Source organism: Prolixibacter bellariivorans ATCC BAA-1284, from assembly GCF_000621705.1.
In the GTDB taxonomy this organism is placed as follows: Bacteria; Bacteroidota; Bacteroidia; order Bacteroidales; family Prolixibacteraceae; genus Prolixibacter; species Prolixibacter bellariivorans.
Genome location: NZ_JHXO01000007.1, coordinates 1 through 57,671, shown reverse-complemented (window position 1 = coordinate 57,671; position 57,671 = coordinate 1). Strand labels below are relative to the sequence as shown.

Here is a 57,671-nt window from a genome sequence, read left to right as displayed (position 1 = left end):
TTCACATCATCTACCGTAAAATGAGGGAGCGCTTTTTTGACAAACTGATATTCGAAGTCAATTCCGGGGATCGCATTTCCCTTCAGGAAATTATCCATATATTCTTTAACATACGTATCCGAAGGTGTTTTATCCTTCTCTTTGTAACTGGATTCATATGCCATCAACAGATCGCTCTTCGCTCTTTCCAGTTCGGTTTTCGTGAAACCAAATTTGCGAATCCGCTCAATTTCCGTCCACAAAGCCTTGAAGCCTTTTTCCTCTTCGCCAGGTTTCACCGAAACCTGGGCATCTGCCACTTCCAGGTTGGCAATGAACGAAGTTATATCTGCTCCGGCCTGTATGAACGGCGGATTGGCTTGTTGACTTAATTCATAGTAGCGAGATCCTAACATCCGGTTTAACAGGGAAAGAATAAGGGCCTTACGAAAATCATCATCCGATTTTATAATCTCTTCCGGGTGTTTAACCAAAACCTCAATTGTCTCTGTCTGCAATTCCTTATCAGTTGCGCTAAAAAACTGATTCTTGTTGAGCAAAGGAATGGTATATATTTTCCTTTCTCTCGGTTTTGCAGGCATCTTTAGGTCGGAGAACATATCGACAATCATCTTTTCTGTTTCTTGTACATCAATATCTCCAACCACAATCAAAGCCTGCAAATCGGGACGATACCAATCTTTATAGAACCTGCGCAGCGTTTCGTACTTGAAATCTTTTATGATACTTTCCAGACCAATAGGAACCCTGTACGCATATTTCGATCCATTAAGAACTATCGGGAAGTACCGATCCCGGAGGCGTTGTTGTACTCCATCTCTCAGCCGCTTTTCTTCGAGGATTACACCTCGTTCCTTTTCAATCTCCACCGGACTCAGCGTTGCGTCCTGCGCCCAGTCACGCATAATTTGAAATCCGTTGTGCAACAGCGTTGGATCGTCGGCAGGTATCGGCAGCTCATAAACTGTTTCATCAAAATTTGTGTAGGCATTCAGATCGCCTCCAAAACGCACCCCTGCCTTCTGCAAATAATCGACCAACTCGTTTTTGGGAAAATGTGTTGTGCCATTAAAGGACATATGTTCCATAAAATGCGCCAGACCGCGTTGACCTTCATCTTCCAGAATTGAGCCTACTTTGTTAACCAAATACATTGTCACACGGTCTTTCGGCTCCGTATTTCTTCGAATGTAATAGGTAAAGCCATTCGGCAGATGACCAATTTTAACACAAGAATCGGTTGGCAAAAATCCCCCGTCGGTTGTTTGCCCTTTAGCATTTCCTGTTATCAGGAGAATGCCCCCAAGAACAAAGAAAACCAGTCGCCGGAACAGATTCCAACGTATATTTTGAACATTATCTTCCTTCATTATCATTCGAATAAATTTCTTGTATATCAACATTTCTCTATTACGCGATCGCTCTACCGGTCACCGCGTGAATGCAGATGCCCCAAGTATAAAAATCTCCCCGTTGGATTTATAGTACAACGGAGTTGCTGCCAACGCAAACAAACCGGTTACTGAACATGACTGACAATCCAATCTCCGATTGTTTGAAGAGCTTTAGGAGAAAAATGTTCTTTTAAATGTGAATACTCTTCCTGGGTACAGGTTTTACAAGGCAGAAACAGGTGATTCAATCCCGGAAGTACCATGACAGTGACATCCTTATTGCCGGCTTTCTGCAAATACCTTTTCCAATGAGCCAGATTCTCCTTACAGTCCACCATAATATCTTTATCACCATTCAGTGCCAGAACCGGAATTCTGACCTTACTTAGGAATTTATCCGGTTGGTAACGAATAAAATACCTATACCAGGGACTTGTGGCCTCCTTCGTATACCCATAAATGGAAAAACGGAAATGATCGTTTTGAATATTTAGCCTCTTTACATATTCATCATCCTTTTTTTTCCATCTTTCGTAATTTTCATTCAGTTTCTGACCTAAACTATCCGAATAAGCATAGCGATAAGCCGTTTCAAACATCAGCGTATTGATTTCTCCTGCCCGCTTTTTGTCATAGTCCGGCAAGTCTGATTTCTCCACAAGAACCTCATTCTGTTTTTTCAGAGCCTCAAATCCATTGGTGGCAAGTCCCGCCAAGCTAACAAGAAAAGCAACATCATTCGACTTTGCAGCGGCAATTGAAATAACAGCGCCGCCTTCGCTATGCCCAATTAATCCGATATTTTGCGGATCGATATCTGCTCTGCTTTTTAAGTAAGCGATAGCAGTAATAACATCATCGGCGAAATCAGCGGTTGTCGATTTTGCATAATCCCCGCTTGTTTCTCCCACACCGCGATCATCCGTTCGCAACGATGCGATTCCCCGGGAGGCCAAATACCCGGCAATGGTTTTAAACATCTTGTGACCGGCCATTGTGCCGTCACGATCCTGTTTTCCGGTTCCCGAAACAAAGATGACCACCGGATTTTTACGGGTCGAATCAGGGAGCAATAATGTTCCTCCGAAACAAATACTCGAATCAGCATTGCAAAAGTGTACATCCTCCGTTTTATACGAAAGAGAATCAGTCACCCCCTTTGCCCAACCGACATACGGAATGTTTGTTGCAACAAGAAACAAAACAGCTGCAACAATGGCTGTCATTCTCATTTTGCAGCTGCCTTTTTGGTTGCTTCAATCAGCTCAGAAATGTCATCGGCCAGTTCGCTGGGACTTCCCTTATAGCCAACTGAAATGAACTGCACATTTCCCTTTTTGTCGACAAACACTTTTTGCGGAATCCCCGAAATCTTAAATTCTTTACAGACTTTAGAAAATAACTCATCGTTAACTTTGGCCCCTGCAACCTTATTGTCGAAAAGAATATGGAACGGATAGTTTTTTTCGGTAATGAATTTCTTTGCCGCCTCCTTGTAAGTAGGCAAATACTCTTCTGTATTAACGAAAAAGAGTGCAACATCCGACTTATTCCTGTAACGTTCCACTGCCAACTTCATTCCAGGAAAAGAAGCTTTACAAGGCACGCACCAACTCGCCCAGAAATCGAGCACATAGGTTTTGCCTAACAAATCTTTTGAGCTAATCTTCTTACCGTTGGCATCCACCAGTTCCCATGCGGGCATTTTTCCCCGCCGCTTATCTTTTAAAATCCGCTCGGAGATTTCACCGGCCGACTCCGTTTTCTTTAATGACCTCATGTACGCATCAAACCCGGCTGCCGAACCTTTTTTCGCAACATAGTTTTTCTTCAAAAGGTCAATCAGATAAGGAGTGACCTGATTATGATACATGCTTTTGCGAAGGACACTATCCAGCTCCCCTTGTTTACCCTCTTGTTCAAGCAAATAGCAGAGATCTTCGTTCAAACCGGCCACAGTATAATTAAGTACTTTCTGTGCACGCTCGGCATATGACAAAGCTTCGCTAATATGGCCCGAATTGCGCAGCAAACTTACGTGTGTGAGCAGAACTTCTTGTGTCAGCATCTTTTCAAATTTGCGATTCCATTCTTTAGGAGAAAGAAAGCGATATTGAAAAGGTTTGTCATTCTTCTCTTTTAAAATCTGCTTAACAAGACTGTCGGCATATGGATACAAAAAATCGTCCGAAAGAGCCTTGCGATTGTGCGGAATCGTAATGATTTTATAATAAACATTTACCAACCCGCCCAAGGACAATTTTGGCAGATATTCATACAGGGCGTTGTAATTCTTTTTGAAAACTTCAGAAAAAAGCAAACTAAAATAAATGTTATCGTATGAAATCACATTATCATCATTGAACCTTTCGTCTGCCGGTTTTTTCGGAAATTCAACAAGAAATTTTCGCATTAACTTATTTTGGGTAGCCATATCCTTTTCGTTCAGCGCTTTACGATAAGAAGCGAACCGATTAAGTGCTCCTGATGGATATTTTTCCATATTGATTTGATGAACCGAATCTGCCTTCTGATTCTGTTCCAACACATTTCTGTATATTGCCTCTTCCGAAAGCAAATTCCTTTCCGTTGGATTATTCTGCAAGTATTTCAGACAGCGACCTATCTTGCTCTCTGCATCTGACATTTTCGATTTCTTTAGCGCCAGGCAATATTCATAAGCAAATAGCGGAGCCGCTTCTTTCTGATGATACGTTATTTCCTGATTAATCCAGAAATACGTTGCCGTATCTGAAATACTTTCTGTTGTATATCCCGGGATGAGATGACCATACCCTGGCGAACGAATTAATCCCCAGCCAATATAAGCCCCCTGAGCCTTTTGCCCGTCGGCTTCGTATACAAATCTGGCATAACTTCCTCCACTCCCGACATCACTCAAACTATCTCCCTCAAATTTTAGCGCAAAAAAACCACAATCTTTCGGTAGAGGGTACGTCGAAATCCATACGCCGTTTTCTCTTTTCAGCTGAAGATCACCAGCAGTCCATCGATAATTATTATACAAATAAATTACACCGTTAACCTGTTTACTCGTCTTCAGTCCTTCAACCGGTCGATATTTGATTTGTATATTTTCCCCCTGAACAGGTTGCTCAGGAGTGACGATAAGATTATCATCACTCTGAGCAAAAGAAGGCAGGTTTATCCCGAAAATAACAAGTATAGTTAAAAGTACTTTTGTCAATCTCATCTTAAAATGTTTATTGATTTATTATTCGGGATTTTGTTCGATTTCCGGATTTAACTGAATTTGATAGGCAGGAATTGGGAAAACATAACGATTGCTGTTGGGAGCTAATGTATATGTTTCTCCACCAAAAGTGCGGGTTAAGGTTTTCGTATACAAACCTTCACGGGCTAACCGGCGCATATCCCACCAGCGCAGCATGCGACCAAAAAATTCCCGGCGTCGCTCATTAATCACTTTTGTCAATGCGTCAGAAGCATCAGTAGCTGTCATCGGAACATAGTCCTCAGGCTTAAAGCGCTTTTCCCGGAGCTTATTCACCCAGGCCATAGCTCCCGTTGGATCGCCATTGCGGGCATAATACTCCGCTTTAATCAGATACATCTCCGGAACTGTCGGGCCGATATTTCGCCCTTCGTACATTTCATAGTCCAGATAAAAGTAGCGTCCATCTTCTGCGACATATGACGAGCTGACCACATTGCCAGGTACAGTAAATAAATTATAGCGCTGATCCGTTGTCCCCAATATACTCAACAAATCATCACTTAAACGAAGTGTGGTTGGAGGATAAAGAACTCCGCCGTAAGGTATTTTTAAAAGCAAAATCTCCGGATTATGAATTCCCCTCGGATAAGTACTGGTCGACACAGCGTCAATACTCGCCAAATCAACCAATTTATTCCGGTACATCAACACAGAATCGGCATAGGCATTGGCATCAGCATAATCATCCATATATAGATACGTACGTGCCAGTTCTCCATAGGCTGACGGAAGTGACGGTAACGTATTAAATACCTGTTTTTCGGGCAAATAAGGGATAACATTCTTTAAATCTTTAATAATTTGCTCATAAACAGCCTTTACACTTGCCCGAACCAACGATTGACTGGTTGTTTGTGATAAAACCATCGGAACCCCCAAATCACTGTCAGCTGTCGAAGCGTTATAAGTTTTTCCATAAGTGTTGACTAACATCAGGTAAGCATCTGCACGATGTACATAAGCTTCGGCACGTAAAGACTCTTTTTCGCTTTCGTCACCGTCGCTGCTCATCACCTCGTCGATAACAGTATTCGCATAAGCAATTGTATTATACATAGCATTCCAGCTGTAGTCTGTCTGATAATTCCCTAACGGATAAATTTCCGGTTGCCATGTATAAACTTTTCCCCACCATCCGTAATAATCGCTCGAACCGAGATTTTGCTGTTGTGTAGAGCCATCGACCAATTCAATGTCATCCGAAGCAATTGACGAAAACTGTGGACCATATTCCAGTTCCGAAGCATTATTGAGTAAGTAACGATAATTATCCACCTGACTAGGAACCAGTTGCCCCTGTGTCTTGATATCCACAAAATCACTGCATGCACTCAAAAAAACAGTCAACAGCAGCAATGGGAGTATATTTTTTTTGAAAATCATATGGTCAGTTTTTAAAATTTAACATTGAGAGAGAAAAGGTATGACTTGGCAGCTGGCAGACTGTATGTATACCCCGGATAAGCAATAAAATCAGGATCGTATCCTTCCTTATTTGCGGTCCAAAGAAGTCCCAGATTGTTTATGCTCAATCCCATTTGAGCGCTTTCCATTTTTACCTTCCCAACAAGTTCCTTGGGTAAATCATAAGACAATGTAATTTGCCGCAAACGAACATAGTCTCCCTTCAATACATTGATATCAGAATTACTGTAGCGCATCTGACTGATATAAACCTCATTGCCTGTTCCATTCAAGCCCGGAACATCGGTTGTTTTCTCATCTCCGGGTTTTTTCCAACGTTTAGCAATATCGGCGCTTACATCATAATTCACCACATAGGCTGAAGTGATATAATTGCTGATAGATGGTTTCAGAAAGACACTGCCAAACTGGTAGGTCATCAGCCCATACAGGCTAAATTGTTTGTAACGGACCGTTGTATTAAAACTACCAAAATACGGAGCGGTTGTCCGCCCGGCATCTTTGAATACCCCAAAAGAAGTTATTGATGTTTGAGATGAAGGAATAATTCCTCTGTTTTCATCATAAACCTGAGTTAAGCCGTTTTCATCCAGTCCGGCAAAGCGGTATACCAGCAATTTATCCGTAGGATACCCTTTAATCAAACGAATGCCGGCAGGATAAGTGCCGTAATAATTGACATAACTGTCTTCTTTGAAACGCGCATCAGTAATTTCGTTGGTATTATACGACAGATTGAAACGCATTTTCCAATTCCAGTTTTTATCGTTGTACAACTTGGCCTCCAGACCAAAGTCAACTCCATTCGATTTCATCGAAGCAATATTACGGGTTAAGTATCCTCCGCCAATATTCCCGACATAAACACTGCTAATTGGATACGAAAACATCAGGTCTTTGCTCTTCTTCCGGTAATAATCCAGCGTACCGTTCAAACCCCCTTTAAATAAGCTGAAATCGAGTCCGATATTGGTTACATAAACTTTCTCCCACCGCAATTCAGGATTAGCAGTTGCAATAATAGAAGCTGTCTCTAGTCCTGTGGTATAGTCCGAGCCTCCCAGCCCAAGATAAGTAAACGGATAGGTACTTAAAGACAGGTTACCATTAACACCGTAGGTAGCCCGAATACCTAAATTGGAAATCCAGTCGATGTTACTCATGAAGCTCTCACGACTGGCGATCCATTTTCCTCCGGCGGACCACAATGGAGTAGCGCGGTATTTCCGAGCGACACCAAAGTTGTTGTAGTCGTCATAACGCACACTTCCCGACAGGAAATACCTGCTTTTATAGTCATAAGCCAGATTACTGTAATACGAAAGGAACCGCCTTTTTCGGTCAGCCTGACTGGGATAACCACCATAATAGAATGTCGTATACGAGGTCGGAGAATAACCTGCAACATACTGATAAGTAGGCGTTGAGCTATAATTAATAGAGGTATTTGTCAATCCGGTTTCAGGATTATAACCAAACAATGTAAAATCACTTTCTCCAATATTAGTTTCCCGGATTTCGGTTCCCGCCAAGGCAGTAACCTGATGTACCTTATTAAAACGCCTGTTAAAATCGAGTTGTCCGCGTAAGCTGTAATTATTCTCGTAACCCTGAACTTTTGATAAAATCCCTCCGGTTGTAATTCCTAAACTATTCATTCCGGCGCCGGGATAGGTATAAAAGTTTACAATATCACGGAAGTAGTATGTGTCCTGATTATAATACCGGGTAACCGTACTATTTGATTTTTCTTTCGAATACATAGCTGATGCTGTCAACCCTTTGAATAAAGGAACTCTCAGATTGATATTAGCCACATAATTGTCGGTTTTTTGCTGGTTATCATTATTCCTCAGTTCATCCAGGTAGTTATATGTCCAGTCGCGATAGCCCGGGCCCAGGTTGCTTACCCATGTTGGGTCATAACGATTATAAACAACTCCGTTCCCGCTTTGATCGGCTAGTAAATCATAAGGAAGCAAGGTCGTGCTCTGCGGTTTATATAGAGAATTCAATGAAATTCCATTACTGTTATATTCAAAAAAGGTTCCTTTGAAGTTTGTTGAGAGAACAATATTACCAAACAGTTCCCAGCTGTTATTCAACGTAATTGTATATCTTTTCCCCATATCACGAACGGTGTTGGGATTTTCCTTGGTATAGGAAGCGGAATAGTAGTAGTTTGATTTTTTTGCACCTCCGCTCACCGAGATATTGTAGTTCTGCCTGCTGGCTCTTTGCAGCAAATATTTTGATATCTGTTTTCTGCTATCAATTTGACTCAATTTGGCAACCTGACTGTCATATTCACTCTGGGTAATATCGCCTGAGTTAAGCTGCAAGGCAAGGTTGCTACCTTTACTTAAAATAGATTGAGCCCCATAATAAGTTGATGCATCGTTTTTATAAAGAACCCCCCGGTCAACCAACTCTTTCTCATAATCCAGCATTTGCGCCGAATTCATTGTTTTTATATATGACAGGTCCGGCTTATCAGCAACCATTATGTTTGTTGAGAAATTAATTTGAGGCGCCTGATTGCTCTTCCCTTTCTTCGTGGTAATCACAATCACACCATTGGCTGCACGCACCCCCCAGATAGAAGCTGCAGAGGCATCTTTCAATATGGTTATACTCTCTATATCATCAGGGTTTATCGCCGAAATATCCATTTCTGAAATAGCTCCGTCGACCACCAGTAAAGGGAACTTCTCCCCCATCAAAGTTCCCTGTCCGCGAATGGTCACGTTATAATCGGTAGCACCCACTGTATGCGTACCCGAATTTGGCGTTTTCAGCGTATTATTGTAGGTAAAAGTCCGATCGCCGGAAAGAACGGAAATCTGTACACCCGGAATCTTTGATTCCAGACTAAGCAGCGGATTAGCCGAAGGTGATTCTTTTAACTCATCCGCTCCAATGGTCGTAATCGATCCGGTAGAACGTTCCTTCGGTATTTTCTGATATCCGTTACTTGCGACAGTAATTTCATCAATCGTGTTAATGTTCGCCTTCAATTGTATTTTAAGCTCGCTCCTTCCATCAAGCGGAACTACAGTAGTCTTAAATCCGATAAATGACACCATCAAATGCCAATTTTTTCGGCCCCAAAGAGTAAATTCACCATTTTCATTGGTGACCGTGCCCCTCATATTTTCCTTCAGCAAAACGTTTGCTCCAGGCAAAACTTCGGTGCCATTTTCATTATAAACAACCCCATGCACTTTAATCATACCCTCCGTTTGTCGATTGGTTTCGTCTTTCACCGAGTCCCGTGGCTGTTGTTTCGGAGTGTCTGATTTCAATGGAACCAAAACGATATAACCATCTTTGCGGGCTACATAATTAATGGAATAGGGAAGCAAAAGTTTATCCAAGATATCTTTCAAACTCTCATTGGAAAAGTCATAACTAACTTTCTCTTCCAATGAGATCGTATTCGTACTGTATACGAACTTGATATGAGCTACTTTCGAAATCTTCGAGAGCGTTTCCTCCAACGTCTCGTTTTCGGCATTTATCGACAGGTTTTGCTTAAGGGTTTGTTGTCCGTAGCTATGAGCAGCTGTTGCGAACTGAATAAAGAATACTACACTTACTGTGTATACAAACATAATTCGCATAAACCGGATAATTAGGGCTTTGAATTTATTTTTCTTTAGCATACATTTGACATGTTATTGTTAGAACTGTAATAATGACAACCATTACCTTCCTCCATCAGGAAGGTCAAAGCAGGAGTGCTGCAACCACTTCTGCTTTTTTGGTTTATTAGGAATACTTTGTCAGGTAAGCATTATTATCATAGGCAAATCTTTCTTTTAGGTTAATAAACTAAATCATAAATTCACTTCTTAACTTTTATATTGTTTCCCGATTGGGAAAAAGTAACAGAGAAAAGCTGACCAAGCATATCAAGCGTATTATCAAGAGATTGATCAGTGAAATCGGCTGTGACTCGCTGTTTTAATAATTGTTTGTCTGAGCAGTGAACCTCAACATTAAATTTCGTCTCAATTCGGGTCAATACATCAGAGAGCGGTACATTGTTAAACATCATATTATATTCTGTTCCGGCTATTAGAGACGCCTGCTCCACTTTTGTTGCTTCTTCCTTCTGCAATATCTGCTTCTTAGCTTCATACACCGCTTTCTCGTTTGGTAGCACCACCATCTTCTGGGCATTGGTTTCTAAAGCAACCTTTCCAGTAAATACCGAAACTTCGATACTCTTCTCGTTCGAAAGGATATTAAAACTGGTACCAAGAACCTTGGCACTCAAATTACCGCAATGAATAATGAAGGGATGGGCAGGATCTTTTGCTACTTCAAACAATGCTTCGCCCTTCAACTCCACCTGGCGGGTTTCTCCGGGAAATGCAGACGGATAACTCAGACTGCTTTTCCCTTTCAGCCAAATAATCGTACCATCACTCAACATCAGTTTGTGAGTTCCCTCGCTATATTGCGCGGTTAAAATCACAGGAGCAGGGATTACCTTTTCACGATCGAATGATTGCTTAATCAAAAATGATATTCCCAGGATCAAAACAATACTGGCTGCCACGGCAACCACGCGGAACCCAATTTTTCTCGACGAATAGGCCGGTCGCATTCCTTTGATAATCTTCGTCTTGATTTCTTTTTTTTGTTTTTCGCTTAGTTGTGTTTGATCCGACGCTGTTTCCAATTGGTCAAACCAATCTTCGACAACCTCCCGGTTTCGACGACTTAACTGATTGTCGGTGTAGTACTTTAAAATATTTTTGAAACTATATTTTTTCATAAACTTAGTTCGCTTGTAACGATTCTTTAAGCTCGTACATATGATAAGTCGTTTCAAAAACGAAACACACACAGTCAGAATGTAATTTTTTCTCAAAGAAAAATGATTATTTGTTAGAATGCCATCGGCAAAAACTGCAAATAATTGGATTTAGTTGAATTTTAAATGGCAATGTGTATTTTTGGAGATTATGGAGAAAAAGGATTTTAAGCATGGCTCATTGATGAAATGAATACTAACTATCAAACATATTCTGATAAGGAACTTTTCGAGTTGGTGAGTGAGAAGAGCGACCCATTAGCTTTTGAGCAGATCTATTACCGATATGTTGAGCGCCTGTTTTCGTATGTTTTTAGTCGCATCAATGATAAGGTCGTTAGTGAAGAAATTGTTCAGGAGGTCTTTATCTCCTTTTGGCAAAAGAGGTCAGCTACCGAGCTCCGGTCATTGTCAGCATATTTGTTTACAGCAGCCCGTTATAAAGCATTAAGTCATATTCGGTTCTCAAAAGTCAGGGATGAATATGCTTTAAATTTTGCCATGTTTCTGGTGAAGAACTATGACAATTCAACACAGGACTTAGTGGACGTAAATGACCTAAAGACTACCATAAAAAGAGAGATTGATAAGCTCCCCCCTCAGTGCCAAACAGCTTTTTACTATAGTCGTTTCCAGAATTACTCCAACAAAGAAATTGCAGAAGAGATGGGTATCTCCATCCGCACAGTAGAGAATTACATTACCCGGGCATTAAAACACCTGAGACAGAATCTGAAGACGCTTATCGATTTGTAAAATCAGTCACAATGCTTAAGTACAAACTTTCTAACGTGAAGATGGGAAAAGAGTGCTTAGGGAAATATTTTTTTACAGCAAGGAATTGTGAAAGGCCTGGAAGCGCCGGGATTCTACTCCCCCCCGACCTTACAACTACCATCGGAAGGATAAGGTAACTACCCGGAACAGTACCTTATAACTACCTGTGGAAAATACTTAGTACTACCGACGGCAGGTAGTTAGTATTACCAGAAGCAGGACCTTATAACTACCAGCGGAAGATCCTTAGTACTACATGGAGCAAAACCTTATAACCATTTGCAGAAGATCCTTAGTACCATTTACAAAGAAACCTTATAACCTTATGGGGCTGGTAGTAGTAAGATAATTTTCCCTGCGGAGATGCGCATCTCGCCGCCGCGGGAATCGCAACTTGTAAGCGCCAGATTCTTCTTCATCTCGCGAGGGAAAGTTCTAATACTTCTTCCTGTACTTTGACCTTTGCGCAAAGGTACCAAAAGGTCAAGTCAAAGTGATCCTTCCACCCGCGTCATGGTTTTGTTTTTTTCCGGCCCACATGCCTGAATCCCCACACAAAACCATAAAAACCTATATATTAGCCTCCATTACCTATAACACCTTGTCGGGCGTTCCTGATTATTTTATTCATTAGGGTATTTCAATTTTGTATTTGCAGCTTTTATCGCCCTTTCTAACTGAGGAAATCACTTTTGCTGTCACAGACAAACCGGTTACTACCGAATACATTTTTTCCGCGAAGCCTTCTGAACAGTAACAGATTGCCGAAGTATTTATTCCTTTTTTGTGTTCTAAAACCGGGCATACACAGTAATCTTTATTTTCATCTGCAATTAAAACCCTGGTTGTTTTATTATAATCAATTTTCCATCCCCAAGTGCTTTCAATGTATCGATTAAATTTTTCTATATCACCAATATAATCAGCCAGCAAGGCATCCATATTCAAATTGTTGTAATGTAACATTGATGATTTTTTGACGATTCCTCTCAACACTTCCTCTTCCAAATCCTCGTTTAAGTTTGATAACAAATTTGATAACCATTCTTGATTAAGTTGTTTATCGTTATCCTGATTAAGAGATGTATCGTCATTTGTGAAACTTGAGACGGCACCAAATCCGCATAAACAAACTCCGGCGAAACAGGCTCTTCTAAAGAAACCTTTTCGATCCATATTTCTCATTGATGAACTATTCTGCTTCATTTTCATTTAGTTGGTTGTTACGTCTAACGAAGTTAAAGAAATATTCGAAAGTGATGTACCCAACAGGAATAGCTATTATAGGTAGTTTTCTGCGGCAAGCAAAAAAATCCTACCCACAGGGGATTAGAAAGGAGTAAGCAGGGAAATATTTTTTTGCTGCAGGGAATTGGGAAGGGCGGAAAACGCTTTTCCGTACCTTTTTCTTTTACATGCTTGTACTTTTATCTTGTCATAAAAGTACCAAAAGGACAAGTCAAAGTGATCCTTCCACCCACGTCATTGTTTTGTTTTTCCGGCCCACGTCCCGGAATCCCCGCACAAAACCATTCCCGCTCACTCCTGCCCGGTGAAATATGAGTTTGATTTCACGGGGCCTGCCCGGGCAATCCCGTACGTCGCGGACAGGCAGGCCGGGTCTTATCGCCTAACGGCGATATTGTGGACGTAGAAAACGGAAAATTTTGATATTAAAAATACGATGAAGACTACCACGGAATTTCGCCGGCATCTTCAAAATATCCGCCACTTGTGCCGGTCTCATCTAATAGTGCAAGTTGAACAATAATTTTGGAAGCCTGCTGCACCGTTCTTGTGCCTTTACCCTCATTCATATCGGTAACTGTATAACCTGGTGCTGCAGCATTGATTTTTATTGGAGTATCCTTTAATTCTTTTGCGAATTGAATAGTTAATGCATTAACAGCAGCCTTAGAGCTGTTATAAGCTAGTTGTAATCTGGTCGAATCCGGACTACTGCTCCTTGTGAGTGAACCTTGTCCGCTCGAAACATTGACAATTCTACCCCCGGTAGATTTTTTCAGTAACGAAAGTAGCGCGGTAGTCATGGCGAAAACACCGAAAAAATTAACTTCGAATGTTTCTCTTAAAGTCGCCAGTTTAAGTTGGCTTGGTAACACTCCCTTTTCAAAAAAGACACCCGCATTGTTAATGAGAATATCAAGATGCCCATATTCTTCCTCAATGAATTTGACAGCATGATCAATGGTGTTCTGATTAGTCACATCAAGTACCAATAACTGAGCATCAAAACCTTCCTTTTTTAATGTTTCAACCGCTTCTTTGCCTCGCTCTTCATCTCGTGCTCCAAGAAGCACCTGATAACCTAATCTTCCCAATTGTCTTGATGTTTCAAAACCAATGCCTTTATTTGCTCCGGTTATCAGGGCTATTTTATCTTTATCCATATTCCTAATTTATTCTGTGATTTTTGCATAATAACACACAATGCATTTATAATTGCAGTATGTCTGTTTTTCTATCCTGATAAAAAGCTTGTGTAACCCTGTATTTTGCCTCATCCACATTCCGCTGATCATTATCATTAAGCCCTAGCAAGTTAACAAAACAATTTAAAAGGACGTATACAATGGAAAAAGCTGTTTTAGGAGGTTTTGCCCGCCCTTTTGGCTTGTTCAAAAGAACGAACCCCGACGGTCATCGCTTCAGATAGTCTCTATCTGTTCAATCCGGATTTTTGATTTTATGCGTATCATTTCTCCCAGCAGCCTGGTATTCGTCACCAGACCGGGCACGCCTGCTTCGTCGGCCAGTCTTGCCATTTCAAGATTCAGACTCTCAATTTCAGTTCTCCTGTTATTTCGAATATCCTCGTAAGTTGAAATAAGTTGCCCTGCTGCCCGCTGACTTATCTGCAACAGCTTTTCTTTTATCTCTCCCGAATGAACTGCGATTCCCAGTTTATCCGCCAGTGCGACACATTCCCGAATAATGATTTCCGCCACTTCCAGAGCTTCCGGATTCGTGTGGAAGATTCCGTTGTCGACTTCAAGCAGTGGGCAAATTGAATTGAAAGCACAATTTATAATGGCCTTATCCCATACATATTTCACGATATTGAATTCGCTTCTAAATGCAAAATGAACAGTACTAATTTGCCCGACGATGGAATTCAGAACTGTTTCCGTTCCATTGATGATTCCAACCGGAGAAGCTGTAACCGATTTAAACGACACCTGATTGGTGCTGATGATTTGACTGGTAGAAAACAACACACACCGATAGAGCTGGTCGAAATCTTCGAAAGGCCTTTCGACGTTCAGTCCGTTCTGAAGCAAAACAACCGAAAAACGGCCCTTCTTGCTTTTCAGTTTCGCGGCAAGCATTTCATTGGCAAATGCTTTGGTTGTAACCAGTACAATACCGTCGATAGCAGACAGGTTGCTAAAGGTGGTGGTGGTTATTTCCTGCTCAAACTTCTGATTTTCCCCATTGGTTACTGTAATGACTTCCTCTTCAGCCGGTATATCATCTACACGCCCCCTGATAAGCGTCACATCCCTGTTCTCACTCCGCAAGAAAACAGCCAGGGCTTTTCCTATTGCTCCGGCTCCGATGATGTATATTTTCTCGTTATCCATAAATACTAATTGAGTTTAATCATTTCTCCGTCTTCCTAATCAATAATTTTCAGTTTTTAAATCCAGTTCACCGTAATGATTTACTATCAAATCGGCTATTCCGAACTCCGCGCTTGCATGGGCACCATTGACAATGGCAATGGTTTTCATTCCGGCCTTCCTGGCTGCTACTAATCCCGACAGGGAATCTTCAATGGCCACACAAGTCGCCGGTGTTAATCCCAACTTTTTAATAACCGATGAATAAACTGAAGGATTAGGTTTCCCTTCCGGTTCATGTTCTGCTGAAGCAATTGCATCGAAATAGTCGCTGATTCCCAGTTTTTCCAGGACAACAGGAATGAGCATGGCGGGAGAATTGGTAGCCAACCCGATTTTGTATCCCCGGTGTTTGATATCCCTGATAAAACGTTCCACACCATCAATCGCCGTCCCTTCGTCCCTGATTAGATCAGCCACTCGTTCAATCACGGAGTATTCAACTTCCGTCAACGACTTTTCCTTCCAGGGAAACCGCTCGTACCAAAAACGGGTCACCGCAGCCGTGGTCATCGCTTGTGTAAGCTCACACAATTCCGATGACAATTCTACGCCAACCGATGAAAAAACTTCCTGTTCCGCCCTTTTCCAGATGGCTTCGGAATCAATGATGACTCCGTCCATATCAAAAATTACTGCCTCAATCTTCTGCTTCATAATTCATTTCCAAAAATGATAAAAATGGTGAACCGGACCATGTCCCTTCCCGATTTCGTATTTCGAACCTTCGGCAATGGCCTGGTTCATGTAATTTTTCGCTTCTCTTACTGCCTCGTTCAACGGGAGCTGGTGTGCCAGGAACGATGCCACTGCTGACGAAAAGGTACATCCGGTTCCATGTGTATTCCGGGTCATGATACGCTTCGAACGTAGCTCTATGATTTCATCCGTTTCGGCATTATAAAAAACATCGGTCAACTCTTCCTCACTCAGGTGCCCCGCTTTGAGCAAAACCGAAACGGTTCCGTTACAGGAAAGACTTTTTATTACTTCCGGCAGGTCGGATTGTTTTCGGATGGTCCTGCCGGATAGAATCTCTGCTTCCGGGATATTGGGCGTTATCACCCGTACCATGGGAATCAGTTCGTTTTGCAAAGTCGATATGGCTTCGTCCTGTAAAAGCTTATCTCCGGATGTGGCCACCATCACCGGGTCAAGAACGATATTGGTGAGCCCGTAAAACGATAAGGTCTCTTTTACGGCCCGAATCAATTCTGAAGAGTGCAGCATCCCGATTTTAACCGCATCCACACCGATATCTTCCACTACCGATTTGATTTGTCCTTTCACAAAATCGATAGGCACCGGATGGACTCCGTAAACACCTACTGTATTCTCGTCAACGATGGCTGTTATGGCTGTCGTTCCAAAACATCCGCAGGCCGACATGGTTTTCAGGTCGGCCTGGATGCCTGCCCCTCCGCTGGGGTCGCTTCCGGCAATGGTTAAAACTCGTTTGTATTGCATAGGTTACTCCATGTTTTCACATACGTTGGATTACAAAAAATGATTAAAACCGCCTTTGGCAAAGGTGACTGCTTGTCCGTTCCGGAACCATTGAATAGCCGGTTCTCCCTCTTCGATGGTTCCGACCGGGTAAACCGGTTGATTAAATTTCCGGAGGAATTCTTCCTGCAACTTCTCCAACTGTTGCCCCTCAACCGTAAAAAGCAATTCATAATCCTCTCCTCCACCGGTAGCCAGCTCCTCAACATTCCAGCGCTGCTCTTCGCAAACCTTCCTCAAACTGTGAGAAACCGGAAGCTGGTCAAGGTGGACCCGGGCCGTTTTACCGGAAGCTTTTAAGATATGCTTCAAATCGGATGCAATCCCGTCGGATACATCCATCATGGCATGTACACCGGGGAAATCTTGCAGGAAGCGCCCTTCGGGCAGACGTGGTTCGGGCAAATGGTGTCGTTTCAGTAAATTATCGCAGTTGGCAGTCAGCGCTACCTTCTCCAATAAAACCTTCAGTCCGCCTCCCGAATCGCCGAGGTACCCGGTAGTGCAAATCACATCGCCGGTCTCCGCCATGGAACGAAGGCGCGCCATTCCCTTTGGACATTTCCCCAGTACACTGACATTAATCGCCAGGTGTTTAACTGACCGGGTGGTGTCTCCCCCCAGTAACGGGACCTTGTATTTTACCGATATCTCGTGATACCCCTTCATCAGTTCATCGAGGTATTCCACATCTATTTCCGGGGGAATGGCAATGGAAAGAAATGTCCCCAGCGGTTCTCCCCCCATCGCAGCAATATCGCTCAGGTTAACGGCCACCGATTTATATCCCAGTTGCCGGGGAGTGATCCCATCCCGAAGAAAGTGAATATCTTCCACCAGCATATCCGTCGTGACCAGAAGGTCTTCCGACTCGTTCATGGGCAGAACGGCACAGTCGTCACCAATCCCGGTGATATCCTGTGTCTGCAATGATTTGAATTCCGGTGAAAATCGTTCAATAAAACCGAATTCACCTATTTCCCTGAGTTTCATTTTTCGTTGGTTTTCATGATTCATTAAACAGGCCATGCTTCCTTTCGCCAGGCGCTGTCCCAAAACATCCACTCCAGTTGACATCCTTTTATAAAGGCTCGTGTCATACCCTCCCTACGTTCTTCCGTGCTCCGAACAGCCAATTCGTCTCCTATCGAAAGGGCCTGTTCCACCGCAAGAGCGAAATCCTCACCTCCGTACGTATCAATCCATGACTGGTACGGGTTATCCCCGGCCGTTTGATTCGCCTGGATATAATCTCCGACCTTCTTGTATACCAAAAAACAAGGCAGGACCGATGCCACCACCTCTTCGATGGAAGCCCCGGTCAGTTGCCGGTACATGAATCCGGTGTAGAGCTGACAAGAGGGAGTCGGTTCGGTACGATTGGTTGTCCCGTTAAGGTAAAGCTGATGCAGGGCCTGTTCTACAGCCACTGTATCGGATGAGAAATGCAGAAAGGCTTCCCGCCATTCCTTCCGGTCCAACCGGGCCGCAATGCCTGCCAGGATTTTACCGTATTCGGCCAGGTAGAGAGCATCCTGCTGCAGGTAGAAAAAGAATTTCTCTTTCGGCAGCGTGCCGTTCATCAATTCGTGCAAAAAGGGCAGCTTTAAAATGGCTGCATATACGTCTTCACTGGCCTTCCAGGCCTGTTCATTCCATTTCATTGGGTACTTCTTTTTTGATTGTCAATTTGAGTTCTCTGGCAGCTTGTCTGGGATTATCGACAGATGCAATGGCTGAAACAACCGCAATGCCATCGGCTCCGCTATTCACTACCTGCGCTGCATTTTGCAGATTGATCCCTCCAATGGCTACTGCCGGATGCCGGGACAGGGAGGTTGCTTCTTTTAACCCGTTCAAACCAAACAGCTGCAGCGTATCGGTTTTGGTTAATGTGGCAAACACCGGTGAAATCCCGATATAATCCACATCCATCCGGTTGGCTTCTTCTGCCTGTTGCATTGTTTCGACCGATAAGCCCAGGATTTTATCCTTTCCCAAAATCCGGCGGGCCACCTGCCAGGGCATGTCGCTTTGCCCGATATGTAATCCGTCCGCATCTACAGCGAGGGCAATATCCAGCCGGTCGTTGATGATTAGCGGGATGCTTAAGGGAGAGAGCAAAGCTTTCATCCGCATCCCCAGCTCATAGAATTCGCGGGTCGTGCAATCCTTTTCCCGTAGCTGAACCATCGTCACCCCTCCTTTTACCGCTTCCTCCACGATATAGCTGAGTGAACGGCCTTTCGACAGTTCCCGATCGGTCACCAGGTACAGGCTTAAATCGAAGGAAGTCATGGCAGGAAGATTTGTGCGATATCGGCTTCCGATAGCTGGTAAAGCATATCGATAAACTGAAGCTGTAGTGAACCCGGACCGGAGGATTTTTTGGTGGCCAGTTCACCGGCGATTCCCATCACGGCCATAGCATGTGCGGCCGCTTTCAATGCGTCGCTGTTGACTGCTGCAAATGCCCCTGTCAAAGCTGTCGCCGTACATCCCATTCCGGTTACTTTCGGCATGAGAAGGGAGCCGTTTTTAATGGTGTGGACATGGGTTCCATCCGTGATGAGATCCTCCGGACCGCTGATCACCACGACTGCCCCATTTTGGCTGGCCAACTCTTTAGCACTATCGAGCGCCGAACGACTGGTCATAATACTGTCCACCCCTTTCGTTCGTGTTTTGGTATTGGCCAAAGCCATAATTTCTGAACCATTGCCCCGGATAATATCCGGCCTACATTGTTCCAGTATCTGGGCGGCTACTTCGTTTCGGTAAGGGGTAGCCCCTACTCCAACCGGATCGAAAACAACGGGGATACCTTTTCCCCTGGCGGCTTTTCCTGCCAGCAGCATCGCGTCAACCCAATGCCGGCTAAGTGTTCCCATGTTGATCACCAACGCCGAGGCGATTTGGATCATATCGGCTACTTCCTCCGGCGCGTGGGCCATCACCGGGGAAGCCCCTACGGCCAGTAAGGCATTGGCCGTGTTATTCATCACCACGTAATTGGTGATGTTGTGTACCAGGGGCGATTGCTCCCGTACCGCTTTCAAATCAGTGCTAATGGATTTTGCATCAATCATAACTCTTGCTTTTTGAGCACCATTAACAACCGGATTTCAGGAAAATGTATTTGATCCGAACACGTCTGCTCTCCATCCATTCAATAAAAAAAGCCGCTCCGCAGAACTGCGAAACGGCTTGTATCTATTCTATCGAATGAATTGACAAATACAATCCTCGTTTCCCTCCGCTGTTATGATACATTTCAGGTTTAAAGGGTATAATCTCAGCCCGCCATTTCTCCGGCAGACACCCCTAACGAGATAAGGCAAAGGTATCAAAATTTCATTTTTGGCAACATCCGGCACAACAAATTTGCATCCCGGTCATTAAACTGCTTACAACTCCCCCATAAAAACCCTTATAGGGATCAGATGAAGATCCTTATAAGGATCGGCAACAGATGGTAGTAACCCTTTTCCGAAAAAGGTTATAAGGATCAGAGGAGAATCGTTATAAGGATCTGCTGCGTGTAGTACTAACTACCATCCGTAGGTAGTTATCAGTTCCTGCTCCCGGTAGTACTAACTACCGGCCAATGGTAGTTACCTTATCCCCCAGCCGGTAGTTATAAGTACCTGACACGGGTATTTACAACTACCGGCGCCGAATACCGAATAACGGGATTTATTGCTATGGCATATCCTCTCATAGCACAACATCAAGCACCGCTGGAAACAACCATTGTTTTATTCTATTTTCCTGAAAATTCAGGTTGCTCCTTTCTGTCACCACTCTTTTTCTGACATAGGAAAAAATACATGCAGTTGTTTTTCCATTTAACAAAAAAATCTCTTTACCTTTGCTCGAAGTTATGGTGACGATTTCCTCATTCGGGAATAGTCTTAAAACGGGAATCCGGTGAAATTCCGGAGCTGTACCCGCAGCTGTAATCCCCAACGATGTTCCAGGCATACCCTGCCACTGTCCCGCTAACACGGGGATGGGAAGGCGCCTGAAACGGGGAGAGCCAGAAGACCTGCCATTTACACAATAATTATTCGAGACTTCGGGAAGAAAGTATCGGATACAGCGTCATAAGCGATACTGTATTTGTATTTCTCCTCATTTGTTGAATCGGTTGGCTGATGCCGGCCCAAATGAGCTGTACCATGAAATTATTTTCATCGTTCAGCGGCGGGAAAGACTGTATGCTTGCCTTACACCGGGTATTATCCGGCAAGGAGCACCAGGTAGCCTGTCTGCTGAACATGTGTGCGGAGGACGGACTGCGTTCTCTTTCGCACGGACTGAACCGCGAACTGCTTGAACGGCAGTCACAGGCCATGAACATTCCGATGGTTTTTCAACCTACCGGACGCGCAAACTATGAAACGAAACTCAAAGAGGTCATTGCCCGGCTGAAGAAAGACGGCATTGAAGGGGGTATCTTTGGTGACATTTACCTGGAAGCCCACCAGGTATGGATTGAAAGGGTGTGCCGCGAATCAGGCATTGTACCGGTTTTTCCTCTTTGGAATGAAAACACCCGTTCACTGGCAAATGAATTTGTCTCCCAGGGATTCAAAGCCCTGACGGTTTCGGTGCGACAAGGGGTCGGAAAAGAAGAATGGCTGGGCCAACTGCTCGATAACTCGTTTTTCTCGATGCTGGAAGAACTGGAAGGAATCGATCCGTGTGGCGAGAATGGAGAATACCATTCCTTCGTGTTTGATGGCCCCATCTTTGAACAGCCCGTCTCTTTCACTAGCGGAAAGCCGTATACCGGCGATAATCACTGGTTTCTTCCACTTGTTTAAACGTTAAGAAACCATGCGAAAAAAACTTGTCAGCATTCTGCCGTTGCTTCTATGGGTATCGGTATGCCTGGGCAACCAGCCACCAACACGCATTATATCGCTGGCTCCGTCGCTGACCCAGGAGATATTCCTCCTGGGGAGCGGCCACCGGTTGGTGGGCGACACCCGTTACTGTGTTGTACCGGAAGCAGCAAAACACGTGGAGAAAGTGGCCACAGCCATGGAGGTAAATGTAGAAAAAGTAGTACGGCTCCGACCGGATTTGGTTGTTGCTACCTCTTTAACATCACCGGAAACGATAACCACACTGAAAAAGATGGGACTGAAAGTGGAGGTATTTCCGCAGCCCCTCAATTACGATCAAATATGTGAGCAGTTTATGCGTCTGGCCAGTCGACTGGGAAAGACGAAGTGTGCCGATTCGATTGTGGCTGCATCAAAAGAACGATTGAATGCGCTGCGTAGCAAACACACTCCAACTTTTCATCCGGCTGTATTCATGGAAATCGGAACCAAACCGCTCTTTACAGCCATTGGCGGAACCTTTTTGGATGACTTTATCACACAGTTAGGAGGTAACAACATTGCGCACAGTGCCACCAGTGGGCTCTATTCCCGGGAGGAAGTGCTGCGCCAAAACCCCGATGTCATCATCATTGTCACCATGGGAATCGCCGGCCGGGAAGAAAAGAAGCGATGGGAACAATTCCCCAAGTTGAAGGCAGTACAGAACCACCGGGTATTCATTGTCGATTCTTACCAGCTATGCAGCCCAACCCCGGTCTCGTTTATCGACGGACTGGAGAAAGTAGACAACCTGATTCATCAACATCAAAAGAACAAACAACATGACTAAACGACGATTGATTCACATTTATACCGGAGAAGGGAAAGGAAAAACGACTGCAGCTGTCGGGCTGGCCACACGTGCTCTGGGGCACGGACTCAGCGTTTGCTATATCAGCTTTCATAAAGATCCGGAAGTCTATGGGTACACCGAGATTAAAAGCCTGCAGAAACTGGGAGCCGAAGTATACTCTTTTGCCAAAGGCCATCCGGGCTGTTGCCGGCGCATTCCACGGGAAGCTTTGATAGATGATGCTATTAGGGGAATGGAGCACGTAGAAAAAATGGTTGCTTCAGAAACCTTCGATTTGGTGATTGTGGATGAACTGAATATTGCAGTAAGAGACCATTTTATTGAAGAGGAGCGGGTACTCAAGCTAATAAAAAACAAGCCGGATTCCGTGGAGTTGGTCCTTACCGGACGCGGGGCAACGGAGGCAGTCATGGAAGCCGCAGATTATGTCAGCTACATCCGAAAGATAAAACATCCGTACGATGAAGGTATTACATCCCGCAAAGGTATCGAGTTTTAACATGACAAACACGACCGGACATATTCGCTGGATGACAATCCTTCTGCTCCTTTTGGCAGGACTGGTACTGACCGTCCTGTTTTCGCTTTCACTGGGAATTGAAAACATCTCCGTTTGGCAAATACCCAAAATATTTCTGCATCAACAGCCGGTGATGGATTACCAGATTCTGAGCAAACTCAAATTGCCAAGGATCATACTGGCCATCTCCGTAGGAGGAGCGCTAAGTTTATCCGGATTGATTTTACAAGGCATTTATCGTAATCCTCTGGTCGAACCCTATACACTGGGCATATCAGGTGGAGCTGCACTGGGCGTGTGCCTGGCACTGATGCTTCGCTTGCAGGCATCGGTTGGCAGCGTCGCCATTCCGTTTGCCGGTTTTGCAGGCGCTTTCCTGATTATCCTGATTATCTACCTCTTCAGTCTCCGAAAAGGAAATGTGCAGATAACATCTATGTTGCTGACCGGGGTAATGATTAGTTTCATCACATCATCGTTGCTCATGCTTATCATGGCGCTTTCGCGGATTGAGGATTTGCACGGAATCGTTTTTTGGACAATGGGTTCACTGGATGAACCTTCGCCCTGGTTAATTACCATTGCAGCAGTCACGTCTGTGGGTGGGTTGCTGATTACGTCTTTGTTTGTCCATTCCCTCAATGCCCTCCGGCTGGGTAAAGAGCCGGCGCGCCATCTAGGTATAAACACCAACCGGACTATACGGGTGCTGTTTATCGTGGCTTCCCTGCTAACAGGTGTATCGGTTGCCGTGGCCGGCGTCATCGGATTCGTCGGTTTACTGGTTCCACATATCATGCGCCGGCTAACCGGAAGCGACTATCGTTTACTGCTTCCGGCCTCTTTCATTGCGGGAGCCATTTATCTTACTGCCAGCGACACCATTGCCCGAACGATTATTCAACCCAACGAGCTACCGGTTGGAGTCATCACCGGTTTATTAGGGGGCAGCTTATTTCTTTGGTTACAACAAAAAGAGAATAAAGGATGGAAGATATAAACAATGCTGTACCGGTATTACAACTGAAAAAGCTGACGGCAGGTTACGGCAATGCCTTTCGGCTGAAAGATATTACCCTAACCATTCGTCAGGGCGATTTCACAGGTATTATAGGCCCCAACGGTGCAGGCAAAACAACATTATTGAAATGTATCGCAGGTGATCTGCCAGCCTGTGCGGAAGCATTTCAGTTGGCAGGTAAACCATTCAACCGGATGCACCTGAAAGAACGCGCCCGCCACATGGCCGTTGTGACTCAAAAAAACGATATCGGGTTCATTACAGTGGAAGACTACGTAATGATGGGACGACTCCCCTACCGGTCGCTCTTGTCTGGATTAAGTTGTGTGGAGAATAAGCAGCTTGCTGAAAAATACATGAAAAAAAGTGGTGTATGGGCATATCGTCATCAGGCAGTAAACGAGCTGAGCGGTGGAGAACAACAACTGGTCGCCATCACCCGGGCCCTCGTTCAGGAACCCGACCTACTGCTCCTTGATGAACCAACAGCCCATCTGGATATCGCGCACCAGGTACAGATACTCGATTTTATTCAGCAGTTGAATGAAGAACTGAATCTGGCGGTACTCATGGTAGTCCACGACCTCAACCTGGCGGCAGAATACTGTACGCAATTGCTTCTGATGCAAAACGGTGAGGTCTGTGCCGAAGGAACACCGGGTGAAGTGCTAACGAGGCACCAGGTAAAAGAGGCGTATAAAACCGATGTGACTATTACCGAAAATCCATTATCCGGAAGGCCCTTTGTGTTCCCGGTTTCCCGGAATGCGACGAACAACCGGAATACCAAAAAGAAGATACCCCATCAAACAGAAAACAAAACCATCTATGAAAAAATAACAGCACATTAAATCATCAGAAAATTAATGCGAATGTGGGTGTTCCCCGGAAGGGGATAAAGGGAACCCGGTGTGAATCCGGGGCTGTACCCGCAGCTGTAAGTCCGGAATACTTTTCTTTCCCCAGTTGGTCACTGTCCTGATGTACACAGGACGGGAAGGCCGGAAAGGAACGGACAAGCCAGAAGACCTGCCTGCCAGATTCGCTCATTATAAGCTTTCGGGATAAAAGCGTTGTGATAAAGGCCTGATCAACCTTTGCTGCAAGCAACTCCCAGGGTTTATGCTAAACAACTGTTTAACTTAAATTTTGGAAAATGAAAGGCATTTTATTAGCTGCAGCCATAGTTTTATGGGCAACAGCAGCAAAAGCTCAGAAACAGGATTCGGTAAAGAACTACCAACTGGAACAGGTGATTGTGAACGCTTCACGATCACAAAGCAAACTGGGGGATATTCCCCGCAAAATCGATGTTTTGACAAAGAACGATTTACAAGCCTCACCGGCCGATAACGTAGGCGATTTACTGAAAAAGACCGTGGCAGTGGATATCATTGAATATCCCGGCATCAAAGCCAGTATCGGGATGCGAGGCTTCGCTCCTTCGACAGATAACAAATACAATGTGCTGCTGATTAACGGCATCCCGGCTGGAACAGAAAACTTTGGTACCCTCGACATCGGGAACCTGCAGCAGGTAGAAGTCATGAAAGGTCCCTACTCCTCGCTATACGGCACCAATGCGATGGGTGGGGTCATCAACCTGGTAACACCGAAAAGCAGCGGGAAACTGGCAGGAAGTGTCCGTGGCGGTTTCGGATCGTTCAACACCTCCCAGCTTTCGGGTCATATCGGCGGCAATCTCACGAACAAACTGTCATTCGATCTGAACCTGAGCGGTTTGGATCAGAACAGCGATTACCAAACGGGAAAGAACAGCTTGTTACACCGCTCAGCCATCGAAAAAGAGATCCTCGATCCTTCCACGTTTGATAAAAAATATCCGAATACTTCGTATAAAAAATACAACGAAGGATTGCGGCTGGGTTACCGATTCTCCGACAAAGTGGAAGCCAACTACTACCAGCGGCTTTTTGCCGGTCGCGATGTGATGACCAACGGAACAATTTACGGTGTGTACGGAAACAGTAAAAAAGACATCACCCGGTGGTCGCATGGACTCAATGTGGCAGTAAACGAAAATCGTCACAAACTCTCGGTTTCGCCCTATTTCAGCCGCGAGGTAAACGACTATTACAATATTGCCGGAACCAGCGATTTCGTGGAAACAGAAAACGTTTATAAGGAGTTTGGAGTGATGGCCACCGATAAATGGTTGCTGGGAAAACACAACCTGGTTTACGGTATCGACTGGAACAACAAGCAGTACGAATCGAAACGATGGGCCGACGTCAGTGAGCGGACAGCCCCTTATCAGCCTAATTACCGCAACGGAGCATTGGGTGTATTCGCCGAAGGAAACCTGAATTTTCTGCAGGACAAACTGCAGATTTCAGCCGGAATACGTTACGACAACATCAATTTCCACCTGTTTGCCACACCGGAGATGCAGATCGACGCACTCTCCGAAAATCACCATGTTGTCAATCCGCATCTGGCCGCACAGTACCGAATTAACTCCAACTGGCGTGTTTTCACCGGCTATGGAACCGGTTTCCATTCACCCGATGCCTTTCAAAAAGCAGGGAGTTACAGCTATTCTTCTTCGTACGGAAAGTATAATTACAAGGGGAACCCGAACCTGAAACCTGAAAAATCACGCTCCTTCGATGGGGGATTTGCCTATGCCAACCGTGATAATGGTTTGAGCGGAAATCTGACTTACTTCGACACGCATCATCAGGATATGATTGATTACGACCGGTCGAACCCCGATTACACTACCTTCAAAAATACCAGTAAGGCACATATGAACGGACTGGAAGCTGGCTTTGCTTACGACTTCGGAGCAAGTTCTGACTATGCCTGGTCACTGCGCCTCTTTGCCAATGCTACCTATTTACTACATGCCAAATCAGAAGACAACGGCGTAAAGTCCAAGCTGAAGTATGTTCGTAAAGCCAATGCCAACTTCGGAATTGAATACCGCGATTTTAAACACTGGCAAACCCGTTTGTCAGGTCGCTATATCGGGCACAGGTATGAGGATAACTGGCTGTACACGTACGACTATGCCACCTACGAAGTCATTCCGTATACCACGGCCGACGGAACAGCCGTCCGCCCGTCACTCATCAATGATTCGGTATTGAAGCATCCGCAGTTCCTGGTATTCGACTGGACCGGTTCGTACACCTTCGCGGAAAACTATACGATTGGTGTTACTGTATCCAACTTACTCGATGAGATATATACAGAGAAAGATGGTTATCCGATGCCGGGCCGTTCGGTTGGAGGAACCTTTACCTGGAGATTTTAACCGATGAAGAAAACGGGACAACATGGCTAACGTCATTTTCATAACCGGCGGTCAACGTTCCGGAAAAAGCTCCTTTGCCCAGCAAAAGGCTGAGGAGCTTGCTCCGGGGCCCGTTTACGTGGCAACTGCCCGCGTCTGGGACGAGGAATTTCGTCAACGAATTCAGCGTCACCAGCACGACAGGGGACCACACTGGACCACCATCGAAGAAGAGAAATACCTGAGTCAACCAGACTTAACAGGAAGAGTTGTTGTGCTCGATTGTGTTACCCTCTGGCTCACCAATTTTTTTGTCGATAATGATTTCAATACGGAGCAATCACTGGAACAGGCAAAGGCCGAATGGAAACAATTGATCGAACAGGACTTTACCCTGCTGGTCGTTTCCAATGAAATTGGCATGGGTATTATTCCCGACAAGGAAATGACCCGTCACTTTGCCGATTTGCAAGGATGGATGAACCAGTTTATTGCCCGCACTGCCAACGAGGTTTACCTCATGGTTTCCGGTATTCCGGTAAAAATAAAGTAACCATCAAAAGATAAATTATCATGACCAAAGAAGAATTAACGCATGCACTGCAACACAAAATTGACAACAAAACAAAACCTACCGGTTCGCTCGGCCAACTGGAACGAATTGCCCTGCAACTCGGATTAATTCAGCAAACCCTTTCGCCACAAATGGAAAACCCGGCCATGTTTGTTTTTGCTGCCGATCACGGGCTGGCCGATGAGGGGATTAGTCCGTACCCCAAAGAAGTAACCTGGCAAATGGCCATGAATTTCATGAAGGGCGGAGCTGCGATCAACGTATTTTGCCGCCAGCATGATATTCAGATCAAAATCGTCGATGCCGGCGTAGATTTCGACTTTCCGGAAGACAGCCCTGTTATCCGGGCCAAAATAGCCAGAGGAACCCGGAATATGCGCCACGAACCGGCCATGACAACAGACGAATGCCAAAGGGCTCTCGAACAGGGTGCTCAACTGGTTCGCGAAACATCGGCAAACGGATGCAATGTCATCGGATTTGGTGAAATGGGCATTGGGAATACCTCTGCCTCCTCGTTACTGATGCATAAATTCACCGGATATTCCATCGAAGTGTGTACCGGCCGCGGTGCCGGGTTGCAGGATGCGGCACTGGATCGGAAGACCAGGCTGTTGAAAGAGGTGGCAGAAAAATACACAACGGAAACGCCACTGGAAACGCTGGCAACATTCGGCGGACTGGAAATTGCCATGATGTGTGGCGGGATGTTGGAAGCAGCAAACCTGGGCATGGTTGTTCTGGTGGATGGCTTTATCGCTACAGCAGCTGCATTAACAGCCTGCCAGTTCGAACCGGAAGTACGTGATAACCTGTTCTTCTGCCATACATCCGATGAAAAGGGACACCGGCTGATGCTGAGTTACATGAAAGCAGAACCGGTGTTGAACCTCGGCCTGCGTTTAGGCGAAGGAACCGGGGCCGCCCTGGCTTATCCCCTCCTGGTTTCGGCAACAAAATTTATTAACGAAATGGCCAGTTTCGACGAAGCGGGTGTCTCATCCAAATAAGGTATGATCAAAAACGAAATCAAAGCGTTTCTCACTGCCGTGATGTTCTATACCCGGTTGCCTGTCCCGTTCCTCTTTGAGCACCATCCGGAATATTTAAGCCGGGGAACAACCTGGCTTACTTTTATTGGCTGGATTGTTGGTGGCGTATCAGCTCTGATTTTCCTGGCTGCACAAATGTTGTTCCCGGCAACAGTAGCTATTCTCTTTAGTATGGTCGCAACGATTCTACTTACCGGCGCTTTTCATGAAGACGGCTTTGCCGATATGTGCGACGGTTTTGGTGGTGGATACGGAAAAGAACAAATCCTGAACATCATGAAAGATTCGCGGTTAGGAACCTATGGCGGCGCCGGGCTTATAATGATGTTACTAATGAAGTTCTCGGTATTGTCGAATATCGACGCCCGGCTCATTCCGCTCGCGATGCTGGCCGGACATGCTTTTAGCCGCTGGGCTCCTGTCTGGCTCATCAAAATGGGGATATACGTACAACGAACCGACACTAAAGCCAAACCGATTGCAGAAGGCATCGGATGGCCCCGTCTCTTCTTTTCCGGCTTGTTTGCCATCATTCCGTTGTTTTTTCTGCCGGGATGGAGCATCTTTTGGGTAATTCCAGTAACAGCAGCCGGGATCCTGTTCTTCTTTCGTTACCTGAAAAAACACATCGGAGGCTATACCGGCGATACGCTGGGAGCTTCGCAGCAGCTGGCAGAAATAACTTTTTACCTGGTCATGCTGGCTGCTCATAATGGATAGCCCATGGGAACGGTGGTATTAATCAGACATACAAGCGTTGACGTACCGGCAGGGACGATTTACGGACAAACGGATGTTCTTCCCGATCACACGTTTGCTGCCGAAGCAGAAAAACTAGAGAGCGAAGTTCGTCCGTTTACCGGCTTTTCGGTATTTTCAAGCCCGTTGACCCGCTGCCGGATGCTGGCCGAAGCACTCTTCCCCGGAAGGGAAATCCACTTCGATCAACGAATCACCGAACTTGACTTTGGTGACTGGGAAGGCCGTCGCTGGAAGGAGATAGAACAGCTGGAAGAAGGGCGTTACTGGTTCGACCATTATCAAACAGCCCGTTGCCCGGGAGGCGAAGGTTACCCGGACCTGTATAGCCGCGTACGTGACTTTCTTATCTGCTACCGCGAAAAATTCGCCGGCGGTGCAGTCATTATAACACATGGCGGCCCTTTCCGGGTATTGGCCGGGTTGTTAAAAGGAATGAATGCGGAAGGTGTATGGGACCTGCCGTCCCCGTCATACGGTGGAATGGAATTATTTGAACTGGAATAGATGGAGATGGAAAAAAAATTGAAGCCCCTTATGTTCGTAGGAACCGGCTCCGATGTAGGGAAAAGCATCATCACCGCCGGATTTTGCCGGATACTGAAACAGGATGGCTACCGTCCGGCACCGTTCAAAGCGCAGAATATGTCACTAAACAGCTATGCCACTCCCGAGGGACTGGAGATTGGCCGGGCACAAGCCGTGCAAGCTGAGGCGGCCGGTATTGCCTGCCGGAGTGAAATGAATCCGGTTTTGCTGAAACCCACCGGCGATCAACATTCACAGGTGGTACTGAACGGCAGACCTATCGGGAACCAGTCGGCAAAGACCTATTTCCTGGAAACAGACCGCGACTACCTGTTTAACCAGGCAATGAAAGCCTGGCATTATCTCAACGGGAAATATCATCCGATGGTGATGGAAGGCGCCGGCAGTATTTCGGAACTCAACCTGCGCGACAAGGATATCACCAATATGCGGATTGCCCGGGAAACCGGCGCGGCCACGTTCCTGGTTGCCGACATCGACCGGGGAGGCGTTTTTGCCAGCGTATACGGCTCGGTGATGTTGCTGCCTCCCGAAGAACGCGATTTGATTGCCGGCATCATCATCAACAAGTTCCGGGGTGACATGTCTCTTTTCGACGAAGGTCGTAAAATAATGGAAGAGATTACCGGGAAACCGGTGGTGGGAGTCATTCCTTACTTTCATAACATCCGTATTGAAGATGAGGACGCTGTTCCGCTGGCGTTGAAAAGACATCATCCCGTTCAGGGAAAAATCAATGTGGCAGTGGTGTTGTTTCCCCGCATGGCCAACTTCACCGATTTCAGTCTTCTCGAGCAAATCAGCAGGGTCAATCTTTACTTTACACACGATATTTCAGCCATACGTGAAGCCGATATGGTTATTCTGCCCGGCTCCAAAAATACCATCGACGACCTGCTCTACCTGAAAAGCACTGGTATGGCCGACGAACTGGTAAAGGCCGCACAAAATGGAAAACCGTTATATGGCATTTGCGGCGGCTATCAAATGATGGGGACCGAAATTCATGACCCGGATGGTGTAGAAGGCAAAGTCCGGTCGGTGAAAGGACTCGAAATACTCCCGGTAACTACTACCCTGACCGGTGAAAAGATTACCCGACAGCGACGGTTTGCCTACAGGGAAGGGAAAGCCTTAACCAACAGCGGCTACGAGATTCATATGGGAGAGACTGTGCTCAGCGGTGGAAAACCGGTAGCCTGGTTCGAAGACGGAACTCACGATGGCTGTCTGCTCAACGAGCATTGCTGGGGAAGTTACCTCCACGGCATATTCGATAACCGCGAGGTGGTAGAACAAATACTAAAGACGGTCAGTCCCGGATTTTCGGAACCCATTCCCGACTACCTGGCATTTAAAGAAGAGCAGTACGACAAACTTGCCACGCACATCCGGGAGCATGTCGATATGGATCAGTTTTACCGATTGATAACCCATGAAAACCAGGGACAATGATTCATGGACACGGTGATGATCTGAATTTCAAGGGGATGTCGCTCAGGGCTGACTTCAGCTCCAATACGTATTACGGCGGACTGCCGCCTGGTTTAACCGAACATTTGCAGGACCAACTACCCCGCTTAGCTCATTATCCCGAACCGGATGCCGCAGAACTTACGAGGTTACTGGCCGATTTGCACAACATATCGCCGGAACAGGTTCTTCCCGGGAATGGCGCAACGGCATTGATTTATCGGCTGGCCAGACTTTACACAGGAAAGCGCTCTGCTATTCTGGTTCCGACCTTTTCGGAATATGAAGATGCCTGCCGCCTGAATAACCATCAACTAACGTATCTTAGCAGAGAGAGCCTGTCAACTCAATCTTCGCTCAATGCGGATGTTATCTGGCTTTGTAATCCCAACAATCCCGATGGTTCCCTCCTCCCGTCTGTCGATATTGAAACACTGCTGAAAACCCGTCCGCAAACCATGGTAATAGTAGACGAAGCATACGAACCACTGGCTTTCCAACCATGTTCCGTGCTTCCGCTGCTGCCCCAATATTCTAACCTGGTAGTCATCCGTTCGCTGACCAAAGCTTTTGCCATGCCTGGTATCCGGTTGGGCTATGTAGTGACCCATCCAAAAATTATCGCTCAACTAAAATACTTTGCACAACCGTGGGAACTGGGAACGATGACGCAGGAAACCGGGAAATTCATCGCGATAAATCATCAGTCACTTCTTCCCGACAGGAAAAAACTGGAAAAGGAAACCAACCTTTTCCGAGAACAATTACAGCAACTACCGGAATTTGCATTTTATCCGACAAGCTGTCCTTTTTTACTGGGCCGGACACTCCAAGGTAAGGCCTCCGAGTTAAAGCATTGGTTACAGGATAAATACTCGCTACTCATACGCGATGCAACCAATTTCCGGGGACTGGATTCCTCTCACTTCCGGGTCTCGCTTCGAACCCAGAAAGAAAATCAACTGCTCATCGAAGCTCTGAAACAATGGAAAGCATAGCCTACACCACAGCCATTCCCATTTTGGGTTACCTGCTTGACCTGTTGTTAGGCGATCCACGCTGGTTTCCTCATCCCATAAGGGGATTCGGTTACCTGATTGCCCGCGGAGAGCATTCGTTGAACAGGGGAAAAAACCGCATTGTTACAGGCGCTTTCCTAACCCTGGTTCTCGTACCCGGAACATGGTTCCTGTTTTCCATTGCCGGCTCTGTTTTGTACCAGCTATCGCCGGTAATCGCCGTTATTTGGTCAGTAGTTTTTTTCTGGCTCGGACTGGCCAACCAAAGCCTCATTTCGGAGAGTAGAGCCGTAATAGACGCACTAGAGAAACAAGGTACCGAAGCCGGAAGAAAGCAACTAAGCTACATCGTAGGCCGGGAAACAAATGAATTGTCGCCGTCGCAAATCCGGACGGCCGTACTCGAAACCATGTCGGAAAACCTGAGTGATGGCGTGGTGGCACCTCTTTTCTGGTATGCCATAGGTGGAATCCCGCTAATGTTTGCTTATAAAATGGTGAACACACTCGATTCGATGATTGGATATAAAAGCGAGCGCTACTATTTGTTTGGGCGCTTTGCTGCCCGCCTCGACGATATTGCCAACTATCTGCCGGCACGGTTAACGGCACTCATCATGACCATGGTTTCCTTTTCGTTTCGCGGATTACGGTACGCCGTTCGGTACGGTCGCCGCCATAGCAGTCCCAATGCAGGATGGCCTGAAGCGACACTGGCCGGTATTCTCGATTGCCGTTTCGGAGGCCCCAACCGGTACCATGGCCAATGGGTAGACAAACCTTATATCGGAGAAAACAGCCGGGAGATTACCAACAATGACTTCTCCAGAGCCAAAACCATCAATCACAGCGTTACCTTTGCCGTACTGTTGGGAGTTATATTGGCGGGCATTATTTAAGCTACAAGTCAATTCATTCAACATTTTGAACCTGATTATCGAGACTACTATTTTAAAGGGCCTCACCCAACCGAAAGAAATGAATGGATGCGTGTCGAAAGCATCATTCCCGGAAAAAGACTCACTAGAACCTTTATAGCGCATGCCTGCATTTAACCCCTAAAAAACTATTGAACCAACAGGCATGCATTTCTTTTTCCGGTTTCTCCCGGCCAGGTGAAAGCCCTTGTATATTTTGATGGTTTCTGTAGTTACTGTTGTTATGGTTGTTGGAAGAAGTATTAAGTTTTAAGTGTTAAGAAAGACGAAAGACTGCGGACCTGAACCTTTCACCTCTTAATTATTCATTACACATTATTCATTGTTAATTGATTTAAGGGTTTCAAAATTTCAGGTTGCGCTAGTTGCGAGCTTTAACGGTTGTTGGGTTCTGTGGTTACTATGGTTTCTGTTGTTTCTGTTGTTTCTGTTGTTTCTGTTGTTGCGCTCTTATCAACGTCATCGCTATTGCGGTCGAAACAACCTTCCCATTTCAATCCGCACCATCACACGACCACCGGTACGCGTACTTGCCAACCCGGGGTGGCTAAACCTCACGGTTTCTTACCCCGGGCTATGGAGCTTGAACTCCTTCAGAGTTTGCCGACCAATTGGCCTGATTGAGTATTTATGTGCCTGGCAGAAACTCATCTAAATGCTCCTCAATTGATAAAAGGCAGTGCCATTGGCGACCTGTCCTCCTCCCGGAGGAGGTGGCTGACAGGCCGGAGGAGGATTTCGGTTGAATGCGCCCAACACACAGGAGAAACGGGGGCCGCTCCAACCTCGGGGAACGGCCCCCTGCCATTCAGGCTTCACTACTACTTGTCCAAATAGCCGAACGGCCTGTCATCCCTCCTGTCCCTCACTCTCTGCGTTTTCCTTTTTAAATGAACCCACCAATCTGCAGCAAACGGGAAGCAGGGCCGGCTTTCCCCAAAAAGCCGAACCCCGGCAGGGCACCTGACGCTCAGGTCCCAAAAGCTAATCTACCGTGCTTCCCTACTGTTACGAACCTACAGGTCCTGCTGCACTCTGTTGTTTTTTGTTGTCATGTTATTTTCACCACCCCGGGTTCTGTTCGAGCAGGTTGTTGGACGACAAAATCGTTTCGTGTATAGGATACCGGTTCTCCTTCTCATCGTTCGATGCCGTATGGTCCCACCAGTCCTCGGTTACATAGGCACCCCAGCGTACCAGGTCGGTGCGGCGGCGCCCTTCGCCAATGAACTCAATCATCCATTCGTCCAGCATCCGGTATTTGTCCAGGTTGGCAGCCGTTACCGGGTTCGGGTCGTTCCCGCCGGTGAAATAGCGCTGACGAACCTTGTTGATCAGCGTTGCCGCATCGGCCTTATTGCCGACCCGCAGCTCACACTCGGCCAGCATGTAATAGATTTCGGCCAGCCGGATGATGGGTATATCGGGGTTGTACCGGATGTCCCTTTCCTCGTAGGTAGGTATGGGACTGCGTTTCATCAGGCGGATACCGGAGTTCTCTTCTGCCGTGGCGATGGTCGACGGGAGTTCGTCTGCGCTGCTGTAGTTCGTACCCAGCTGGCTGAAGTATGCTACCTGGTCGACCATGGTTATCGTATCGCCGTTGTACTCCCGGTTGCCGTAACACACGCCGCCGTCCAGCGGATTGACCAGCTTGCCTGCGATGAACATGCCCCGGTAGGTCCCGTTCCCGGTGAACACATACGGTTGCTTCCGGATGTCGGTCTCTTCGAACTTCGAATAGGGCTTACCCAGTTTGAATGCATACAGCTCCCCTTTGGGTTTCAGCGAAGGTGTCAGGCAGTAGCCGTTGTTGGCCCCGGCATCGATGCCCCCGAGAAAGCTCTTCGTGTTGTAGTGCTGCATGGTGGAATAGTACCCGCCATCGGTTTCCAGCTTGGAGTTCTCGCTGGGCACCGACCAGATGATTTCCGGGCAGGTTTCATTGTGAAACCCGAAGATGTTGGTCCAGTCGTCATCCAGTGCGTATTTGCCGTACTTCCCGTCGATGATGTCGCGGCAGAGGGTGGCACAGTCGGCGAACCGGTCTACCCCGGTCCAGGCGTCGGCATTGAAATAGAGCTGGGCCAGCAGGGCCGCTCCGGCCGCCCGGTTGATAGTCCCGTTCTCCGTAGCCCCCAGCGTGGTTTTTACCGGCAGGTTGGGAATGGCCACCTTCAGCAGCGAGTCGATAAAGGCAAAGGTCTCCGGGGCCGTACTCCGGGCCTTGACATCGGAATGGGTGGTGGTGTACAGCGGAACCCCTCCGAACAGGTCGAGGCCATCCTTGTAGAACGATACGGCCAGGGCATCCAGCTGTGCTCTCATCGATTCCTTCGTCCCTGCTTCGAAGCCCATGGCGTCAAAATCGACGTACGTGTTCAGGTCTTCCCACGTGTCCCAGCACAGGGCCACCCCCATGGCAAAACCGTACCAGCCATTATACAGGTTCGACAGGGTCGCGGTAAACTGGTGGTGGTGCATCTGCTGGTAGACGCCCCCGTTGTACCAGTCGCTTCCCCTGGTGGGCAGGCACATTTCGTCGGTTCCCAGCTCCTGCAGGTTCCATTTCGGATTGTCACTGGCCACGTACCACCGCCAGTGGGTAAAAGGACGGTAGAAGCGTTGCCATACGTTGTCTTTCGAATCATAGAAGGTCGAAGGGGTTACCTCCGAGTAATAGATCGGGTCGGTGTCGCACCCGGCGGCCGACAGGATGGCGGCCAGGCAAAACGATACGATGTATTTCGTTTTCAATAAGCTGTATATCTTCTTTCTCATTGCTTTTTCATTAGAAGGTTAACTGGACTCCCAGCGTATAGGTGCGTGCCTGCGGGTAGAGGCCGCTAAACCACTCGATGCCGCCTTCCAGACCCGTGACGTTCACTTCGGGGTCGATGCCGCTGTACCCGGTAAAGGTGGCCACGTTGCCCACGGTCAGGTAGAGACGGGCCCTGCTTTCCAAACCGGTGTACCGTTTCAGGTCGAGGCTGTACCCCAAATTGATGGCATCGATTTTCACGAAAGTGCCGTCCTCCAGGAAGTAGTCGCAAAGCTGTTTCTCCCCGGCAACACCCGCATATTTGGTGTAAGCCTTTCGCAACAGGTTCAGTTCGCTCGACCGGGTCGGCAGGCCGAAGTACATGTCGATGGTGTTGTACACATCGAAGTCAATCCAGCTCCGCATGTCTACGGTTAAATCCCAATTCCGGTATTTCAGGCGGTGGTTCCAGGTCACAATCAGTTTGGGCATGTAGTTGCCCATGTGCCGTTTGTCCTCCGCGGTCTTTTCAATGGCCGGAATTACGTTATCATCCTTGTCGTACAGCAGGAAGTCGCCGTTGTCATCAAAGCCGGCGAACTTCCACAGGTAGAAACTCCCCACCATGGCTCCTTCCTCGATGCGGATGGCACTGCCCGGGTTACCCGGCGACGGGAAGCCGGCGTAGTCGTAGTACGTCTGGTCGCCCCACAGCGAGAGTATCTCCGTGGTGTTGTGGCTGAAAGTCATGGAGGTATTGTATTTCCAGTCGCGGGTACGGACAACCTCCCCGCCTATCTCGAACTCCCAGCCCCGGTTTTCCATGTTGCCGATGTTCTTGTACATCTTTTGCTCCACGTACGGTGGTTGCGACACCTGTACATTGTAAATCATTCCTTTCACTTTCCGGCGGTAGAGGTCGAACTTACCGTACAGCCGGTTATTCAGCAGCACATAGTCTACCCCGCCGTTCCACTCGTGCTGTTCTTCCCATTTCAGGTCGGGATTAATGTTTTTGGTCTTGCCGTAGGTGTAGGCCCAGGTTCCGCCAGGCAGCAGCCAGTAGGCATCCGAGCCATACATGGTGGCCGCATAATCGGCCCCGAAACTGTTGTTCCCGGTTACGCCGTACCCTACCCGCAGTTTCAGGTCGTTCACCACGGAACTTCCCGCCAGGAAAGGTTCTTTCGAAAGCCGCCAGCCGCCCGATACCGACCAGAAATCGCCCCATTTGTTGTTCTGAGAGAACTTCGACGAGCCTTCGTGCCGGAAACTGCCGGTGAGCATGTACTTGTCGTCGTAGGCGTAGCTTGCCCGGGCATATACCGAGAAGAGCCGCTGGGTAATGGCCTTGTTCGAGCTCATCGAGGCATCGCCGTCGCTCAGGTAGCTTCCCTCGCCGATGTTCCACACCCCTACCCGGTCGTTGGTGAAGTTGTAGTTGGTCATATCGAATCCTTCGCTGTTGTACTCGTAGTAGCTGTAACCGCCCACGGCGTTCACCGAGTGTTTTGACCACTCCCGGATGTAGGAGGCATACCCTTCGGACGAGAGGTTTTCGGTTTTACTGAACTGGATGTAGCCCGTACCGGTGCGGTCGTTCTCCTGCTCTTCGCGGTGGTATTTCGAGCGGTAGGTCTGCAGCTCCCACTGACGATACTCCCAGCCGACGGTTTGCTGCACCGACAACCCCGGGACCGAACGGATGTTCAGCTTCAGGGTGGCATCGGGCATGAACCATTTGTCCAGTCCGTCGTAGTCGTAAAGCTTACTGTCGGCCAGCACATTGTAGTCGAGCGATTCGTTCAGCCACACGTTGTAACCGGTCTGGCTCCCGGCATCGTAGGGCGAACGGGTCGGGTTGTTGCGCAGGGCCTGCCGGAAGTTGGGCGCATTGTTGTTTCGTTTGGCCTGCCGGTAATCCACATGGGTTTTCAGCTCCAGCCAGCCGTCGAGGAAGTTGAAGTTGGCATTGATGCGCCCGGCATAGTCGGTCCGCTCATCGTCGATGGCCATTCCTTTATCGTTTTTATACATAAAGGTGGTGTAGATGCGGGCATACTCGTTGCCGCCGCTCACGTTCACCACATGCTTCTGCGCGTTGGGATGGTCACTCAGCAGTTCGTCCCACCAGTCGGCCGACGATCCGTAGTCGGTTCCGCGGTTGTGGGCCCGGTACTCATCGGCGGTGAGCACTTCGGGTTTGTCGCGTTCCTGCCGGAAGGTGTACTCGCCGGTATAGGTCAGGTGCACCTTACCGTCCTTCGTTGCCTGTCCCTGTTTGGTGGTCACCAGTATCACCCCGCCGGCGGCCCTTGTCCCGTAGATGGCCCCGGCCGAAGCATCCTTCAGTACATCGATGGAAAGGATGTCTTCCTGGATGAGCGAGCGGATATCGCCGCCGGGCATGCCGTCAATCACCACCAGCGGACTTTGCCCGGCATTGACCGAAGCCACACCCCGCAGCTGCAGGGTATTCCCCGAGTTGGGACTGCCGTTGCCCGAGATGATCAGGCCGCTGACCTTCCCCCTTAGCGCATGGGCAATGCTGGCACCACCTACCCCGTCCACCAAATCGTCGGCCTTTACCGACGACACCGAGCTGGTGACCTGCCGCTTTTCCAGGGTTCCGTACCCGATGGCCACCACCTCGTCAATGCCAATGGTTGTCTCCTGCATCACCGCATCGAGGCGGGTTTTTCCCTTTACAGGAATCGCCTGTTTCTGCATGCCCATAAACGAGAAGACCAATACGGCATTCTCAGGCACATGAGCAAAGCGGTAATTCCCTTCCGCATCGGTGATGGTGCCAATGGCCGTTCCTTTTATTTGTATGCTCACACCGGGCAGCGGCTGCCCATGGGTATCCGTCACGGTACCGGTAACACTCCGGTTATCTTCCCGGCTGACGGCATTCAACACCCGGCCCGGGTCATTCTGTTGCGCCACGGCCGGCAACGGGCCCAAACCGGTTGCCGGGAAAAACAGCACCAGCAAAACGGTGCGCCATAACAAGGCGTGTAATTTTCTTTTCTTTTTCATTTTTTTCATTCGTTTGGTTTTATGATTGAATAGTTGGTGTTTCTTCCACCCTGTCAGTGGTTGTAAACCCTGACAGTGGTTTTCTCAATTACCACCCCTACCCGCGATGTACATCGGGGGTAGGGGTGCTGGCTCTACCCTGACAGGTTTCCGGTAAAGCCCGCCGGGGCACCTGGCCCCGGCAGGCTGGGCTGACTACGGCCACCCGGCTACAGGTGGCCATCGCTCTGGATTAGTTAGCTGGTAAATGATTAGGAACATGGTTAGTTAGTTTGGATGATTTGGTTATTGAATTGTTTCGCAAAAGGACGTAGCTCTCCCATTTACCACCCCGATGGCAATCCACCCCTGTCCCGAAGTATCGGGACCCTAAAGGGGACTTGGAGTTCGTAGCACGCGTTAGGCAGTGATATTTTTCAGCTGTTTGACAAATCTTCTAACCTGTCAGGATTCCAAAAACCTGACAGGTTTCGTGTACCAACAGCTTTCCAGGTAGGGCCTGCCGGAGGAGCAACACCCCGGCAGGCAATCTGAATTCTGAAGTCACCGCCCTGGCGGGGGCGGCCGATTGGGTTGGATATTTGCTTGGTTTACAGGATTCATGGTTTGGTATATTTAATTTCATTCACCCTGTCAGTGGTTGCAAACCCTGACAGTGGTTTTCTTTCTTGTCCCTCTGGTATTCACCCCTGTTTCCCCTAAAGGGGACTTGGCGTCCGTAGCGTGCGTTAGGCAGTGATATTTTTCAGCTGTTTGACAAACCGGAAGTACCAAGTCATCGGTAATTCTGTTTGGAACAGCGGCCCAAAAAACCTGCCGGAACCGAAATCCCGGCAGGCGGGCTTTGAGCTGAACTGACCGCCTTGCAGGTGGCGGTCTCTTAGAAAAAGTATGATTAAGATTAAAAGGGTTCATGGAATCAATTGGTTACACTTAGTTCAGTTGTTTTAAAAACTTAAGCTAAGTAACCGGTTTAAGTGGAGGTAACTAACAATTAAGAGTTGTATCATACGCCTTTAGCGTTGTAAAATACTCCGAAGAAGTACCACCAGCGGGATAAATTTGTATCTTTGATAGTACCAAGAAACTTTACAAAATATTAATCATGAATACTACAGAAACCGCCCCTTCTCCTAAAGTTCACCATGGCCGAAACATTAAACGCTTACGCGAAATGCTGGGTGTAAAGCAGGAATATATGGCCAGCGAACTCAACCTGACCCAACAATCCATCTCCAAGCTCGAACAAAAGGAAGTGATTGAAGACGAGATGTTGGAAAAAGTGGCCAAAGTATTGAAGGTTCCTGTAGAAGCAATTAAGAACCTAAACGATGAGGCAACCTTCAATATCATCGCCAACAGTTACCATGACAATGCTTCATCTGTCAACTACCGTTGTACTTTCAACCCAATCGATAAATTAGTGGAACTCTACGAACGTTTATTGACTGCAGAGAAAGACAAAGTCGCAATGATGGAGAAGCTGCTTGAGGAGAAGAAATAATTTTGAAGCAAAGGAGATAATGAATTAACCCAGCTAAAAATAGTACTAAGTACATACACACAATCGCTATATGCAAGGCACCCAAAAGGTACGGTAAGACAGGCTTGGTAGAACTTTTATTCTATCTGCCTGAAAATAAAAGGAAAAGCCAACACACATTTGCAAACTCCAAAACCAATTCTTTAGCAAAAACTGTTTTTCCCGGAAAAACCAATCAAAATTTTTTACTTTTCTTCAATTGAATGAGAGAGAAAGAAAAACACCACACTATTCAAGCCTAACTATCAATGACTAAAAGCAATAGATATACAAAAAGGATAGTTCTTCAGAAAATTAGACAAAGAGATTTTGATAGACAAAATAGAAGATCGAAACGTCAAAAAAAGAAAGAGAATCAATATTATGAACCTCGAGAGGGTCTACCAGTTCCAAGAACAATTAGAAGAAGTGTAATCAAAAATCCAATAAATAGTAGTATTGGCAAAACGAATAAATTATCACCCAAAAAAAGCTTTTATATCAATAAATATTTACCTCCAAACCTAAAACATCTAGTAACCTCAAAAGAAAGTCCTTTTTACTTGGAGAACATTAAGAAACAAGAATTTAAAAGTAACGGTGTCGTAGCCATACCTAAAATATTTTCCATTATAGAAGACCCCGAGAATGCATATCTAACGTTCAAAAAAATTATTTCTGCATTGCTTATTGAAAATGATCGTCAAGTAACTCTCGATTATAAGCAATGCGAGAAGGTTGAATTAGGTTCTCAAGTTTTGTTGGATATTGTATTAAAAGATTTTTTTCAATTTTCACGATTGTGTAGCAAAATTGACCGCAGTCGAAAAGAACATTTTCCTGTTACAGTTGGGGGCTTCAATATAAATAATGAGGATGTTCACAAAATGCTTTTTTCTGTCGGTTCCCCTGTTACCCTAAAAGTCAGAGAAGAAAATTTTTCTGATATAATTAAATACAAATTGTGTATTCATGATAATGAGAAAGAAACAAATTATGATAGAAGAATAGAACAAAAAGAGTTAGATACAACTGAAATGGCTGATTACGTCATTGAGTGTCTTAGCAGAATGAATAAAAAGTTGACGCCAGAAAAAAGAGATGATTTGTGTACTGTTATTGGAGAAATCTTAATTAACGCAGAAGAACATTCAACAACAAAATTTCGTTTCTCAATAGGATACTTTAAAGAGGAAAATATCGAAAATAAACACTATGGGATTTTCAGACTAGTTATTTTGAATTTTGGACAAACCATATATGAAAAGTTTAAAGATGAATCTTGTCCAAATAAAGAAATCGTTGAAAAGATGAGAAATCTATCAAATTCATATACAAAAAGAAGCTTATTTACGAGAAAAGAATTTGAAGAAGAAAATTTATGGACACTATATGCACTGCAGGAAGAAGTATCATCAATTTCTCCATCAGAATATAAAAGAGGAAATGGATCAATACGCTTTATTGAAAGCTTTTTTAATATAAAAGGTTCAAAAGAAGTCGATGATATTTCCTATTTAACTCTTCAATCTGGAAAAACTAGAATTCATTTTAATGGTAAATATAATATTAAAAATAAAGTAAATTCAAATAATGACACCTTCAAAGTAATGACTTTTAATGATTCAGGAAGCATTGAGGATAAGCCAGACAATAAATATGTCTACCAAACAAAAGATTATTTTCCAGGCACAATAATAAGCGCTAAATTGTTATTGAATGATGATGATCTAGTTCAACTAAATAATTAAAGACATGGAAAAAATTAAAAATACAATTAATCTTGAAGACTTCAGGGTTAAAGACGTTAAAAAAGGTACTATATCAAAGGTGTTTACTGGTCGCGACCGGGGCAAAAAAGTAAGAGAAGACTCAAAAATAGACAAAATTGAAGCTGAAAATGATACAGTTGAAATCATTATTCCTGATAATATTTATTCGATAAATCCTTCTTTTTTCGAAGAGCTATTTGTGAATGTTGTAAGAAAATTAGGTAAGGAAAGATTTTTGGCAAAGTTCAATTTCACTTCAGTGGGTGATTATGTTTATGAAAAACCTTTAAATGAAGCTATTGATAGAATTCTTAGAAGTAAAACCGCATTAGATTGACTTTATGGAACTAATAAACGCGCTGTCCAATTCTCTATTAAATGATTCATTAGGTACATCAATTCCTAAGATTGAGGTAATTGCTCAACTTCCAGAAAAATCCCTTATAGAACATCTATACTCATCAGCCACCGTAATTATCGCATTAGCAAACCTTCTTCTAGTTATTTATATTTTTTCTAAAAATAACACTAAAGATAAAAACACTAATGAGAAAAATCGAAAGATAAACCTTCTTAAGACTTTAGTTCTCGACTATAACATAAGTAAGTTTTACAGCTTTTTTACGGATGTTAGTGAGAAAACAAAGCTAGTTAATGTAAGAGGCCTATCAATGGAAGACAGGGCTAAAATAAATGATGAAATAAACGATCTGGCAACTGATTTCAGACAGAGCTTCATAGATCTTTTTATTGCCATTGATAACAAGCTATATGATGATATTCTAAAAAAAACTGATTTATTAATTGATGGATTAACCAACACCATTTTTGATGAAGGAATAAACTTAGCGCATAAACCCAAATTTGAAGAATCAATAACAAAAGAAATACGGTTGTCAAAAACAGAGATTATTAGAACAATGTTTTCTTATTCAGGCGAATAAACAATTTAACATTATCAAATTTAAAGTTTAGGGAAAGCCCATCCTATTGGTGCACACATTTACAGGTCGCAGTGGCTAACACATTCTCAAACCCATTCAGGCTTCGCCTAAAACCTTTCCTTGTTTTACCAAAAGTTTAAGTTCCGCACCTTCTCTCTTTAATTTCGCGCTTATGATTTCCGGATTTCATGCGCATCTTTTTTAAAATCATGCTTATGTTTTTCCTGTTTCATGCCTATGATTTTTTTAAGCGTAAGCATGAAATAGAGAACGGCGAGAACTTGGCAGGAACGCGTGGCGGCATAAAATCGTTTGAGTAAGCAGGCTGCGTTCTTATCCTCCGTTGTAGAAAGTTGATTCGTCCCAAGATGCTCGATAAAACACTACGCCCCAGAAGTTTTATGACCGCTTTGCAGAGTACCTAGTACGCAATTCATTGGAAAGGTTCTCAAGATCTGGGAATAATTCACCTCTACGAAAACCAAGTATTTCAATATCAAACGATAATTCACGTACTTTCTGAGATGGAATTGTCAATTTGGTAAGCACTCTGGAGGGCAGGTCGGTTTTATCCAAAGGGGTATCCGCCGAGTGAATGGTAAAGCACCCTTGCTGAACAAACATTCGTTGATCGGTTTCGGATGCCATTGCTGCTGCAACAGTATTCGGCTCTTCACTCTGGTGATAAAAAGCAGGGGAAATGTGGTTTTCATACATTCTGGCGTCCAACGCTGCAGTTACGGGTTCAATCCCCTGCGTTTTATTCAGCTCGTGGGGATCGAGGACCCAAACACATGCATCAATGGGCTGATTGTTTGCACGCCAAGCATTTTCTAATGCAAAAAACAATGCAACCATGGGCGATCTGCTCCAATCTAGTAACCTTGTTGGCAGCCCGTAATGTTGCATTAAAGCAAGCCAAGATGCCAATCGATCATATTCTGGCAGTCGTTGATGACGAATTCCAGCGCGGGATCTAAACCGATGTGTAAAATTACGTTCATCCCCAGAATCGTATTCTCTTTTTATTGTTGGAGTAACATGCCATTCCGCATCTCGATGACCTCGAAACCAAAGAATACGGTTTTCGGTTCCAATTCGCTCACGCAGATACTCAGTGAGGTCTAAGATTGATTCAATTCGAGTTTTACATTTCATCCTTAATTGTATAACATAAGATTATATGTACTAATAGGAAAAGAAATTGTCGCTTTGCCGGCTACATAAACCATATCGGTCGCCCTTGTTAACAACTATTAATAAATAAGTTACTCCCAATTTTTTTACTATTTCATGTACATGATTATGTTGCTAAATTAGCAATTCTAAACTAATAATCAACAAGGCTTTTTATTCTCCGTCATCTTCAATTTAGATGTTTTTGTCACATGGTTACACGTAATGTGTCCCAATGGCCACATATACACAAAGTAGGTAATTTCGGATTTCAAACTTATCAAGCTTTTACAATTTTGAAACGTCTACAGCCCATGGATATACAGACATTTTTTAATATCCCATTATTAGTCGCTAACATTTTGAAATTGGTCTTCGAACCATTCTCCAGTCAAAGTCTGAGACTTAAAGAATGAAATCGCAAATCCAAACAAGGCCTTAAATGGAATATTCTCAATTCGTAATAGATGCGTTCTATATGAAGCATCAGTTGATTTATTCCCTGCTGATAAATTATCATCATTCCTTAGTGACGCACCCTTTCCATCATAAACATTTATTGCTAAATCCAAATGATTTAGAGTCGAATCATTGAAGTCGGTTCCATATGGACTATCCGTATCCAAGTGAATCATTCTCCCGAACATTAACCCTTGTGAATCAATATTAGTTAGCTCTTCAATCATCATAGATAAATTGCCTTTGCTATTTCTTTTTGCAATAACTTCTAATCTTCGAATCTTTTTTACATGAAATTCCCAAAACTGTCTTTCATTCTTCGCTGGAGAACAGTCGTCCAACAAATAAGAAGCTCCTTCTTTTGTTCTATTGTGTATTGATAAATTTCTCCACCAATTGGGATTGGCAGGCATTAATATTGATTCAAAAAGTGTTTGCAATGGTTGTTCCTTAAATGCTTTAAAGGGGTTAACTCTTATATATAAAGGATTATCTTTGAAACTTTCTTTAGCCCAAACAACAATTAAAGGATTCAGTGCAGAATCGATCAATGTGTATGATTCATTTGATTTGATAATTTCAGAATCATTAATTTGATTAAATACTGAAAAATCTATTAATTCGAAGTCTTGCTTTCCATTTCTTTTTGTTCTGATATGTTCAAACAACTTAGGTTCTAATTGAAATATAGGTTGTTCAGCTGAATATAGTTTGCAACGCTTTTCCCAATTGTTCTTTGTTTTAATCTCGTCAATCTCAAATGTCATTACAAAACAGGCAACTCTTTCAATTCCTGAACATTGATTAAAGAAACCAATAATCAAATAGCCTAATACTTTGTCCAGCTCCTTCGAATCAATAAAGTCTTTACGAAATGAAATTAATTCCTTAATCTCACTATCGTCTTCACTTATCTTACCATTCAGATATTCATGCGTAGCAACTTGCATTTTTTCCAACTCAATTGCGATTTCTTCTAACTTTTTATAATATTCTTCTATTTCCATATTTTCAAGATGGGTCTATTTTGCTTACCGCTAATGTAGTTGTAAATGTAGTCCGTTTATTTTTCTTATAACGTGGTGGAAAGGTGTTCTTTCCACGGTCGTAAAGTTCAACTAAATTAACAAAATATTTCACAGGGTGTGCCTGGCAAATGAAGGTGCTGCAGTTTGTTTTCTGCGGGAAGAAAAACCTTACCGCAGGGGATGAGGCACGGGTGCGCGGTGGATTGGAAAGGAGTAAGCAGAAAAATATTTTTTTACCGCGGGGGATTGGAGAGGACGGGAAGTTTATTCGGGAGATGTGCTAAACCAGCTATGTGCCAACGGCAAATTGTAGGAGTAGTGACAGATTACGAGTTATTTTCCCTGTCGTTACTTATACAAAATGTTACAGGGCGTTTTTCTTTTCATATGGTTGTTTGTCAATTTCGAATTCAGTTGTATATATTCCCCAGTCCATAAACTTGTAGTAGATTGTCATTGCTTCAAAATGGCTGTTTGCATAAAACTCATGAATTATTTTACTTCCAGATTCAAGTGATTTTCTGCAATCGTCACCTCTCTCATCAGCCAAACACAATGTAGTCAACCCTTCTCTGTCTTGCCATACTTCATGTTTAACATTGCTATTTTGAGTTTTGCTACGTTTCATCGTATGCCGAATTAAATCTATAAATGTCAACGTCTGTCTTTGTCTGTGTCCGATAGAGAAACTCAATTGTTTTTAGGTCATGTCCTAATGATGGCATTGAAGCGTCTTCATTCGTATCAATGTATAAAACAATCTCTACCACTGAGTCCAATTCAAATTGTCTTTTTAAATCATTAATAATCTCGATTTTGTCATACAACAAAGACACAATCTCATCAACCAAATTATCAATTTGCAAGTATTCCTTTCCTTTCGCAGCTGTTAATTTCCAACTTGCAAATTCAACCGCAGATTTATATTTCCCTTTTTCTCCCTGACGCCAGGAATCTGTTGGTTCAATACCAAGTCTGTTTGTCACCTCGTCAGTGTCAAAATTATCTCCTTTAAGAGCAAAATAAACATATGAATTACCTGTCTCCATTAGCGATTTTTAAATGCCCAATAACGTAGTTGTAAATGTAGCATGTTTATTTCTCTTATATCCTGATGAAAAGGCTTTGTATGAGAACAAGACGGGTTAAGACCATAATCTTTTCAGTTTAAACCAAAGCTTATATTCTTTTGCCATGGCGGAATCATCACCTTTATCTTTAGATGTAGTTCTGCGCTGTTTTTGTTTATCTTGAATCAAGTCTTTTACTTTTTTTATTCCGCAACCAATTACGAAAATTCTGGTCCTCCAGTCATTTAGCCCACCATAAGGTATTTTGTCAGTCCAATATTCGACTCCACGTTTTCTCAATTCCAACAATACTTCTTCCGCTTCATCATCGGTTTTATACATTCCGATATAATTCCGATTTGCATGCTCGTCCATTTTTATTTTTTCCAGAGCATATTCGACAGCATCTTTTTCGTTCACAAAATATTCAAGCGTTCTTCTCTCTCCACGTTCAGTATAGTACCATTGGTAAAGCCCGCCATTATTTTCAAGTCCGTGACCTTCGTTGATAATGTTTCCGTTAATGCTGTAACTATTCATTGAATAACAGTTGTCTTTCAACCATTTCTCCAATTCTTTTATTGTTTTTATGCCTGCTGCCGTTTTCAAATTTCTTTTCGTTGGTCGATAAGTCTTACCAAATTAACAAAATAATCCACAGGGTGTACCTGGCCAACGGAGGTGCCACCTACCCTTTTCTAGAGAAAAACAGTATTTGTGTTTTCCCTGGTGAGAAGCGCATCTCGCGGCAGTGGGAAACTCAACTTGCGAGCGCTGGATTTTCTTCTTCATCTCGCGAGGGAAAGTTCTTCATCTTTGTCGGGAAACTTCTTCAACTTCACACAGAAAGTTCTTCAACTTCGTCTGGAAAGTTCTTCATCTTTCCGTACAAAGTTCTTCATCTCCGGCCGTAAAGTTCAGCTTCGCGCGGAGGTGAGATGAGGTTTGGGCTGTGATGGACCCTAAAAAGGCTGATTCCATCAGAATAAAAATACCTGTTTCACCCAACGACTCCACCAATGCCGTCCATTACGAGATGAGTATTGGCAAACTAACGCAGGAAGCTGCCGAGACCTATTACAGTCTGAAAAGCTACATCATCCAGGGATTGATTGGCGCCCCCATCATGGGCCTTATCACCACCGCTATTGTAGCGCTCTTTACCAGAAAGAATAATAAGCCAGAGGCGGCTGAGGTAGCGTGAGAAGTACGTATAAAGAAATATGAAAAAAGCCCGGCAAACACCGGGCTTTTCAAAAAAAAGTTTATCTACTTCTTAAGTAACTTAAATGTCCAGCCACCAACCATTTTGTCTTCGTATTTCACTTCTATGCTATCATTTAAGGGGACAATTGAGTCTCTATTGATCATGTGTACACCAGGGTCATTCGGCAAGTACTTAATATATACAGGTAATCCTTTAGGTACTTGCAAGCCGAATTTGAATCTCACATAATCTGATATAAACGTACTATCTTTCGCTTTATATTGGAAATTGACATTATATCGCGAATTAATGTATTTTCCGTTATATGCATGACCTATTGTATACACACCTTCTTTTTTCAATTGTTCCTTCAGTTGACGTTCCTTCAATGTCAAAATGATAGGAATAATAAAGATGCTTGCAGGGATAAGTAAAAAAAAGATGAATCTCAACATTTTATTTCGCTTCATCACTTGGCAAGTTTAAGTACATTCCCAATAGTTTTGTTCCAATCATTTTCCATGTTGCTGTTCTGTTGTACCAAATTTAATCCTTTCTGAATATTTTTGTTCGTTATTTCTTGATTACTCCCTTGAGGAGCAACCGGAATCGGGGATATAACCATGGGTTTAATTGACTTGTCGTATAAGACATTTTGAAATGTTCCCATTAACCATTCTTGAGTTACCCCCATAGAAACATACGATTTCATAGTCAGTAGGCGGGAAAATGAGCGCGTACGAGGAGGAGAATTCCGGCCGTATTCATGCGATCGCATATGGTAGAGGTATTCCGCCACATATGGTGGTGAGCATCCACCATAAAGGCACCTTAGGTTTTCTGCGGGAAGAAAAGAATCCTTGCCGCAGGGGATGAAAATTTCCTAACGTAAAAATTGTAAACGGATGCTTATAAAATTATTTTTTCACGGCATAAAAATATTTTTTTACCGCAGGGAATTGGGAGGGCGGAAACACCGGGGTTTCTTAAACAAAACCCAACCTTACAACTACCTGTGGAAAATACTTAGTACTACCAGAAGCAGGACCTTATAACTACCAGTGGAAGGATAAGGTAACTACCCGGAGCAGGACATTATAACTACCAGTGGAAGATCCTTAGTACAACATGGAGCAAAACCTTATAACCATTTGCCGAAGATGCTTAGTACCATTTATGGAAGATTCTTAGTACCATTTTTGAAGTAACCTTATAACCCCATGAGGCTGGTAGTAGTAAGGGATTTTTCCTTGGCCCGGAGATGCCCTTTCCATTGGTGCATTCAGCATTTAAATGCAAAACCAGCGCAGGTTTCACCCAAAACCATGTGTGGTTTCAGGTAAAAGCACGTGTGGTTTGCCGCAAAATCACGTTAGGTTTGGAGTAAAAGCAAGTGTGATTTTGGTAAAAGTTTCGGCCCCTTGCCTCCTCTCCAACACATGCCTATGAAATGGTTGAGCTTAATATCGAAGACAAGCATAAAAATAAAGCAGACTCCATGACACTTTCCATTCAAGTTATAAGAAATTTGAAGCAGGTTACACCCCTTGAATACAATACTGTATCGACTATTATTTCACACATTATTATAGGGTGCTATTTTATTAGATATTTCTTTTCAATATAAGCCATTAGCTCTATAAAATCATCTGTTTTGTATGTATCATCCCACGCATTTTTATTATAAGGATTTGTAAGTGCTCCATTCAGACAGAGTGTCCGTGCACCAGATTTTCGAGCATATTCATCATTGTCTGAATTGCCAATGAATAGAATCTCCTTTGGAGACTTTAACTGAAGATGTTTGAAAATTTCCTTGATAAAAACAGCTTTACCTTTAAAATCATAATCAGTACCTTTTATTTCAACTAGTTCATTATTCTTAAATCGAAATACATTAGCTTCATACCTATCAAAATAATAATCTAATTCATCATTCCATATATATTTAATCAAGTGCATAATTGAACCAGATACTAAATACAATCTGACTCCACGTTCTTTTAGTTGTTCAAGAACTTCCTTAACGTTTGCCAAAAGTTCAAAGTCTTTAGATACCTCCTCTAAATGTTTTTCTGTCAGTTTTTTGCTTTTAAATTTTTGATATGTCAACCTGCACCATCTTTTATGAGTTATTTTACCATCGTAAAATTTGGTATATAATTTTTTGCAATCAGCTATTTTATAACCAAGTTTAAGCCATATTAATTCCCAAGGAGAGGTTATTCCAACCCTTTTAATTTTAGAAAGAGTCCCATCGAAATCAAATACGATAGCCTTAATTGGAATAAATTTCTTATTTGAAAAATACCTTATTAGAAAGAATAGAATCAAACTAAGCAAAATAAAACTTGCCCCAATTATAATACAAAGTGATTTCCGGGAAAATTCTGCATCTGAATATTCAAATAATTTACTAAATAAAATAGCAAATAAGGCACTTGCAATAACCGATGATACAACATTATTTGTTGTACTTGCCAACCACCCATATATGTTATTTTTTTGGATTTTTAGTCCCATGTTATTTTAGTTAGGTTAATATTTTGGGGTCGCTCTTTCAGATTACCCTATAGCGTAGCTGTAACTGTAGTATGTTTATTTTTCCTGTATAACGATGGAAAGGTGTTCTTTCCACGCTATATCGATATGGAAAAACTACTATACGTGAATTCATTTAATCTGGCATTTTGCTTCATCTTCATTTAGTTGGTCGTTAGTGCTCACTAAATTAACAAAATAATTTAAAGGAATTACACTTAGGGAAAAGCTGTTGTGGATGGTTTTCTGCGGGAAGAAAAAAAACCTTACCGCAGGGGATGAGGAACGAGTGCGCACTGGATTGGAAAGGAGTAAGCAGGGAAATATTTTTTTACTGCAGGGAATTGGGAAGGGCGGGAAGCTTATTCGGGAGGTGTGCTAAACCAACTATGTGCCAACGGCAAATTGTTTGAGTAGTGGCAGATTGCGTGGGAATTTCCAATCAAACCGCTACGCAGTTTGAGCGAGCTACAAACCTTGATATTTACCACATCGCATGCCATTACTTATACAAAGTGTTGTATGCTGCCTTTACAAACTAATATATTTCAAAATGCTTCCAACAAATTGCTCTGTTATTCCACCATTTTGATAAGAATCAATAATCGTTGTTAAGGTTCCTGCGAGAGCACTTCCATTCATTATTTTGCCTTCAATGTTTTTAATCACTGATAATGCTTGAGATTTTTCACCTGATTTTAAAGAGTAAAGAATTTCATTTAAAGATTCGTTTAAATCATTTAAATCAGTCTCGTTCAGAGTCTCATTAATAATTTTTAAATCTTCATTTTTTATTGCTTCTACATCAAGCATCTCTCTTGATAGTAAAATATCAAAGAAGTCTTCGGCATAAGTTTCTTCACTATGCGGGAAAAGTTCTTTTTTTACTTTTTGTGCAATACATTTAAATCCAAAACAAATCGGATAATGGATATTCATAATAATTGCACACCTTTTTTCTAACTGATTATATAAAATTTGTATCTGCCCGGGAGGTGTCGTGGACACCTGTCCTGCAAGTCCTACAGGAATAAAAGGTTTATCCTTGAATTTTATAATATCAGGAATGAAGTTCTTCGGAAATAGAATGCCAACTACAAATCCACCAGGTAGACCATAATCATCTATAAAGGCTATTTTATCTTTCTGTGCAGTAATCTTTGTTTCTGCTCCTGCCTTCCGCCTTATTATATTAATGTTTCCATTTATTACAAATGGGAAATATTCTTTATCAGATTCTTCAATAGTCCTTCTTGTCTCAAAAGTCCATTGCAAATAATCAGAAGAAATTTGAAAAACATCAATTGTTCCGTTTTCTTCAATTTTTTGTATTACAATATGCTTTGTTATCATATAGCACTGTCTTATTTTAAGCTTGCATACAACATAGTTGTAAATGCAGTGTGTTTATTTTTTATATCGTGATGATTTCAGCTTCTCCTATTCTGTTCCTGGCTTCATGAATCCACCAGACTCGTCCAATTTGCATAAATCTCTCAATATCCCCGTGCCTCAGAAATCGAATTGTCGCCATTACCGATTCTCCAGGTGACAAAGACTCTTGTCCTTCAAAATTCACATCTCCAACATAAGCCATTATCAAATCATCTGAATTTTCTTTGTACTCAAATACATGATCCGGTCTGTATCCGGAAACAATAGGTGTTTTTCGCCCGCCCTCATCTGTCGGATAAAGCGTGAATTTTGCTTTTACTATTAAGAAATCCGAATTCATTAGTCTTTCATGCCATTCATGGGTACACTCGCCCTTGCAATAAAATTGAACGGGGATTCCATAGTTGGCGGATGGTGAATCATACAAGCCCAGCAATGCAATTTACAATTTGTTATAGGCAGGTTTTTTCCCATTTTTCATTTGAGTTGTCAATACCAAATATGTTTTTACTCATTATTGTTCCAATACTCTTAATTTTCAGACCCTCTTGGTGTTCGGATAAAAACTTTCCAATTTGTGAATGAACATTTCTAAATGGTTCATCTTTATATGAGCTCAAAATTTCCACATATTTTGTCTCGAATCTTTTGGAGAAGAATCGAATAAACTCATGAGAATCAAAAACTCTACTTGGAATTCCATTTATAATTTCGTCCCGTATAATAACGAATTGCTCGGTCATAAATTCTGAAATACTCATGTTTGATTTTTTGGGTTTATTTTTTCTTATATCCTGATGAAAAGCTTGTGTAAGCTGATATTTTGCTTTATTCTCAGCTTATTGGTCATTAAAGTCCAACCAAGTTAACAAAATATTTTAAGGATGTATGCTTCGGGAAAAGCTGTGTTCGGTAGTTTTCTGCGGGAGGAAAAGAATCCTTACCGCAGGGGATTAGGAACGAGTGCGCACTGTATTGGAAAGGAGTAAGCAGGGAAATATTTTTTTACCGCAGGGGATTGGAGAGGGCGGAAAACGCTTTTCCGTACCTTTTTCTTTCACATGCTTGTACTTTTATCTTGTCATAAAAGTACCAAAAGAACAAGTCAAAGTGATCCTTCCACCCGCGTCATGGTTTTGTCTTTTCCGGCCCACTTCCCGGAATCCCCGCACAAAACCATTCCCGCTCACTCCTGCCCTGTGAAATATGCAACTGATTTCACAGGGGCTGCCCGGGCGACTTTGACCGGCCGTCGCACGTATCGCCTAACGGCGATTTAAGGGCTTAGAAGAACCGGAAAGTGTTCCTAGAAGAGCAAATGCATGTGGGGTTTTCGTAAAAGTTTCGGCCCCTTACCTTCCCTCTTCCTTATCACTTTAATAATTTTCGGTTTTCAGTATCCTGAAGGATGAGCATTTGCTGAATAGCTATTTGGTTCAATTTGATTAGTCGCTCTTTTTGAGGGGTTTTTTCATTGATGAATACAGCATTCAGGTTCTCCATATTCGAAAGGCAAATTAACTCATTGATTGAAGCATAGTCGCGGATATTTCCTTTCAGGTTCGGATTCTGTTCCCTCCATTGCTTAGCAGTCATGCCGAACAGGGCAACATTCAACACATCGGCCTCACTGGCATAAATTATCGATGTCTGCGCAGATGAAAGTTCCCGGGGTATCAAATTCTGTTTGACTGCATCGGTGTGTATATGGTAATTCAGTTTCGTCAGTTCACGTTTGGCCGACCAACCAAGCTGCTTTTGCTCCTCCTCTTTGAGTCGTTGGAACTCCTTTACGATGTACAGCTCAAATTCGACTGAAATCCAGCTCGCAAATTTAAAAGCAATGTCTTTGTGGGCGTAAGTCCCACCATATCGCCCCGTTAACAAAGAAATTTCGAAAAAAGCAAAGTCCTATCTCACATACCGAAAAATACGCTTGCTTGGGGGTGAAATACTCATCTAAAGACAGCAAATTCAGATGCTATAGTAGCACCAACGCACCCTTAAACAGGAATTCTCCAGTTTCAGCATAGAAAAACCTACAACAAAGATAGGTAGGTGGACCTAAAAGAGAGAATATTCTACATCAAAGATAGGGGTCCGGGAAATCCTGCTTGTAACATGGAAACCAACCTTGAAAGCAGGAAACCGGCCCCCTGAGAACCAAATGTTTTATACAAAAGACTGAAGACAAAAAAAACCTGGTATTTTATTTGCTCTTGCGTAAAAGAGTTTATAAAACCCGGGGCTGTTTGTTCAAATTGCCTTTTTACTCCATAACAATTCAATATGACCCAGGTCGTTCATTTTAAAACGACACATATTGACCATTATAACTTACTCTTTCTTCCGAAAGGAATAATCAAAAACTCACCAGTCTCAATTTTGTTACCTGCCAAATGATTCGCCAATCGAAGCTGGCGAACCCGACAACCGTATCTTTGGCCAATTTGATCTAAGCTTTCGCCGGGAGCGACCTTGTGGATACTTTGTATTCCCACGTAAAAATAATCCCCAGACTCCGGACTTTCTATCATCTGATTTATACGTGTTTTTTGTGCCTGCTCTACCCCGAAAATATCTGTTAAATCACTTACCGACTTTTTATCACTAGCACTTGTGATCTTGTATGCATATAGAAGAGAAGACGAGGGAACCGTATCGCGTATGATTTTCACTTGGACATGCCTGTCTTTTGATTTAATGATTTGGCTGGTACCATTTGCGAATTTATTACCATAAATAACCATTATAAAACGAACATCATCCGCTCGCCAGATTTTTCCTCTCAACAGTTTCTCCATCTTCTCTGCCCTTTTGTAAGACAACCAGTCATTATAGCTGCCACTACCGCTTTCGTCTGCAAAACCACTGACAAGAACAGTACACGGTCGGTTTGCCTCGATTATATAGGAAAGGATATCTAACAAATTCCGATCACTATGAACAGGAATAATTGAATCCGTTTTATAATGTAAACAATACCCGGAAAAGATCTTACAAAAACGATTATTGAATTCTTCCTGAGCAACCTTTGAAATATTATCTCCCTGTCCCACAGTTTCGGAAATCATTGTATAAACAGGTTTATTAGTCGTTCTACTTGAGTTTTTGGAAATATCTTTTTCACCTCTGCCTGAATCGAAAATCCTGTTATACACCACACCATTATTGGCACTTTGAGCTACCGCAGGAATATCTTCGTCCTGCACAACAGAGTCGGACATTACTGTATTGACCGAATTATTGTTGCCTATTGTTTTTTGGGGACTACCTATTTTACCTTGATTGTTGCCCGATACAGCAGCAGAGTTTGATACCTCCTGACCATCACGATCATCTTCAATACTACAATCACTATTCTTATCTTTTTTTAATGTATCCGGTTCAATCATCAGATTGACTAGATCATTTAATCTATATTTTGAATCAAAAAAGGCCAGGGAACTGTCTTTGACACCTACGGCACGGAAAGGAGCGACAGATGCGATCCGAAGACAATAATCAGATTGCCCTGTATTGATAAGCTTCATCGGAACCGGAGAAGTACCAGTCCCGATCTTTACAATATAATTATCGAAATCCTTGTTCCCAGGACGAACACTGGAAGAGTAGATTAAAAACCCATTGCTTACAGAAGGAAAAACATCATTTCCGGGCGTATTTATTCGTTTACCCATATTGTGTGGTGCTCCCCACCCATCTTTTGATCGCTCGATGTAATAAACGTCCCAACCTCCCATCGAGCCTGGCATCGTAGAACAAAAGTATAACCTTTCACTATTCTCATCGAAGAAAGGCATTCCACAAGCATATTTCTTCGAATTATAAGGGAAAGGACCTAACGGGCCTTTTATCAGGATTTGCTCTGGTGCTCCCTTAAAATTTCTCACAGTAAGGAACTCATTATTTCCTTCGTTATCTGTAGTATATGTAATTAATATGTATCTACTGCTGACTCCCGTCCTTATCTTCTTCTGAAAAGTAATTGAATCATTTTTCGGTACAAGATTAAACGAATGGATAGACGAATAAGCTCGTTTTCCTGATTTTCGAAAAATTGTGACGGGAACATACAATTCGCTTTGATGGAGATTAACACCGTACTCAGGAATAAAATCCGCTATTGGTAGTACGGAGACAGAAACAATACTATCTGATACCTGTTGCTTATAACTGATACCGGGGCTACCCGGCAAAGACTTGCACGCCTCACATGTTCCCCATAACCCAAAGACCAGTATCAGTACTGGTAATATATATTTTCTATTATACATCATGATACTATTTTTTATTCAGAAATGAACCGCTCTCATTCCTGAAATCTTCGTCTTTGGAGAATGCAGAAAGTCGAATACCTACAGTCAGTTCATGATTCTGAAACTTGCTGAATGAAATCCCGGTGGAAAAATTATACGTATAATTAACAATCAGCTCTTTACTGGCGTCGAATCCCATTCCCACACAGAATATGTCCTTCCCCCGTAACGCCACATTTCCCCAAAAACGATCATCGCATTTCGCTTGCGCGGCTACTTCCAGTTGTGATTTCATGTTTTTACCACCCCTGTAAATAGCTAATGGAGTTATCTGCCACAGATCATCCAACCGGAATGAATATAACGCATGAACATGGTAGTTTGCATAAGGTTTATTGCCGCTTTGTACTTCTGAGTAAGAGTATTCCCCGTAACCTACATTCGAAAGCGCAAAGCCGGTCTGAAAACTTTTATGTTTATAAACCATGGAAAGATCGCTGATAAACTTGAATTGGGACGATACATCACCATTAGTCATGACGGGATCGTAATTAAAATTCGGATCGTTATAGTAATCACTAAAATCGATAGAACTCTGAATAAAACCTGCCGATATTCCAAAATAGATATGGTCATATCTTGATTCCAGCCGGTACGAATAAGAAGCCATGCCGATGAAATTTTGGAAAATACCTATTTTATCCATCATAAGCTTACCCCCTAATCCTACACGCGTATTTTTAAGCCGGTCATGATAACTGAGTCGGATAGTATGGGGAGCTAAACTCCCTT

49 protein-coding genes and 3 riboswitches (1 of these 52 running past the window's edge) are annotated in these 57,671 nt (G+C 43.9%); of the genes, 19 read left to right on the top strand and 30 right to left on the bottom strand.

What is annotated here, in order from left to right:
- From T426_RS23120 to T426_RS0108060, 6 genes are all read right to left on the bottom strand, one after another.
- On the bottom strand, positions 1–1,376 hold the start of the coding sequence (locus tag T426_RS23120) for a M16 family metallopeptidase (protein WP_199898715.1). 1,480 nt of this gene lie to the left of the window's left edge; only the first 1,376 of its 2,856 coding nucleotides appear in the window; the start codon lies at positions 1,374–1,376; its stop codon lies off the left edge, out of view.
- 143 nt (positions 1,377–1,519) lie between these two features.
- Entirely contained in the window at positions 1,520–2,626 is a 1,107-nt protein-coding gene (locus tag T426_RS0108080) for an alpha/beta hydrolase family protein (RefSeq protein ID WP_025865897.1), read from the bottom strand.
- The gene (locus T426_RS0108075) at positions 2,623–4,608 is read right to left on the bottom strand and encodes a TlpA family protein disulfide reductase (protein WP_027585510.1); all 1,986 of its coding nucleotides are present in this window, start codon (positions 4,606–4,608) and stop codon (positions 2,623–2,625) included. Before T426_RS0108075 ends, T426_RS0108080 begins: the two co-directional genes overlap by 4 nt.
- A 21-nt stretch (positions 4,609–4,629) precedes the next feature.
- On the bottom strand, positions 4,630–6,036 hold the full coding sequence (locus T426_RS0108070; RefSeq protein WP_025865900.1) for a RagB/SusD family nutrient uptake outer membrane protein: 1,407 nt from the start codon (positions 6,034–6,036) through the stop codon (positions 4,630–4,632).
- 11 nt (positions 6,037–6,047) lie between these two features.
- On the bottom strand, positions 6,048–9,743 hold the full coding sequence (locus tag T426_RS23115) for a SusC/RagA family TonB-linked outer membrane protein (protein WP_025865901.1): 3,696 nt from the start codon (positions 9,741–9,743) through the stop codon (positions 6,048–6,050).
- Positions 9,744–9,925: 182 nt separating this feature from the next.
- On the bottom strand, positions 9,926–10,864 hold the full coding sequence (locus T426_RS0108060; RefSeq protein ID WP_027585509.1) for a FecR family protein: 939 nt from the start codon (positions 10,862–10,864) through the stop codon (positions 9,926–9,928).
- Between the two features lie 228 nt (positions 10,865–11,092).
- On the opposite strand from T426_RS0108060, the gene T426_RS0108055 reads away from it, so the two are divergent.
- Positions 11,093–11,659, top strand: coding sequence for an RNA polymerase sigma-70 factor (locus T426_RS0108055; protein ID WP_025865904.1), 567 nt, complete (start codon positions 11,093–11,095; stop codon positions 11,657–11,659).
- A gap of 651 nt (positions 11,660–12,310) precedes the next feature.
- On the opposite strand, the gene T426_RS0108050 is transcribed toward T426_RS0108055, so the two are convergent.
- The 9 genes from T426_RS0108050 to thiM form a co-directional block, all read right to left on the bottom strand.
- Entirely contained in the window at positions 12,311–12,886 is a 576-nt protein-coding gene (locus tag T426_RS0108050) for a hypothetical protein (protein ID WP_153637628.1), read from the bottom strand.
- Positions 12,887–13,371: 485 nt separating this feature from the next.
- Positions 13,372–14,091 (bottom strand): SDR family oxidoreductase, encoded by a 720-nt coding sequence (locus T426_RS0108045; protein ID WP_025866094.1) that lies wholly within the window; start codon positions 14,089–14,091, stop codon positions 13,372–13,374.
- A 258-nt stretch (positions 14,092–14,349) separates the two neighbouring features.
- A complete protein-coding gene (locus T426_RS0108040) occupies positions 14,350–15,285 on the bottom strand; it encodes a ketopantoate reductase family protein (protein WP_025866093.1) in 936 nt (311 codons plus the stop codon).
- Positions 15,286–15,324: 39 nt separating this feature from the next.
- Positions 15,325–15,981, bottom strand: a complete 657-nt coding sequence (gene hxpB / locus T426_RS23110) for a hexitol phosphatase HxpB (protein ID WP_036985064.1) — start codon at positions 15,979–15,981, stop codon at positions 15,325–15,327.
- A 3-nt stretch (positions 15,982–15,984) separates the two neighbouring features.
- A complete protein-coding gene (thiD, locus tag T426_RS0108030; protein WP_025866091.1) occupies positions 15,985–16,791 on the bottom strand; it encodes a bifunctional hydroxymethylpyrimidine kinase/phosphomethylpyrimidine kinase in 807 nt (268 codons plus the stop codon).
- Between the two features lie 30 nt (positions 16,792–16,821).
- Positions 16,822–17,823, bottom strand: a complete 1,002-nt coding sequence (gene thiL / locus T426_RS0108025) for a thiamine-phosphate kinase (protein WP_025866090.1) — start codon at positions 17,821–17,823, stop codon at positions 16,822–16,824.
- A gap of 23 nt (positions 17,824–17,846) precedes the next feature.
- The gene (locus T426_RS0108020) at positions 17,847–18,494 is read right to left on the bottom strand and encodes a TenA family protein (protein WP_025866089.1); all 648 of its coding nucleotides are present in this window, start codon (positions 18,492–18,494) and stop codon (positions 17,847–17,849) included.
- On the bottom strand, positions 18,481–19,128 hold the full coding sequence (gene thiE / locus T426_RS0108015) for a thiamine phosphate synthase (RefSeq protein WP_025866088.1): 648 nt from the start codon (positions 19,126–19,128) through the stop codon (positions 18,481–18,483). Before thiE ends, T426_RS0108020 begins: the two co-directional genes overlap by 14 nt.
- On the bottom strand, positions 19,125–19,919 hold the full coding sequence (thiM, locus tag T426_RS0108010; protein ID WP_025866087.1) for a hydroxyethylthiazole kinase: 795 nt from the start codon (positions 19,917–19,919) through the stop codon (positions 19,125–19,127). Before thiM ends, thiE begins: the two co-directional genes overlap by 4 nt.
- Before the next feature lie 145 nt (positions 19,920–20,064).
- Positions 20,065–20,166: riboswitch (TPP riboswitch) on the bottom strand.
- A 531-nt stretch (positions 20,167–20,697) separates the two neighbouring features.
- Positions 20,698–20,900: riboswitch (cobalamin riboswitch) on the top strand.
- 111 nt (positions 20,901–21,011) lie between these two features.
- Here thiM and T426_RS23105 point away from each other — a divergent pair.
- The 13 genes from T426_RS23105 (at position 21,012) to cbiB (ending at position 33,664) form a co-directional block, all read left to right on the top strand.
- Positions 21,012–21,659, top strand: a complete 648-nt coding sequence (locus tag T426_RS23105; RefSeq protein ID WP_025866085.1) for a Dph6-related ATP pyrophosphatase — start codon at positions 21,012–21,014, stop codon at positions 21,657–21,659.
- Between the two features lie 13 nt (positions 21,660–21,672).
- A complete protein-coding gene (locus T426_RS23100) occupies positions 21,673–22,515 on the top strand; it encodes an ABC transporter substrate-binding protein (protein ID WP_051568959.1) in 843 nt (280 codons plus the stop codon).
- Positions 22,508–23,038: a cob(I)yrinic acid a,c-diamide adenosyltransferase gene (locus T426_RS0107990; protein WP_027585506.1), complete on the top strand. Its 531-nt coding sequence runs from the start codon at positions 22,508–22,510 to the stop codon at positions 23,036–23,038. The genes T426_RS23100 and T426_RS0107990 overlap by 8 nt, the downstream gene beginning before the upstream one ends.
- Entirely contained in the window at positions 23,001–24,059 is a 1,059-nt protein-coding gene (locus T426_RS0107985) for a FecCD family ABC transporter permease (protein WP_211253559.1), read from the top strand. The genes T426_RS0107990 and T426_RS0107985 overlap by 38 nt, the downstream gene beginning before the upstream one ends.
- Positions 24,047–24,931, top strand: coding sequence for an ABC transporter ATP-binding protein (locus tag T426_RS23095; RefSeq protein WP_051539196.1), 885 nt, complete (start codon positions 24,047–24,049; stop codon positions 24,929–24,931). Before T426_RS0107985 ends, T426_RS23095 begins: the two co-directional genes overlap by 13 nt.
- 11 nt (positions 24,932–24,942) lie before the next feature.
- A riboswitch (cobalamin riboswitch) is annotated at positions 24,943–25,131 on the top strand.
- A 105-nt stretch (positions 25,132–25,236) separates the two neighbouring features.
- Positions 25,237–27,360 (top strand): TonB-dependent receptor plug domain-containing protein, encoded by a 2,124-nt coding sequence (locus tag T426_RS23090; RefSeq protein ID WP_025866082.1) that lies wholly within the window; start codon positions 25,237–25,239, stop codon positions 27,358–27,360.
- A gap of 22 nt (positions 27,361–27,382) precedes the next feature.
- On the top strand, positions 27,383–27,892 hold the full coding sequence (gene cobU / locus T426_RS0107965; protein ID WP_025866081.1) for a bifunctional adenosylcobinamide kinase/adenosylcobinamide-phosphate guanylyltransferase: 510 nt from the start codon (positions 27,383–27,385) through the stop codon (positions 27,890–27,892).
- A 20-nt stretch (positions 27,893–27,912) separates the two neighbouring features.
- Complete coding sequence (gene cobT, locus T426_RS0107960) at positions 27,913–28,923, top strand: nicotinate-nucleotide--dimethylbenzimidazole phosphoribosyltransferase (protein ID WP_027585503.1); 1,011 nt, start codon at positions 27,913–27,915, stop codon at positions 28,921–28,923.
- A gap of 3 nt (positions 28,924–28,926) precedes the next feature.
- Positions 28,927–29,685: an adenosylcobinamide-GDP ribazoletransferase gene (gene cobS / locus T426_RS0107955; protein WP_025866080.1), complete on the top strand. Its 759-nt coding sequence runs from the start codon at positions 28,927–28,929 to the stop codon at positions 29,683–29,685.
- A 3-nt stretch (positions 29,686–29,688) separates the two neighbouring features.
- The gene (locus tag T426_RS25720; protein WP_051539195.1) at positions 29,689–30,231 is read left to right on the top strand and encodes a histidine phosphatase family protein; all 543 of its coding nucleotides are present in this window, start codon (positions 29,689–29,691) and stop codon (positions 30,229–30,231) included.
- Between the two features lie 6 nt (positions 30,232–30,237).
- Positions 30,238–31,728: a cobyric acid synthase gene (locus T426_RS0107945; RefSeq protein WP_027585502.1), complete on the top strand. Its 1,491-nt coding sequence runs from the start codon at positions 30,238–30,240 to the stop codon at positions 31,726–31,728.
- Entirely contained in the window at positions 31,725–32,744 is a 1,020-nt protein-coding gene (locus T426_RS0107940) for a pyridoxal phosphate-dependent aminotransferase (protein WP_025866078.1), read from the top strand. Before T426_RS0107945 ends, T426_RS0107940 begins: the two co-directional genes overlap by 4 nt.
- Positions 32,732–33,664: an adenosylcobinamide-phosphate synthase CbiB gene (cbiB, locus tag T426_RS0107935; protein ID WP_025866077.1), complete on the top strand. Its 933-nt coding sequence runs from the start codon at positions 32,732–32,734 to the stop codon at positions 33,662–33,664. The genes T426_RS0107940 and cbiB overlap by 13 nt, the downstream gene beginning before the upstream one ends.
- 1,101 nt (positions 33,665–34,765) lie before the next feature.
- On the opposite strand, the gene T426_RS0107930 is transcribed toward cbiB, so the two are convergent.
- Both T426_RS0107930 and T426_RS0107925 read right to left on the bottom strand, forming a co-directional pair.
- A complete protein-coding gene (locus tag T426_RS0107930; protein WP_082229529.1) occupies positions 34,766–36,484 on the bottom strand; it encodes a RagB/SusD family nutrient uptake outer membrane protein in 1,719 nt (572 codons plus the stop codon).
- 10 nt (positions 36,485–36,494) lie between these two features.
- Positions 36,495–39,515, bottom strand: coding sequence for a SusC/RagA family TonB-linked outer membrane protein (locus tag T426_RS0107925; protein ID WP_025866324.1), 3,021 nt, complete (start codon positions 39,513–39,515; stop codon positions 36,495–36,497).
- Positions 39,516–40,611: 1,096 nt separating this feature from the next.
- Here T426_RS0107925 and T426_RS0107915 point away from each other — a divergent pair.
- From T426_RS0107915 to T426_RS0107900, 4 genes are all read left to right on the top strand, one after another.
- The gene (locus T426_RS0107915; RefSeq protein ID WP_025866316.1) at positions 40,612–41,010 is read left to right on the top strand and encodes a helix-turn-helix transcriptional regulator; all 399 of its coding nucleotides are present in this window, start codon (positions 40,612–40,614) and stop codon (positions 41,008–41,010) included.
- 287 nt (positions 41,011–41,297) lie between these two features.
- Positions 41,298–42,779, top strand: a complete 1,482-nt coding sequence (locus T426_RS0107910) for a hypothetical protein (RefSeq protein ID WP_027585500.1) — start codon at positions 41,298–41,300, stop codon at positions 42,777–42,779.
- A 4-nt stretch (positions 42,780–42,783) separates the two neighbouring features.
- The gene (locus tag T426_RS0107905) at positions 42,784–43,137 is read left to right on the top strand and encodes an STAS-like domain-containing protein (protein ID WP_027585499.1); all 354 of its coding nucleotides are present in this window, start codon (positions 42,784–42,786) and stop codon (positions 43,135–43,137) included.
- Positions 43,138–43,141: 4 nt separating this feature from the next.
- The gene (locus tag T426_RS0107900) at positions 43,142–43,744 is read left to right on the top strand and encodes a hypothetical protein (RefSeq protein ID WP_025866312.1); all 603 of its coding nucleotides are present in this window, start codon (positions 43,142–43,144) and stop codon (positions 43,742–43,744) included.
- Positions 43,745–44,143: 399 nt separating this feature from the next.
- On the opposite strand, the gene T426_RS25505 is transcribed toward T426_RS0107900, so the two are convergent.
- The 5 genes from T426_RS25505 to T426_RS23075 all read right to left on the bottom strand — a co-directional run bounded on the left by T426_RS25505 (position 44,144) and on the right by T426_RS23075 (position 48,086).
- Positions 44,144–44,902 (bottom strand): FRG domain-containing protein, encoded by a 759-nt coding sequence (locus tag T426_RS25505; protein ID WP_025866311.1) that lies wholly within the window; start codon positions 44,900–44,902, stop codon positions 44,144–44,146.
- Positions 44,903–45,267: 365 nt separating this feature from the next.
- Positions 45,268–46,386: a hypothetical protein gene (locus tag T426_RS0107885; protein ID WP_027585498.1), complete on the bottom strand. Its 1,119-nt coding sequence runs from the start codon at positions 46,384–46,386 to the stop codon at positions 45,268–45,270.
- 385 nt (positions 46,387–46,771) lie between these two features.
- Positions 46,772–47,035, bottom strand: coding sequence for a hypothetical protein (locus T426_RS0107875; protein ID WP_025866235.1), 264 nt, complete (start codon positions 47,033–47,035; stop codon positions 46,772–46,774).
- On the bottom strand, positions 47,025–47,456 hold the full coding sequence (locus T426_RS0107870) for a DUF4279 domain-containing protein (protein ID WP_025866236.1): 432 nt from the start codon (positions 47,454–47,456) through the stop codon (positions 47,025–47,027). The genes T426_RS0107875 and T426_RS0107870 overlap by 11 nt, the downstream gene beginning before the upstream one ends.
- Before the next feature lie 96 nt (positions 47,457–47,552).
- Positions 47,553–48,086 carry a hypothetical protein gene (locus T426_RS23075; RefSeq protein ID WP_025866237.1) on the bottom strand — a complete coding sequence of 178 codons (534 nt, stop codon included), beginning with the start codon at positions 48,084–48,086 and terminating at the stop codon, positions 47,553–47,555.
- A 346-nt stretch (positions 48,087–48,432) separates the two neighbouring features.
- On the opposite strand from T426_RS23075, the gene T426_RS23070 reads away from it, so the two are divergent.
- On the top strand, positions 48,433–48,681 hold the full coding sequence (locus tag T426_RS23070; RefSeq protein ID WP_051539216.1) for a DUF4199 domain-containing protein: 249 nt from the start codon (positions 48,433–48,435) through the stop codon (positions 48,679–48,681).
- A 65-nt stretch (positions 48,682–48,746) separates the two neighbouring features.
- Here T426_RS23070 and T426_RS0107855 read toward each other — a convergent pair whose 3' ends face one another.
- The 8 genes from T426_RS0107855 to T426_RS0107805 all read right to left on the bottom strand — a co-directional run.
- Positions 48,747–49,154 (bottom strand): hypothetical protein, encoded by a 408-nt coding sequence (locus T426_RS0107855; protein WP_025866239.1) that lies wholly within the window; start codon positions 49,152–49,154, stop codon positions 48,747–48,749.
- A 1,126-nt stretch (positions 49,155–50,280) separates the two neighbouring features.
- On the bottom strand, positions 50,281–51,207 hold the full coding sequence (locus tag T426_RS0107845) for an HAD family hydrolase (RefSeq protein WP_027585497.1): 927 nt from the start codon (positions 51,205–51,207) through the stop codon (positions 50,281–50,283).
- Between the two features lie 549 nt (positions 51,208–51,756).
- A complete protein-coding gene (locus T426_RS0107835) occupies positions 51,757–52,578 on the bottom strand; it encodes a hypothetical protein (RefSeq protein WP_025866244.1) in 822 nt (273 codons plus the stop codon).
- A 61-nt stretch (positions 52,579–52,639) separates the two neighbouring features.
- The gene (locus T426_RS23065; RefSeq protein ID WP_051568957.1) at positions 52,640–52,960 is read right to left on the bottom strand and encodes a hypothetical protein; all 321 of its coding nucleotides are present in this window, start codon (positions 52,958–52,960) and stop codon (positions 52,640–52,642) included.
- A 112-nt stretch (positions 52,961–53,072) separates the two neighbouring features.
- The gene (locus T426_RS23060; RefSeq protein WP_036985130.1) at positions 53,073–53,381 is read right to left on the bottom strand and encodes a hypothetical protein; all 309 of its coding nucleotides are present in this window, start codon (positions 53,379–53,381) and stop codon (positions 53,073–53,075) included.
- A gap of 610 nt (positions 53,382–53,991) precedes the next feature.
- A complete protein-coding gene (locus T426_RS23055; protein WP_234406899.1) occupies positions 53,992–54,507 on the bottom strand; it encodes a KilA-N domain-containing protein in 516 nt (171 codons plus the stop codon).
- Between the two features lie 443 nt (positions 54,508–54,950).
- Positions 54,951–56,900, bottom strand: coding sequence for a LysM peptidoglycan-binding domain-containing protein (locus tag T426_RS0107810; RefSeq protein WP_025866247.1), 1,950 nt, complete (start codon positions 56,898–56,900; stop codon positions 54,951–54,953).
- A gap of 4 nt (positions 56,901–56,904) precedes the next feature.
- On the bottom strand, positions 56,905–57,671 hold a 767-nt coding region (locus T426_RS0107805), incomplete at its 5' end, for a PorP/SprF family type IX secretion system membrane protein (RefSeq protein WP_157604978.1).

Bases quoted from the DNA above. Each gene is read 5' to 3' on its own strand.
- T426_RS25505 (WP_025866311.1), bottom strand. From the start codon at position 44,902: ATGAAATGTAAAACTCGAATTGAATCAATCTTAGACCTCACTGAGTAT.
- thiL (WP_025866090.1), bottom strand. From the start codon at position 17,823: ATGAAACTCAGGGAAATAGGTGAATTCGGTTTTATTGAACGATTTTCA.
- T426_RS0107910 (WP_027585500.1), top strand. From the start codon at position 41,298: ATGACTAAAAGCAATAGATATACAAAAAGGATAGTTCTTCAGAAAATT.
- T426_RS0107855 (WP_025866239.1), bottom strand. From the start codon at position 49,154: ATGAAGCGAAATAAAATGTTGAGATTCATCTTTTTTTTACTTATCCCT.
- T426_RS0107875 (WP_025866235.1), bottom strand. From the start codon at position 47,035: ATGAAACGTAGCAAAACTCAAAATAGCAATGTTAAACATGAAGTATGG.
- T426_RS23100 (WP_051568959.1), top strand. From the start codon at position 21,673: ATGCGAAAAAAACTTGTCAGCATTCTGCCGTTGCTTCTATGGGTATCG.
- T426_RS23095 (WP_051539196.1), top strand. From the start codon at position 24,047: ATGGAAGATATAAACAATGCTGTACCGGTATTACAACTGAAAAAGCTG.
- T426_RS0107900 (WP_025866312.1), top strand. From the start codon at position 43,142: ATGGAACTAATAAACGCGCTGTCCAATTCTCTATTAAATGATTCATTA.
- T426_RS0107915 (WP_025866316.1), top strand. From the start codon at position 40,612: ATGAATACTACAGAAACCGCCCCTTCTCCTAAAGTTCACCATGGCCGA.
- T426_RS23060 (WP_036985130.1), bottom strand. From the start codon at position 53,381: ATGAGTATTTCAGAATTTATGACCGAGCAATTCGTTATTATACGGGAC.
- T426_RS0108040 (WP_025866093.1), bottom strand. From the start codon at position 15,285: ATGGATAACGAGAAAATATACATCATCGGAGCCGGAGCAATAGGAAAA.
- T426_RS0107985 (WP_211253559.1), top strand. From the start codon at position 23,001: ATGAAGGTATTACATCCCGCAAAGGTATCGAGTTTTAACATGACAAAC.
- T426_RS23065 (WP_051568957.1), bottom strand. From the start codon at position 52,960: ATGAATTCGGATTTCTTAATAGTAAAAGCAAAATTCACGCTTTATCCG.
- T426_RS0108075 (WP_027585510.1), bottom strand. From the start codon at position 4,608: ATGAGATTGACAAAAGTACTTTTAACTATACTTGTTATTTTCGGGATA.
- T426_RS0107930 (WP_082229529.1), bottom strand. From the start codon at position 36,484: ATGAGAAAGAAGATATACAGCTTATTGAAAACGAAATACATCGTATCG.
- T426_RS0108050 (WP_153637628.1), bottom strand. From the start codon at position 12,886: ATGAAGCAGAATAGTTCATCAATGAGAAATATGGATCGAAAAGGTTTC.
- T426_RS0107940 (WP_025866078.1), top strand. From the start codon at position 31,725: ATGATTCATGGACACGGTGATGATCTGAATTTCAAGGGGATGTCGCTC.
- T426_RS0107845 (WP_027585497.1), bottom strand. From the start codon at position 51,207: ATGGGACTAAAAATCCAAAAAAATAACATATATGGGTGGTTGGCAAGT.
- T426_RS0107870 (WP_025866236.1), bottom strand. From the start codon at position 47,456: ATGGAGACAGGTAATTCATATGTTTATTTTGCTCTTAAAGGAGATAAT.
- T426_RS23115 (WP_025865901.1), bottom strand. From the start codon at position 9,743: ATGCTAAAGAAAAATAAATTCAAAGCCCTAATTATCCGGTTTATGCGA.
- T426_RS0108020 (WP_025866089.1), bottom strand. From the start codon at position 18,494: ATGAAATGGAATGAACAGGCCTGGAAGGCCAGTGAAGACGTATATGCA.
- T426_RS23090 (WP_025866082.1), top strand. From the start codon at position 25,237: ATGAAAGGCATTTTATTAGCTGCAGCCATAGTTTTATGGGCAACAGCA.
- T426_RS0108060 (WP_027585509.1), bottom strand. From the start codon at position 10,864: ATGAAAAAATATAGTTTCAAAAATATTTTAAAGTACTACACCGACAAT.
- T426_RS0108070 (WP_025865900.1), bottom strand. From the start codon at position 6,036: ATGATTTTCAAAAAAAATATACTCCCATTGCTGCTGTTGACTGTTTTT.
- T426_RS23105 (WP_025866085.1), top strand. From the start codon at position 21,012: ATGAAATTATTTTCATCGTTCAGCGGCGGGAAAGACTGTATGCTTGCC.
- cobS (WP_025866080.1), top strand. From the start codon at position 28,927: ATGATCAAAAACGAAATCAAAGCGTTTCTCACTGCCGTGATGTTCTAT.
- cobT (WP_027585503.1), top strand. From the start codon at position 27,913: ATGACCAAAGAAGAATTAACGCATGCACTGCAACACAAAATTGACAAC.
- cobU (WP_025866081.1), top strand. From the start codon at position 27,383: ATGGCTAACGTCATTTTCATAACCGGCGGTCAACGTTCCGGAAAAAGC.
- T426_RS0108055 (WP_025865904.1), top strand. From the start codon at position 11,093: ATGAATACTAACTATCAAACATATTCTGATAAGGAACTTTTCGAGTTG.
- cbiB (WP_025866077.1), top strand. From the start codon at position 32,732: ATGGAAAGCATAGCCTACACCACAGCCATTCCCATTTTGGGTTACCTG.
- T426_RS0107945 (WP_027585502.1), top strand. From the start codon at position 30,238: ATGGAAAAAAAATTGAAGCCCCTTATGTTCGTAGGAACCGGCTCCGAT.
- T426_RS0107835 (WP_025866244.1), bottom strand. From the start codon at position 52,578: ATGATAACAAAGCATATTGTAATACAAAAAATTGAAGAAAACGGAACA.
- T426_RS23070 (WP_051539216.1), top strand. From the start codon at position 48,433: ATGGACCCTAAAAAGGCTGATTCCATCAGAATAAAAATACCTGTTTCA.
- T426_RS0107905 (WP_027585499.1), top strand. From the start codon at position 42,784: ATGGAAAAAATTAAAAATACAATTAATCTTGAAGACTTCAGGGTTAAA.
- thiE (WP_025866088.1), bottom strand. From the start codon at position 19,128: ATGACTTCCTTCGATTTAAGCCTGTACCTGGTGACCGATCGGGAACTG.
- T426_RS0108045 (WP_025866094.1), bottom strand. From the start codon at position 14,091: ATGGATAAAGATAAAATAGCCCTGATAACCGGAGCAAATAAAGGCATT.
- T426_RS0108080 (WP_025865897.1), bottom strand. From the start codon at position 2,626: ATGAGAATGACAGCCATTGTTGCAGCTGTTTTGTTTCTTGTTGCAACA.
- thiD (WP_025866091.1), bottom strand. From the start codon at position 16,791: ATGCAATACAAACGAGTTTTAACCATTGCCGGAAGCGACCCCAGCGGA.
- T426_RS0107990 (WP_027585506.1), top strand. From the start codon at position 22,508: ATGACTAAACGACGATTGATTCACATTTATACCGGAGAAGGGAAAGGA.
- T426_RS0107810 (WP_025866247.1), bottom strand. From the start codon at position 56,900: ATGATGTATAATAGAAAATATATATTACCAGTACTGATACTGGTCTTT.
- T426_RS25720 (WP_051539195.1), top strand. From the start codon at position 29,689: ATGGGAACGGTGGTATTAATCAGACATACAAGCGTTGACGTACCGGCA.
- hxpB (WP_036985064.1), bottom strand. From the start codon at position 15,981: ATGAAGCAGAAGATTGAGGCAGTAATTTTTGATATGGACGGAGTCATC.
- T426_RS0107885 (WP_027585498.1), bottom strand. From the start codon at position 46,386: ATGGAAATAGAAGAATATTATAAAAAGTTAGAAGAAATCGCAATTGAG.
- T426_RS0107925 (WP_025866324.1), bottom strand. From the start codon at position 39,515: ATGAAAAAAATGAAAAAGAAAAGAAAATTACACGCCTTGTTATGGCGC.
- thiM (WP_025866087.1), bottom strand. From the start codon at position 19,919: ATGATTGATGCAAAATCCATTAGCACTGATTTGAAAGCGGTACGGGAG.